The organism is Ahrensia sp. R2A130 (assembly GCF_000179775.1).
Classification (GTDB): Bacteria; Pseudomonadota; Alphaproteobacteria; order Rhizobiales; family Rhizobiaceae; genus Pseudahrensia.
Genome location: NZ_AEEB01000026.1, coordinates 1 through 57,671, shown reverse-complemented (window position 1 = coordinate 57,671; position 57,671 = coordinate 1). Strand labels below are relative to the sequence as shown.

The following is a 57,671-nucleotide window of genomic DNA, read 5'->3' as shown; positions in this document are numbered from 1 at the left end:
GTGGTGAACACGCAGGAAGCTGCCGGTGATCGCTTGGCAGCATTTGCTGACAAGAGTGGTGCAAGGATCAAACCCAAGGATTGATCTGAAACGCACACCTTCCATCAGGTCACTGCGGGTTCTACGGTCGGGCAACACATGCCCGCCCGGAACAACTTATGACCGATCTTGCTACCCGCCTGATAGACGCTCTGCCCAAGACCGAATTGCATCTCCACATCGAAGGCACGTTGGAGCCTGAAATGATGCTGGCGCTGGCGGCCCGCAACAACGTCACCATGCCCTATGCTAGTGTGAAAGATGTTCGCGCGGCCTACGAGTTCGACAATCTGCAAGACTTTCTCGACCTCTATTATCTCGGCATGTCGGTGCTGATCGAAGAGCGCGATTTCCACGATCTGTGCTTCGCTTATCTGCTGCGGGTGAAAGCGGACAACGTCGCTCATGTGGAAATTTTCTTCGACCCGCAGGCCCATACCGAGCGCGGCGTGACGTTCGAAACTGTGCTCGGCGGATTGGTGTCGGCGCTCGAACAAGGCGAGCGCGAGTTAGGTATCACATCGAAACTCATCATGTGCTTCCTGCGCCATCTGCCGGAAGACGAAGCCTTCGACGCACTGGCCTGCGCCTGTCGGCACAAAGACCATATCTTCGGTGTCGGCCTCGACTCGTCCGAACAGGGCCATCCGCCGGAGAAATTCTCTCGTGTTTTCGCAGAAGCCCGCAACGAAGGCTTCACACCTGTCGCCCATGTGGGCGAAGAGGGTACGTCGCAAAACGTCGAAACCGCGCTGGACGATCTGAAGATCGAGCGTGTCGACCATGGTAACCACGCCTTCGATGATCGGGCACTTGTTGCACGTCTGGCAAAGCAGCAAACGCCGCTGACCATGTGTCCGATTTCCAACTGGCGTCTGAAGGGCATCCCGTCACTGGGCAAAAGCCCCGTTAAAAAAGCGCTCGATGCCGATGTGTTGGTGACGGTCAATTCCGACGACCCCAGCTATTTTGGCGGCTACATCAACGACAATTTTCACGCCGTGCGTGAAGCGCTGAACCTCGATGAAGCCGACATCGTGCAACTGGCGAAGAACTCGTTTGCCGCATCATTTCTCAGCGACCGTGAGAAACAGACCCATCTCGACAAGCTGGACGAGACAATCCGCAAGGTGTGAGGAAAGTGTGAGGCGGGAAGCGAAGCCTCCCGCCCAACTGGCTTCTAGCCGAAGTAGTAGTCGTCTTCGATGAGGCCGGAATTGACGCCGGGAAGATTGCCGATGATGAACTGTTGGGCGTTGGAGCCATCGGAGCGCGCAACCGAGAAGGAAGTCTGCGACAACTGCGTCACCGTTCCGTCCGCGCCGAAGTCGGCAGCTGAGAAACCAATCCTGTCGCCACCGGCAACACCGGCGCCTTCGAAGTCACCGATTGTGTCGACACTGCTGCCAGCCAGTTTAGTGATGACAAAAATGTCGTCGCCGCCGGCACCGAGCATATAGTCGCTGCCTTCGCCGCCATTCAGAACATTGACGGCATCGTTACCGGAGATAGCATTGCTTAGCGCGTTGCCTGTTCCCGATACGGCTGTGCCAGTTAAGAAAAGGCTCTCGACCTCCGAGGCCAGAATATAGTCGACGCTTGAGAAGACTGCATCCGTTCCACCACCTGCCATTTCGGTGACAATATCGCCGGAATTATCGACGCGGTAAGTATCGTTACCGGCACCACCAATCATAAGATCGGTTCCTGCGCCGCCATCGAGATTGTTATTACCACTGTTGCCTGTGATCGTATTGGCGAGGTCATTACCGGAGGCGTTCAGATTGCCGCTTCCCGTCAACTCGAGTGCCTCTATATTGCCGGCAAGCCCCCAATCAACGGAGGATTGAACGGTGTCGTAACCTTCCCCTGCATTCTCCAAAACGGAGTCATCGGAACTGTCGACGATGTAGGTGTCGTTACCGCCGGAACCGGACATCTGGTCTTTGCCTCCGCCGCCGTTGATAACATTATCGCCTGCATTGCCGAACAGTTGGTTGTCGCCCGCATTGCCGGTTGCATCGAGATCTTCGCCGTTTTGCAGAATGAGCGCTTCGACATTGACCGGCAATGTGTAGGTCGCTGTGGAATAGACAACATCACTGCCTTCAGCAGCGGCTTCCACCACGATGTCGCCTGTCTGATCGACGGAGTAAGTGTCGTTGCTGGCGAGGCCAATCAACGTGTTGATGCCCGTGTTGGCGATCAGCGTGTCGGAGTTGGGTGTGCCGGTGAAGACATCGCCGTCACCTGCAACACCGTTGATGGTGACGGTGACAGTGGCGGTATCATCGCCGTTCAGCTGGTAGGTGAAGCTGTTCGTTGCCGTGCTGCCTGCGGTGAGATAGGCATATGCGCCGTTTGTATTGAAGTCGAATGTGCCATCACTGTTCAGCTGTACCGTTGCTCCGCCCGCCACATTGATTAGCGATCCTACAAGGTTGGCTTGTCCATTGAACTGCGTCACCACAAGCGGGCTATCGACATCGCTATCAGCCGTCCCGGGATTTGCACCGAATATGCTGACGCCGCTCAGATTTCCGTTCTCCAGTACAGCGAGAGCATCATCCACAGCGATGGCAGCATCATCGACCGGCGTGATGTTTACGTCGATCACACCGACCTGGACGAATGTGCCACCACCTGCGCCGTTGTTTCCGTTATCGTTGAGCAACACGGTTATCGTGGCTCCAGGTGCGCCATTATCGTTTGTAGCACCTGTATATGTGACGAAGCCGGGTTGGCCGAAAACGCTGGTCAGGGCGCTGAGTGTGCCATTGATCGTGATCGTGGAACCCGGGCCAGCAATCGATGCTTCGAGGATACCTTCGCTCGCAACGAGGCGCACCTGAAGGTTTCCCGGGTTCAGATCGGTATCTGCAATCTGGATTCCTGAAAGATCAATACCGGTCGTAACATCCTCTTCGACTGTGAGGCTGGCCGGAATTCCTGTGGCAGTTGGATCATCGTTCTGCGGCGCGACGGTGAAATCGTAGGTTTGGCCCGTCACCGTATCCGTGCCGTCTGATACTGAGAAGGTGAACTGGTCGCTCGTCGTCTCACCGCCATTGTGCAGATAGGTGACATTGCCATTGTTAATGTCGTCCTGCGTGAAAGTGGTTGTCGCATTGCCGTTCAAACGAACAGCGCCATTATCGGTGGCGTTGGTCACCGTGTAGGTGATCGCCGTGTCCGCTTCTTCCGCATCGTTGAAATCGAGTTCGGCAGCGGTGATCGTGTCCGTACCGCCTTCGGCAAGAGACGAACCGGTGTTGTTGTTCTGCGTCGGTGCGGTGTTGGCTGCAGGTGGGTTGGGATCGAGATTGTTCAGTTGGACGCCGAAGACCTCTTCGTCTCCAAAGTCGAACGGGGAGGTGCCAATACGCGTTTGAGTCCAAACGATCGTGGCATCGCCATCCGGTGACGTGACGACAACACTGGGGCCACCATCTTGAAGATATTGGCCATCATCAGAGTTGGGGTCGTCATTCATGGTGACGCGGTTTTCGCCGCCGACCGCTGTGTAGGTGTTGTCATAGGTACGGGTATAGATTTCGGACTCGAAGCCGTTGGCAGCTGTGGTGGGCTTGCGCGCGAAGGAGACTAGAAATCCGCCACCATCAAAGGCGGTAAGCGACGCACCGGCAATGCCGTTGTTGCTGTCCACTTGATCGACCCGCTCAGTGGCTTTTACGACCGAGGTAAGGTCGGGATTGAAAATGGTAACGAACAGACGATCACTGTCGCCAAGACCTTGTCCATCTTCAGGGTCCGGGCCGCCGTTTGTGAGAATTACGACATTGCCGTTGTCGAGAACCAGTGTATCGCGCAGCCCGTGACCGAGTGCGTCGTCAGCGCGAAGCACGTGGTCGACACGTGTAAACGGAGCGATCGAGCCGTCGCCTGCAATAGTTACGGTTTGCCCCAAAGCAGGTGTTTGCGTGTTACCGATATTATTCTGTGTCCACGTCACGACGACCGTCTCGCCGTTTGTATCCACATGGATAGCGCCGGGCGAATTGGTGTCGCGTTCGCCGATCTGCGTGAAAGGCGTTAGAACATTCAGGTTGTCGTCGAGAACCGCGATCTCAACTGTGGGATTGTTGCCGTCCGGCGTTACGCTTGTGGCGAGGATCACCTTACCACTATCGGTGAGTGCCAGTTCAGGACCGCCATTGCTGAACTCACCGGTCGGCGTGAGATCGATTGCTGGCCCACTGCTTAGCGTCGAACCGTTCAACGTCAAAACATGGCCGCTCAAAGTGAAAGCGAAGGATGTAGAATCGAAAACCGCTTCGACGATCAGAAATTTCGTGTCGCTGATCGCAAGTATTGTCGGACTTAGCGTGTCACCTGACGGGACCAAACCCGATGGAAAAAGCTCATTGGAAACCGGTGTTCCATCCGCCTCGATAACGCGAACGCCGCTGGTGCGGCCGTTGGTCTGGCTGGAAGCAAATTGCGTCCACGCCACCAGCAAATTGCCGTTGGGCAATTCCGCAATGACAGAACCTGTTTCACGAGTATCGCCCGTATCTTCATTGGTAACTTCAAATTCCATCGGCCCGTTCCCCTGTAATATAAATCTGTTGGATCAGATCGCTATCCCCGGAGCCCCACCCGGACATTCGATTCGTGCATATTCGCCGTTTGTAGAGCAAAGAGCAAACCACACAGCCCCCCGGACTCAGCGACTGCCGTAGGCGCCCAGCAATTCGTCGATGAGAGGTGTCGCAAACTTGCGTTCTACGGTGACGGCCTGAAAGCGCTCGGCGAGGCCGAGCATCTTGTCGGCTTCCACCAACATGCCGGATTGAAGTTCGTTTTTCACGACGATGGGGGGCAGCACTGCCAGGCCGATATCTTCGCGGGCCAGCAGGCGCATCATGGCCATGTCTTCCACTTCGGCAGCGATGATCGGCTTGACCGACAGGCGGGAGCAGAAGGCGTCGAAGCCCATCCTCACGGGGCTTTCCAAAGTGGGCACGATGATCGGATTATTGGTCAGCAGATCCGCTACGCCATCATTGCCTGCCAACCGCTGCGGCGTGCCCACGAGACTGACGGGCTGTTCCGACAGTGTGTGGCTGATGAAGTTGGACAGCGTGTCCGGCGCGGGCGGGCGGTTGGTCAGCACGATGTCGAGGCCCAGTGTCTCCAACCCCTGCAACAGTTCTACCGATGTACCGGAGCGCAGCACCAACTCCACATCATCACGCCCTAACAGCGGGCGCAGAAACTCGATCTGAAAGTTGCGCGATAGCGTTGCGAGCGCGCCCACCCGCAGCACGTCGCGCGGGCCTGATTGTTGGGCCAGCGTGTTGAGCAAGCCGTTACCGGCGGCGAAGATCGTGTCGGCATAGTCCAGCGCCACCCGTCCCGCTTCAGTGAGATGCAGGCTACGTCCCCGTCGCTCGAACAATGGATGGCCGAGACGGTCTTCCAGTTTGCGGATCTGAACCGACAGTGCCGATTGCGAAAGGTTCAGCCGTTGGGCCGTGCGGGTAAGGTTGCCGTCATGGGCCACGGCCCAGAAATAGCGCAGATGATTATAATTCATATCGTTCGTTTTAAGCGAATGGTTCGTGCTGAACAATGAATTTATCGCAAGCCTTCCGTTGCACTACACAGTCGGGAATTCGATGCCTCACCTGGGACGTTACCCATGCTCATGAACTTCCTGCCGTTGCTCGCGCCTGCACTTTTAATCGCGGTAGCAGTCATGCTGAACGCAAAAGCCGACCGCAGCGCCGCAAGCGCAGCGGCATTGGGCGAAGGAGCAACGTTGGCCGCATTTGCCGTGGCCGTAGCTTCCGCCATTTTGCTGCTCATCAATGGTGCGGGTGACAGTATGTTGCTTGGACTTTCCGGCTTTGGCCTGTCGGCGCGGCTCGATATCGTTTCTGTCACCATGCTGCTGCTGGTGTCGTTCATCGGCTGGATCGTGGCGCGCTACTCCCGCACTTATTTGGAAGGTGAACCGCGCCAGACGTTCTTCTTCGTGTGGTTGCTGGCAACGCTGGCTGCGGTGATGATGCTGGTGACATCCGGCAACTTGGTTCAGTTCGTCGCCGCATGGGTGGCCACCAGCCTGTGCCTGCACAAACTGCTTCTGTTCTTTCCTGATCGGGTTGCCGCACAACGGGCGGCGCGGAAGAAATACGTTACTGCGCGTATCGGTGATTTCGCGTTGGCAGCTGCGGCGCTTGGGTTGGTGATAAGCTATCGCACCACGAACATTTCCGAAATTCTCGAAGCTGCTCGTATGGGCGAAGGCGGCCCCGCTGCCATTGCAGCCGTGGCTCTACTGGCGGTGGCAGCGCTTCTTAAATCCGCACAGTTCCCGACCCACGGCTGGCTTGTCGAAGTGATGGAAGCGCCGACACCTGTTTCCGCCCTGCTTCATGCAGGCGTCGTGAATGCCGGTGGCTTCGTTCTCATCCGCTTTTCTGACGTCGTCTTGTTGTCTCCGCTTACGCTGGCAGCACTTGCCATGGTGGGTGGTTTCACAGCGCTTTTCGGCGGGCTGGTCATGCTTACGCAACCCACCGTGAAGGCGTCACTGGCGTGGTCCACCATTGCACAGATGGGTTTCATGATCCTACAATGCGGTCTTGCTCTCTTCCCGCTGGCATTGCTGCATATCGTGGCGCACTCGCTTTATAAGGCGCACGCCTTTCTGTCATCAGGCGGCGCTGTGGAACGGGTAACGGCTATTCGCAGGCCGGGCCCGGTTGCCGTGCCGAACCTCCACAAAGTGGGCATGGCCTTCCTCGTGTCGCTGGTCATTTATGCTGCCGTCTTCTTTTTGTCGGGTGCGTTGCTGGGCTTCGGCACCAAGTCACCGCAGGCCTTTGCGCTTGGCGCGATCCTGATCTTCGGCGTCGCTTATCTGTTGGCACAAGGCTTTGCAGATGCAGCACCAAAGGAACTGACCCAGCGCACGGCAGCATATTCCGTGGCGGCGGCTCTCAGCTACTTCGTGCTGCAGCGACTGTCGGAATGGGCGACGCTAGGGACGCTGCCCGCAACACCCGCCCCCGGCGCGCTGGAATGGGCATTGATCGCGCTGGCCGTTTTCAGTTTCGGCGCTGTGGCGCTGGCGCAGGCGACGTTTCCGCTGTGGTCCCATCACCCTGCCGCCCAAGGCTTGCGCGTGCACCTTGCCAACGGCCTCTACGCCAATGCGATCACCGACCGCCTGCTGGACGGTTGGGCCCAAACTCCAAAACAAAAGCCGGCCTCCTCTGAAGGATCGACAAAATGACCGTCACAAAAACCAAACTCAAAGCTGCCACGGAACATGCTATCCGGGCGATTCCGCCGTTGTGGCCGCTTTCATCATCGGTTGCCGTGAACCCGTTTCTTGGTCAGGCCGATCAATCTCTTGCCCACGTCTCGGCGCAGTTGAGCCGTTTGGCGGGTACAGCAGCGACCATGCCGCGCGAGTGGTACCGCAAGCAGATCGAAGACGGCACGATTATCGACGCTGATCTACAGGCTGCGTTGGATAATCACGGTGATGCAGCTCCTGCCGAAGTTGACGCACTGCACGTAGCCTTGGCGGAAGATGCGCCAATCGGCACCGCTCTACCAACCATCGCCGACCTTGCAGCAGACGTGTCCGGCATCGACTGGCCCAGCCTGATTGCCGAACGCATCGGCGCTTGGGCGGCCAGCTATTTCGACACAGGCCAAGCCCTTTGGCAGCCGGACCCATCCAGCGACGCCTTCGACAGCTGGCGCACATTTGCCAGCCGTGATCTGACGCCAGAAATCATTGGCCTGTCAGGTTTTGCAGCTCACGTGGACCGTTCGCCTGACGAAGCGGAACGTGCAATTGCCGTTGCTGCAAAAGATCTTGGGCTGACAAGCGAAGCTGCTCCCTCTTATTTTCACCAGCTCTTGCTCGGCCTTGGCGGTTGGTCGCAAGCTGCGCGCTACCGGCTTTGGGAAGCGGAACTCGAGGGCAAGACCGATGGCGCAATTGCCGATTTTCTTGCCATCCGCATCATCTGGGAACAGGCGCTTTACAGCCATTACAAACCGCAATTCGATGAGGCGTGGGGCGAAACGCTAACCGCTCACGCATCGCCTGCCGAAACAAATGCCGCGCAGATCATCGACGTTATCATGCAGGACGCAGCCGATCGTGCTGGACAGCGCAAGCTCGCGCTTTCTCTTGCGGCTCCTTCTGCAGAACTCGCGGATGGTCGCCCTGCACTTCAGGCTGCGTTTTGTATCGATGTGCGTTCGGAGGTTTTTCGGCGCGCACTTGAATCCATCGATCCGTCCATTCGCACGCTTGGCTTTGCAGGCTTCTTCGGTCTCACCGCTGCCCACCGCAGCTTTGCATCCGATGTGGTGGAGAAGCGTTTGCCCGTGCTGCTTAACAGCGGCGTGACAAGCCATTCCGGTAGCAAAACTACGCAAGATGCGGATACCGCCAAACGCTTTGCCAATCGGGCCAAGCGCGCCTGGGGCCGGTTCAAGCTGGCCGCTGTATCGTCTTTCGCATTCGTAGAGGCGACCGGCCCGATCTATATCGTCAAACTGTTGAAGGATGCGCTGGGCCAAGAAGACAAGACACCAAAGCCCGAACCGCAGCCGCATTTTGGCGAAGGCTTTGCGCTCAAAGATCGCATCGCTGCTGCAGGCACAATCCTGCGTGCAATGTCATTGACTGAAAACTTCGCGCCGCTGGTGCTGATCGCCGGTCATGGCGCCAACACCGTCAATAACCCTTATGCCAGCACACTGCATTGCGGTGCCTGTGGCGGGTTTTCGGGCGAGGTGAACGCACGGCTGCTCGCGGGCATGTTGAACGAACTGGCAGTCCGCGAAGGGCTTTCCGCAGATGGTATCGCGATCCCCACCGACACAACATTTGTGGCAGCGTTACACGACACCACGACAGACGAAGTGAAGCTCTACGACCGCGACACGGGTACGGCGGGTGCAGCGCCGCACACGGCAAAAGCCAAAGAATGGTTGGCTGCGGCTGGTGGCATCGCCCGGACAGAACGGGCCTTGCGTTTCCCCGGTTCGCCATCTGGCGATAACGTGTCCAACCGCAGCCGTGATTGGTCACAAACGCGTCCGGAATGGGCATTGGCAAATTGTCAGGCGTTCATCGCAGCGCCCCGCGCCAACACCCGGGGCAAGAACCTTCAGGGCCGCGCATTCCTGCACGACTACGACCACACGAACGATGACGGTTACGGAATTCTCGAACTCATCGTCACCGCTCCCGTAGTCGTGGCGAGTTGGATAAGCTTGCAGTATTACGGCTCGGTTGTTGCGCCCAACCTGTTCGGCTCCGGCAGCAAACTGCTGCACAACGTGACCGGCGGCTTCGGTGTGGTGGAAGGAAATGGCGGGTTGTTGCGCTCAGGCCTACCGCTGCAATCGGTCCATGACGGCACCGGTTACGCCCACGATCCGCTGCGCCTGTCGGTCTGCCTGCAAGCGCCGGAAGCTGCGATCACTGACATTCTGGCGCGCCATGACTGGGTGCGTGCGCTGTTCGACAACAACTGGCTGCATTTGTTCACGCTGGATGATGAGGGACGGATGAACGGCAGGTACACCGGCAATCTCAAATGGGAGGCAATGGAACCAACTGAGGCTGAACCTTTGCCGCTGGCCGCCTAAGCATTCAGTTCCCCTCTGTAATCAGGTGTTCGCCCGATTGCTCGAAAGCGAAGTTGCTGCCTTACTGTCTCGTGCAATAAAACGTCACGGACAGGAGGGCGTCATCGCAGGTATGATTACGCCCTACGGCTGGTTCTCCAGACCTATCAAACCCTGCCGCATCGCCTCCACCAGAAGAGTGGCGATGGAGTGGACGCCGAACTTGCGCATAATGTTGCTGCGGTGGCTATCAACCGTTTTCGGGCTGACACCCAATACCTCGGCAATCTCGCGGTTGGAGCGTCCCTTTGCGAGCGATTGCAGCACCTGCATTTCGCGTGAAGTAAGCTCATTCGTCTCTTCTTCTGCCTCCATAAAGGCAGTGACTTCCGGCACGAAAACCGTCTCGCCATTGCAGACGCGCTCGATGCCCAAGAGCAAATCGACAGGCGATGTTGTTTTGAGAAACAGACCTGACACGCCCGCCGTGACCAAAGCCTGGAACATGGATGCTTCGCGTGTTCCCGTAACGATCGCGTATCTCGTATCCGGCGACCAACGACGGCTTTCCGCCACAACTTCCAACCCATTTGCGCCGGGCATTACCAGATCCAAAACGGCGCAATCAGGTTGGAGGGTCTTTATCGACGCGATGGCTTCGATGCCGTTGGCAGCGGTCGCTACAACCTCCATCGTGTCGCGACTTTCCAGAATACCCGCAAGCCCGGCAGAGGTCAGGGGATGATCGTCAGCCAAAACCAAACTGTGTTTGGAAGATGCGCGCGCAGCGTCTTCAACCTCCATATCCACCCCTCACCTTCGCCCAGTCTCGGAGTAATCCACACCCTTCTTTTGACTGTGTTGGTGTTTGCAGCCTTCTGCAACAGGGCCGATGCGCAAAATGTGCAAACACAGCCTTCCAGCTCGCTTCTCATTCTTGAAGGCTCGGTGAGCAGCGAAGAAGCGGTTCGGCATGTGGATCATTACATAGACGCAGATTGGACGATGACCACTGAACTGGCCATAACAAGCAGAACTGCCGACTTCATCCCACTGCGCAGCAAGACAGCGGATTTCGGATACACCAAGTCACGCGTCTGGCTGCGCGCGCGTGTTCGAAACGACACGCAGGACGTGCGTGAGTGGCGGATATTTTTCGCAGAAAACTTCAAACAGATTTTCGACGTCTACATCGTACGCGGTGAGGGGTCTGTTTCACCAATTGTGGAACACGTTGTCGACTTGGACGCGAAGAGCGCCTTCTGGAAGCGACCAATCTCCTACGCTGAACTGACTGCGCCCATGAAACTTGCGCCGGGAGAAGAGGCAACGATCCTCGTCTCCCTTTGGTCAGAAGGCTCGTCCTATATCGAGTTTTCGGTGCTGACCGTTCCTGATTTCCAGATTCTGACATCAACCCGGACCGCAAAAAACTTTTTATTCTACGGCATGATGGGGTTGTTGATCATCGTGGCCCTGATCTGTTTGCTCATATTCCGCAACGCTATCTTTGCCGCCTATATCAGCTACGCCATATCGGGACTGCTTTACGTCATGCATTCCGACGGTGCAGCATTTCAGTGGCTGTGGCCCGCTTTTCCCGGCTTCAACTCCGTTGCCTCCGTTTATCTAGGCACCGGCATCATCATTTTCGGAGCTATCTTTTCACGTATGGTGCTGAACACTGCGATCTACCACCCGTGGCTCGACAAACTGCTCATCGGGATCGTTATAACCACCGTGGCTATGGTCGCCATCTTGCTTCCACTGGATGGCCAACTGTTGAAAAAGCTCTTGGTGATGATGTCGCTCTTTGCGATCTCCATGTTGCTTATTGCGGGCCTTGCTGCTGCCAGACATCGCTTTCGCGAGGTTCGCTTTTACGTTCTGGCATGGGTTGGGGCCGTTATGTCTGCAGCATTATTGAATCTGGACCACATCTTTGGCGTCAATCTCACGCAGGATGTCGTTTTGGACTCCATGCGCGCGGTTATGGTGTTCGATGCCACGATGCTCGGCCTTGCCATTGCAGACCGATATGCCTTGTTGCGGGAATCGCAACGCTCTGCTCTTCAAACCAGCCTCGACAACGCCACCCGCAATCTTGAACTTAACAACCGGCTTGGCGATTTGGAGCAGCGCTATACCAAGGCCGCTGCCCGCTCGCGCAACCGTTCGGAACGCATACGCGACACGGTACATGATCTCCAACAACCACTCCATGCGTTGCGCATGAAAGTGCAGGGCATGGCAAAGGACTCTAACGGACGCGGTATAGATACAGAAACTCTTGAGGGCGCTTTCGTTTATCTGGAAAACCTTGTTTCGACTACGCTGGAAGAGCCGCATGACGAAGAAGTTGACACTGACAACAAGCGAGCTGATCGCTTAGCAAGTGAACGCATGATCGCGCTTTCAGCCGTGGTGCGAACATTACATGCAATGTTTCACCACGATGCAGCCGCCAAAGGACTTGATCTGGTGGTTGAGGCAGAAGGGCTGGATATAGAAGTCGACGGCTTCAGCGCGATGCGTATTCTGTCCAACCTCGTTCAGAACGCTATCAAATATACCTCGGATGGTACCGTGATGATCACAGGACGTTCCGATACTGAAACTGCACTTGTGCGAATATGTGACAACGGTCCCGGCCTGTCGCGCGAAGCTTTCCAAACGGCATTGGCACGTGAGGTCCGGTTGGATGAGGACATGACCGGCGAAGCGGGCCATGGGCTCGGCTTGGCCATTGTACGAGAACTTTGTCGTCGGCAGGGGTATTCGCTTATGTTGGTTGATCACGACAAAGCAGGAACCTGCATCGAGATCGGTTTTTCTGCTCATTAAAATCGCAGATTGTTATATTCAATCGATTTTCAGGTGATCACCTGATAGGAAAGTTGACCAAGACAAGCTAAAGTAGGTTCGGTAGTCGCGTTGCCTGTGCCTCTTTGTCATGTCGCCCCATGATTTGGTGGTATCAATTAGGCGGCGCGGCTACTGCAATCTCCAACACAAAGATCAAACGCATCATGATTTTGGTTGCCGCCGGGATCGTGCCATGTTGTCGCCGTTCGTAACGGTGCAAGCAGGCGATCTGTGCCCAATATCCTCTTCATAATGTTCGACCAGCTGCGGTTCGATTACCTGTCCTGCGCCTTCGATGATGAGCCACCAGCGCGCCACACCGACTTGCCGCTCACCACACCCAACATCGATGCTTTGGCCACCAAAGGTGTCCGGTTCCGCAACGCCTACGTGCAGTCGCCGGTTTGTGGCGCATCGCGAATGAGTTTCTACACCGGTCGCTATTCATCGTCCCACGGGGCGCAGTGGAACAATTATCCGCTCAAAGTGGGTGAGCAGACCATCGGCGACCACCTACGAAAACTCGGCATGTCATCATGGCTGGTGGGCAAGACCCACATGAAAGCTGACGCCGAAGGCATGGAGCGGCTCGGCCTTTCGCCTGACAGCACCATTGGCGCGCGCGTCGCGGAATGCGGCTTCGACATTTGGGCGCGTGACGATGGCCTCTGGGCGCAGGGGCCGGACGGCTTCTACGATTCAAGGCGTTCGCCCTATAACGAATATCTCAAAACCAAGGGCTATGAGGGTGAAAACCCATGGCACGATTTTGCCAATGCGGGCGTCGGTGAAGACGGCGACATGGCATCCGGCTGGTTCATGAAATCAGCGGGCGAGGCCGCCAACATAGATGAGCAGGACAGCGAAACGCCGTGGCTGACGCGCGAGGTGATGGCGTTCATCGACAGTCGTGAGGGTAATGACGAGCCTTGGTTGTGCCATGCCTCCTACATCAAACCCCACTGGCCCTACATCGTGCCTGCCCCCTATCACGACATGTATGCAGGCCAAGTTCCGCCACCCGTGCGTGATGACGCCGAGCGCGACGATCCGCATCCTGTCTATGCCCAATTCATGGCCAATCGCATCGGCCAAGCCTTCCAGCGCGACGAGGTTCGGGAAGCCGTGCTGCCTGCCTATATGGGCCTTATCAAACAGTGCGATGACCAGATGGGCGTGCTGTTCGATCACTTGGAAAAGACGGGCCGAATGGATGACACCATGATCGTCATCACCGCCGACCATGGTGACTATCTCGGCGACCATTGGCTGGGCGAGAAAGACCTATTCCACGCGCAATCGGTGAAGGTTCCCCTCATCATTTACAACCCATCTGCCGCCGCCGACAACGCTCGCAGCACGACCTGCGATGCGCTGGTGGAGAGTATCGACCTTGCTGCAACCTTCGTGGAATTCGCCGGTGGCGAGGTTCCCGATCATATCATAGAGGGCCGGTCGCTGATGCCGTTTCTGCACGGTCGTGAACCGGACACATGGCGGGAAATCGCGGTCAGCGAGTACGATTATTCCGCAACCGATATGGCGGAAAAACTCGGCCTCGCCCCACGCGATGCGCGGCTGTTCATGGTGTGCGACGGCCGCTGGAAATTGATGCACGCGGAAGGTGGCGACGAGAACGGACCATTCCCGCCAATGCTCTTCGACCTGAAGAACGATCCGGAAGAATTTCACGATCTGGGCCGAAGTGTCGACCATGCTGAGGTAATCGTGACAATGTATGAACACCTAGCCAAGTGGAGCCGCCGCATGTCGCAGCGCACCACAGTTTCAGAAGACGATATCTTTGCCCGGCGCGGCGGATCGGATTCCGTTGGAATCCTCATCGGCGTCTATGATGAAAGCGAAGTGGCCGCGGAAAACGCCGCACGCTACACCGGCCCCGCCCCCAAGCGCCCTTCATAAAATCATGCGGGACGATACGTCCGTTTGACCCATGGCACCGCAGTTGCGAGATAGGGTGCAACAGTAAGCTACAGGAAATTCTGCCGTGCCCGATCTTCTCGACGTCTTCGTAATCGGCGGTGGCATAAATGGCTGCGGTATTGCCCGTGATGCAGCGGGCCGGGGCTATAAGGTGGCGCTGGCAGAGATGAATGATCTCGCGTCCGGCACGTCTTCGTGGTCGTCTAAACTCATCCATGGCGGCTTGCGCTATCTGGAGCACTACGAGTTCCGTCTTGTCCGCGAAGCGTTGGGCGAGCGCGAGGTGTTGCTGCGCGCCGCACCCCACATCATCTGGCCCATGCGGTTTGTGCTGCCCCATCACAAGGGTCTGCGCCCCAGCTGGCTGCTGCGGATCGGGCTGTTCCTCTATGACTCGCTGGGCAAACGTGAATTGCTCGACGGCACCAAGACGCTGGACCTGCGTACGGATGCGGTGGGCAAGCCGCTGAAAGACGAGTTCGTCAAAGGCTTTGAATATTCCGACTGTTGGGTGAACGACGCACGGCTCGTTGTGTTGAACGCCATGGACGCCGTGAAGCAGGGCGCCAGTGTGGAAACCCGCACCGAGGTCATTTCCGCGCGCCGCGTTCAGCAAGACGGCGCTTCCGTTTGGGAAATCGTCACCCGCAATAATTTGACCAATGAAGAGCAGACCCGCCACGCGCGTCTGATCGTCAATGCCGCCGGCCCGTGGGTCGACAAGGTATTAGGGCAGGCGCTGGGCCGTAATGACGCCAAGAACGTGCGCCTCGTACAGGGTAGCCACATCGTCGTGCCGAAACTGCACGATCATGACCGCGCCTACATCTTCCAGAACGCCGACGAGCGCATCATCTTCGCGCTGCCATACGAGCAGGATTACACGCTGATCGGCACCACCGATCGCGATTACGACGGCGACCCGTCGGATGTGAAAATCACTCCGGAGGAAACCTCCTACCTCTGCGATGCGGCAAGCGAATATTTCAAGAAGCCGATCACCGAAGACGAGATCGTGTGGACCTATTCCGGCGTTCGCCCGCTTTACGATGACGGCGCAACGGAAGCGCAGGAAGCCACCCGCGACTACGTGTTGAAAGCTGAGGGCGGCAAAGACGAAGCGGCGGTGGTGAACATTTTCGGCGGCAAGATCACCACCTTCCGCAAGCTGGCCGAAAGCATGTTGGAAGAGATCGAGGACAAGATCGGCGCAAAGGGCAAATCGTGGACGGCAGGTGCGTCTCTACCCGGTGGCGATTTCGAAGTTCGCGATTTCGACGCTCTGGTTGCAAAGGTGAAAGCATCCCAGCCGTGGATGAAAGGCCGCCACGCGACACGGCTCGCCCGCGCGTACGGCACCGGCGTTTGGGCCTTGCTCGACAGCGTAGAATCGCAGGCCGATATGGGCCGCGATTTCGGTGCGACGCTAACCGAGCGCGAAGTGAATTATCTGCGCGAACACGAATGGGCAATCACCGCCGATGACGTGTGCTGGCGGCGAACCAAACTCGGTATCCGCTTGGGTGCAAAGCGAATCGCGGCGCTGGACCAATGGATGAGAGCGCCCGCATGAAACCGCTCAAAACATCTGCCGCCGACATGGTGGCATCTGCACGGCGGGACATTGAAGAAGTCGAAACGTCAGACGCCATTTCTCTCGTCGGCAGTGACGATGTGGTTTTTGTCGATCTGCGCGATGTCCGCGAACGCCAGCGCTTCGGTTTCATCCCCGGCTCCTTCCACTGCCCGCGCGGCATGGTGGAATTCTGGGTCGACCCGGACAGCCCTTACCACAAGCCGATTTTTGCAGAAGACAAACGCTTCATTTTCCACTGCGCATCAGGCTGGCGGTCCGCGCTAACCGTGCAGACGTTGAACCAAATGGGGTTCGACGCAGCGCATTTGAAAGACGGTTTTTCGACGTGGGAAAAGGCGGGTGGACCGGTGGAGAAGGTGGAGTAACGTCACTGCGTTACCCGCACATTCCGTTGTAATCCCCGCGAAGGCAGTTGTGACTAGGTCGTCTTCTTATCATCGATAATGTTCAAGCCTGCCGCGCCGCTTTTACCAAGCTCTACTGATGCGAAGGGGCCACCTTGGCACATGTGGCCGATATCCTGCGGGTCCATTGGCGGTTCGTTCGCCAGCACTTCTTCGGCAAACTGCTCCGCATTGTCCTTCGGGCGGTAGCCGAGAAAACTCGATTGAGCGTTATCGACTGGTGCACGATCATTGTTCGATACGCCGTAAATTATAGAAAAGCCCACAATAGGTGTTTCGATACAACGCGTGACCAATTGGATGAGATCATCATAGGACAACCACGAGCCCAGCGCCCGCGCGTTGTTGACCTGTGCGCAGGACAGGATGCGCAGGTGAACGCTTTCGAGGCCACGCTTTTCCCAATACATTGAGCCTAGATCTTCCGCAAAACACTTCGACAATCCGTAAAATGTGTCGGGGCGGTGGGCGACCTTGGTGTCGATGAATTCGTTCTTACGGTACATGCCGACCGAATGGATTGATGAGGCATAGACGACGCGTTTTACCCCATGGCGGTGGGCCGCTTCCCAGATGTTGTAAGCGCCGATAAAGTTCGGGCCGAGCAATTCCTCAAAGGGAGCCTCATCGGGGATCGCACCGAAATGCACCACCATGTCAGCGCCTTCCAGCACCGCCATCATATCATCAACCGAAGCGAGATCGCCCTTCATGTAACGCTCGCCATCGTAGAGTTTGCCGATGTCGTCAAAGATATCCGTCGAGACCAACTCGTCGGCCATTTTGCTGAGCGGCTCGCGCAGGTAGGAGCCGAGGCGGCCTGCTGCGCCAGTGAGAACGATGCGTTTCATGGTGTTCCTTTCGCGGTCTAGATGACCGCTCTTTCTATGATCGGGCGGCCTTCGACAATGCGGTCGTAATGAAAAGACGTCATGTCGAGGCTGCGATATTCGCCATACGTAATCCACTCGGCCGTGCCGCGCCCCATGGCAGGTGATTGCTGCAGGCCGTGGCCTGAAAAACCGTTGAGGAAGATGAAGTTCTTCAACTGCGGATGCGAGCCCATGATGGCATTTTGATCAAACGTGTTCATCGCATAGTGGCCAGCCCATTCGCTGGTCACACGGATGGCTTCAAATTGTGGAATGCGGGTGGCAAGAACGGGCCAGACATGGCTTTGCCAAAGGTCGTGATCCATCGCAAAATCATCATGATCCACTGCGGGATCGACATTGCCATGAGCGCCGCATTGATAAGTTCCACCGCCATTTTCACGCACATGAACGCCGGTTGGATCAATGGTCAGCGGCAGATCACGGTCCAGCGGTTGTTCGGCTGAGAAGACCCATGAGTAACGCTTGCGCGGTTCCACCGGCACGTCGATTCCCGCCATCTGCGCGGTGCGCGCTGCACGGGGGCCGGATGCGTTCACGAGTTTTCCGCAAGCGATGATTTCGCCAGATGCCAGCGTCACGTTGTCGACCGAAGTCCCTGCTGCATTCTTGTTGATCGCCACCACTTCGTTGGACAGATATTCAACACCGCGTTCCCGCGATTGTCGCCGCCACCAGTCGAAGACTGCGCCACCGTCCCAGTAGCCTTCGTCCACCAGATTGATGGAACCAAGGGTAATGTCATCTACATTGTAGAAGGGGTAGGCGGCCTTTATCTCGGCCGCGCTCATTAGCTGCGTTGCGGCACCAGCAGCGAGTTGAACTTTCTGATTGGCCCACAGCACGTCGGCAAAGGCTTTGTTGTTGGCAAGGTACATGTAACCGAAAGAGCGGATGGAAAGTTCGGGAATTCTGGTGTCATCTCCCATAAATGAGCGGATGTTTTTCACAAACTCAGCCGCAAATTGGGAAATATGGACGTTTAATTCCGTCGAAAACTGCTGTCGCATGCAAGAATTGGTGTGGGTGGTGGAAGCCGTGGCGTAAGTCGGGTCACGTTCGACCACCAAGACGGAACCGTCGAAATCAGGATTATCCGTCAGAAACCAAGCGGACGATGCACCCATAATACCACCGCCGATGATGACAACATCATAAGTGCTGCGCGCCGGGAGGGTGGTTTTAGTAGTCATCGTCTGTTTCCGCAGGCGGGGGCCGTTCAGCCCGCGCACTCTGGCATCATGTCGCCTTGGCGCAAGCCGATTTTACAGATTGATTAAAGTTAGCGTTATCGCCTGCGCGGGCCGCGATTGCGTGGCCGTCGAAACCGTCCTGCAACGCGCGTGTGGCTGCGGCATCCAATGGGCGACCGTAGAGATAACCTTGGAACTGGTCACAATCGAGCGCTGCCAAAGCCTCTGCCTGCTCCACCGTTTCAACGCCTTCTGCGATCACCTCAAGGTCGAGACTTCTAGCCAGACTGATACAGGCGCGCACAACAGTCGACAGGCGTTCATCGTTGCCTAGGCCGGAGACGAAGAACCGGTCGATCTTCAAACGGTCAAACGGGAAAGATGCGAGCGTGGTGAGTGATGAAAAGCCGGTACCGAAATCATCAATCGCGAGTGCAACGCCTAGGTCTTTGATGCCTCGCAACACAAAAAGTGCTTTATCAAAGTCATCAATCAGAACGGTTTCTGTGACCTCCAACTCCAACCGCGTTGCGGGCAGGCCGGTTTCCAGAAGGGTGGAATGCACCAAACGGGCGAAGCCCGGGTCGGAGATTTGCGCGGCCGAAATATTGACGCAAACCATAAGGTCGTTTGGCCAACTCACAGCTTCCTGACAAGCTTTGCGTAGAATTGATCGACCGATGATATCTATGAACCCGTTATTCTCGGCCAATTCAATAAATTCGAACGGCGGAACATAACCGCGTTCCGGATCGTGCCAACGGGCAAGCGCTTCGAAGCCTCTCAATTTTCCGCTTCGCGAACAAACTTGCGGTTGGAAATGAGGCTCGATCACATCCGCTTCGACAGCCTCTTTAAGGTCGACCAACAACCTGCGGCGATATCGTGTTTGTTGGTCGATTTCTGAGTTGTAACGCAGATAAGGCACATTGCCGTTGGCCTTGGAGCGGAACATTGCCGTATCTGCATTCGATAGAAGATCACCGACATTTCGTCCGTGTTCCGGGTAGTCGGCAAGGCCGATACTGGCGCGCATGAAGACCTGGCGACCTTCGATAGAGAACGGATCGGCAAACACCGTTTCCAGCCGTGAAATCAAACCCTCGCCGCGATCACTGCTTTCGCAAACCATCACGAATTCATCACCGCCCATACGGCCCAGGAATTCCTTGTTACCGCAGCAACGGTTCATCCGGTGGGAATATTCTTGCAGCAATTTGTCTCCGGCCTGATGACCGTGCACATCATTGATCTCCTTGAACCGGTCAAGATCAAGGATCACCACTGTAAATCCTGTTCCGCCAGCATCGGCTTTTGCCACAGCGTGTTCGAGACGGTGGGTAAGCGCTGCCCGGTTTGGCAGTCCGGTAAGGCTGCAATGCATGGCCATATGGTCTGCGCGTTCAACTGCCCGCTCGCGCTCTTCCAAAGCCCGCGCATGCTCGCTGACATCATGCATCGTTACCACCCGGCGACCATCATCAAGACGGGTGACGGTGGTATCGCAAACCTTGTCAGCTATATTTCGCGGAGCGCTGTCTTCAAGTGCTGACTGCATAAGAGTGGCAATAGCATTTGTGCGGTCTTCTCCACCGTGATGACGCAGCGCCAAAGCCTCAAAGTGACTGTTCCAGATCGCAGGGCTGGAGTCGGTATCAGCAACACAAATAGCTGCTGATACGCTGTCCACCACGGAAGACAGCAAAGCTTGGCGTCGACTGTTGGCGATTGCATATCGGATCGTGCGGTCAAGCAGAGACGGTGACAGGTTGGCCTTGGAAATAAAGTCAGCGGCCCCTGCTTCCAGTGCCAGACGGTCAGCCTCACTGTCGGCCATACCGGTGAGCAGAATGGTGGGAACATCGAAGCCGCGCTCCGGCAAATCAGCGATAAACTGGGTGCCGGTTTCAGCGCCAAGGCGATAGTCGCAAATGATGAGATCAATAGACTGACGCGCCAACACATCCAGCGCTTCCGCCGTCGTTGAACAGCAGTGGTTGATATAGCGCGTGCCAACGACATCATCCAATGTGTCCACCACAAGGAATACATCGTCTGGATCGTCGTCCAGTATCAATATTTCAATAGCCGCCAATTGTGTCCCCTCCGCCCGGAGAATTTGCTTTCATTGTGGGGATGCCTGCCCCTAGCAAGCTTCTCCGCGAATATTTTCTTCCTCAGGCAACCTCTGGAAGGGCCACTATTTCGATCCAATAACGATTCAAAACCTGCACAACCTGAACAAGACCATCGAACGTCACCGGCTTTGTGATGAAGGAATTCACCCCAAGATCGTAGGTGCGAAGAATGTCTTCTTCAGCTTGCGAGGTTGTCAGAACCACCACCGGAATACGTTTTAGAACAGGATCCTTACGGATTTCTTCCAGTGCGGTTCGACCATCCATGCGCGGCATGTTGAGATCGAGCAGAATGATCCCTGGGGTTGGGTGCGCTTCTACATCTGAAAACCCGTTTTCGTTACGCAGATATTCCAACAGCTCGATGCCGTCCTTCACGAAGGCGACCGGATTTTTCAGCATGGCTTCTTCAAAAGCCTCACCGATCATCAGACGGTCGTCTGCGTCATCATCTGCGACAAGAATTGAAATAGGTTTGTTGCGGGACATCAATCAGTCCTCCTCTTTCGGCTGCTTGAGCGGCATGGTCACGGTGAAGGTCGCGCCTTCTCCAATCTCGCCCTGTGCAGAAATGGTGCCATGATGGCGTTCGGCGATCTTGCGGCAGGTGGTCAAACCGATGCCGGTACCGGCATATTCCGAACGTCCGTGAAGACGCTGGAAGATCGTAAAAATCTGTTCAGCAAAGCGGTTCTCGAACCCAATGCCATTATCGCTGAAAACAAGTGTGCAGGTTCGTACCGGCATTCCGGTTTCATCAACTCCGCCCTGCGTGGACGCAGTAATTGACACAACCGGCGTCACATCTTCGCGGGTGAACTTAAGCGCGTTACTAATGAGGTTTTGCATCAGCTGGCGCATCTGGGTGGGATCACCTTCGATGGTCGGCAAGGCGGTAACGTCAACAGACGCTCCGGTTTCTTCAATTCGCACTTGCAGGTCGCTTACGACGCCAGCCACGATAGCCGACAGGTCGATCTCTTCCAGCTTACGCTCCTTGGAAGACACCCGCGAGAAGGCCAGCAGGTCGTTGATGAGTTGGCGCATTCGCCCGGCCGCATCATTGATACGGTCCAGATAATGCTGTCCGCCTTCGGGCAGGTGTTCGCCATGCTTGGTCAATAGCCTGTCGCCGAAAGCTTCGATCTTGCGTAGCGGTTCCTGCAGATCGTGGGACGCCACATAAGCAAAATTTTGCAGTTCAGCGTTGGAGCGTTCCAGCCGTCTGCTGTAGCTGGCGAGGCTGGCCTGTACTTCCAGTTCCGCTGTTATGTCAAAAAACAAGACGATGGAGCCACCGTCCGACATCGGTGTGAAATGGACCTGAATAACGCGGCCATCGGCCATGTAGTATCTAAAGGAATGATGATCAGTACGATTGAGGCTGCTGTTGTAGGCGTTGTGGCTCTCTTCCATCCGTTTTTCGTCAAACAGACCAAGTGTCTTGGTATTCTCAATCAAGGTTTCACGTGCCACGCCGGGCTTGAGAAGCGATGCGGGAAAGCCCAGCATTTCACGGTAGGCCGTGTTGCATGTCACCATACGCTGTTCGCCGTTGAACATTATTACGCCGGTGGGCATTGCCTCCAGTGACTGCTCCATCTGGCGAGTGCGTCGCAGCAGAGCTGCATCGCTGGCGATGACGCGCTCCTCCTGCGCCTTCGATTCAGTAATATCGGACAACGTAAAAATGGTGCTGTTGTCAGACATCAATCGTGCCGCAAAGCGTATCCAGCGCCCGTCCTTCAAAAGGTCATGCGTCGGATCTCCGGGAGAAAGACGTTGGCGCGTAGCAAATTCAACGAATTCTTCTTCATCAATATGATCAAGCTGCACCGCGCCAGAACGGTGAACCGCACGAATAATATCCTCGTGCTGCACACCAACTTTAATATGTGAAGCGATGTGCGGCGACATATCGAGATATCGTTGGTTGAACGCCATCAGAACGCCCGATGAATCGAACACGGCAAAGCCATCCGGCATGTTTTCAAGGGCGGCCATCAACTTTCGCTGGCTTATGCCGCTGGTGCCATGCGCGCCTGCGTAGCCATCTGTTGCCTGCGGCTTTTCTTTAGACGGCATCTCGATAGTTTCGACGACCATGCCGTTGGGCCGTGTGTCACGGGTGATACGGGCAAACTCGCCGGAGCCTGTATCAAAATCTATGCGATCTGTTCTGTTCGATGCCAAACGTGCCAGATCAGTAGTGATAATGGCATGCTGGTTGGCTGCCGGAACAGACATGTTCGTTAAAGTGGCCTCGATGATGGAGCGCATTGACACGCCCGCGCCCGCCTGATCATCGCCAAGTCTGCGATAGTCCCGGAATGTCGGGTTGGAAGAAATGAGCAGCAGATTTTCGTCGAAAACGGCAACGCCGATATCCGAATTCTGAAACATACTCGTGACAGCATGCGCCTGTTCAACACACCTAAGGTGAGCACTCAGCCCGTTTTTTTGTTCCGCCAACATGGCCCGCCACTCCCAGTCATGAAGCGACAGATTATGCTGCTAAGTTAAAGAAACCGTTCATGTAAGTTTTGTCGCTCTTGGTTCGCGAAATGGCTGTTTGGCACACGGCAGGAGGGCGCAGGGTAGAGCTACTTGCTAATCATTCGCAACTGGCTCATTGTTGCCAATCATTCGCAACAAGTGGTTCACGGCATGTCCTTCACGGTCATAAGATTTAGACAATCTGCACGTTTACTAGCGGTACTTTTTTTGACCTCTGTCGGTCTGATTATGTCACATGCTGCGCATTCGGCCGATAAGATGAAGGTCGTCACGACCTTCACGGTCATCGCCGACATGGCGCAGAATGTTGCTGGCGATGCAGCGGATGTGGTGTCGGTCACCAAACCGGGCGCAGAAATTCATGGCTATTCGCCAACGCCGGGTGATCTGGTGCGCGCATCTTCAGCCGATCTGATTTTGTGGAATGGCCTCAATCTTGAACTGTGGTTCGAGCAATTCCTCAGCAATCTCGGCGACGTTCCATCTGCCACAGTGAGCGACGGTATCGAGCCGATTTCGATTGCAGAAGGCGCTTATGAGGGCAAGGCCAACCCACATGCCTGGATCGGGCCAAAAGCGGCACTCATCTATATCGACAACATTCGCGACGCTTTCTCCAAACACGACCCCGACAATGCAGCGGTCTATGCGGCCAATGCCGAAGCCTACAAAGCCAAGATCGAAGCCACCATCGCGCCATTGCGCGAGCGCTTGGCTGCCATTCCCGAAGACAAGCGCTGGCTGGTGTCGTGTGAAGGCGCGTTCAGCTATCTCGCCCGCGATTTCGGCCTGCGTGAACTCTATCTGTGGCCGATGAATGCTGACGCTGTTGGCACGCCGCAGCAAGTGCGCCGGGTGATCGATGCTGTGAAGGAAAACGAAATTCCGGTCGTGTTCTGCGAAAGCACCGTGAACACCGACCCCGCCAAACAGGTGGCGCGCGAAACAGGCGCAGCTTATGGCGGCGAATTGTATGTGGACTCGTTGAGCGAAGCAGGTGGGCCCGTGCCGACCTATCTCGACCTGTTGCGCGTAACGGCCACCACGGTTGCCGATGGTTTGGCCGCAAAGTGAGCCTGACAGAGAAAGCCGCACCCGGCGTTGCGACCCCCGGTCTTGTAACCAATGGCATCGAAGCGACCGGCGTCACTGTCACCTATCGCAACGGCCACACGGCACTGCGCGACGCGAGCTTTGACATTCCGCGTGGCACCATCACCGCGCTGGTGGGTGTGAACGGTGCAGGCAAGTCGACATTGTTCAAAGCAATCATGGGTTTCGTGCCCGCCGCTGCCGGTGAAATTCGCCTGCTCGGCAGAACTGTCCGCGAGGCATTGCGCGAAAATCTCGTGGCCTACGTACCCCAGTCTGAAGAGGTCGATTGGGCCTTCCCCGTGCTGGTGGAAGATGTGGTGATGATGGGCCGCTACGGCCATATGGGCTTTCTGCGCCGCGCGTCTGCCGCAGATCACGCTGCCGTCGATGAGGCGCTCGTGCGCGTTGGCATGTCGGACTTCAAGGAACGCCAGATCGGTGAACTGTCTGGTGGCCAGCGTAAGCGCGTTTTTCTTGCACGCGCTCTGGCGCAAGAGGGGCAGGTGATCCTGCTGGACGAACCTTTTACGGGCGTCGACGTGAAGACCGAAGACCAAATCATCGACTTGCTTCGAGAGCTGCGCGACGAAGGCCGTGTGATGCTGGTCGCCACCCACAATCTTGGTTCCGTACCGGAATTCTGCGACCGCACCGTGCTCGTGAAAGGCACGGTCATCGCCTACGGCCCGACGCCCGAGATTTTCACCCACGACAATCTCGAACTCGCATTCGGTGGCGTGTTGCGACACTTCACGCTTGGCGGAACAGACCTCCACGATGATGATGACGCCCGCGAAATCCGCATCATTACCGATGATGAAAAACCATTCGTCGTTTATGGCGATGACCACAAGTGAGCGTGCTGCTCGACCCCTTTGGCTACAGCTACATGGTCAATGCCATGTGGGTGTCGGCGCTGGTCGGTGGCGTCTGCGCCTTCCTGTCCGCTTATCTGATGCTCAAGGGCTGGTCGCTCATCGGTGACGCGCTGGCCCACTCCGTCGTGCCGGGTGTCGCGGGTGCTTATTTGCTCGGTCTGCCTTTCGCGTTCGGTGCTTTCCTGTCCGGTGGGCTGGCCGCAGGTGCGATGCTTTTCCTGTCCGGCCGGTCGGGTCTGAAAGTGGATGTCATCATCGGCATCATCTTCACGTCGTTCTTCGGGTTAGGGCTGTTCATGGTGTCCATCAATCCGATTTCGGTTTCGGTGCAGACCATCACCATGGGCAACATTTTGGCGATCACACCGTCAGACACATTGCAGCTTGTCATCATTTCCACGGTGTCGCTGGCGATCTTGTTGGCCAAATGGAAAGATCTGCTGGTCGCGTTTTTCGATGAGAACCACGCCCGTTCTATCGGCCTGCGTCCCGATATTCTGAAGGCCGTGTTCTTCGTTCTACTATCCGCCTGCGTTGTGGCTGCGATGCAGACGGTCGGTGCGTTTCTCGTTGTCGCAATGGTGGTGACGCCGGGTGCGACGGCCTACCTGCTGTGTGACCGTTTTCCGCGTCTGCTGATCGTCTCCGTCGCCATGGGCGCTATGACGAGTTTCGTTGGTGCCTATGTCAGCTTCTTTCTGGACGGTGCCACCGGCGGTATCATCGTGTTGCTGCAAACCGCAATCTTCCTTGTCGCATTCGTATTCGCCCCCAAGCATGGCTTGCTGGCAGCACGGGCCAAAGCGCGCGCAGCGCTGCTCCCCGTAGGAGACGCGACATGAACCTCGACACGCTGCTTCTGCCCTTCCAGTTCCCCTTCATGCAGAAGGCGTTCTTCATCGCGCTGTTGATTGCACCGCCCACCGCGCTGCTGTCCTGCTACCTCGTGTTGAAGGGTTGGGCGTTGATGGGGGACGCTGTCAGCCACGCCATCCTACCCGGCGTCGTGCTGGCCTATTTGTTGAATATTCCACTGGTGATCGGAGCCTTCGTCGCTGGCATGGGCTGCGCGTTGCTCACCGGCTATCTGTCCACCAACAGCCGCGTGAAACAGGACACGGTCATGGGCGTCGTGTTCTCCGGCATGTTCGCGCTTGGCATCGTACTTTTCGTCGCCTTCCCGTCAGACGCCCATCTCGATCACATTCTGTTCGGTAACATGCTGGGAATTTCGAGCGATGAACTTTGGACGGCGGGCATTATCGGTGCGGGCGTTTGCGCCGTGCTGCTGCTCAAATGGCGTGACTTTTTGCTCCACGCTTTCGACCCTGCGCAGGCGCAAGCGTCGGGCCTTCGCACCGGCTGGCTGCATTACGGGCTGCTGGCAATTCTGTCGCTCACCATCGTCGCGACACTCGCTTCGGTCGGTCTCATCCTCGCAGTCGCGCTTTTGGTTACGCCGGGAGCAATCGCCTTCCTTCTGGTGCGCAGCTTTGGTTGGATGTTGGTCGTGTCGGTTGCGGTGTGTCTGTTTTCGATGCTCACCGGCATCTATGCCAGCTTCTTCCTCGATGCTGCCTCCGCCCCCACCGTGGTTCTGGTCTTGACCGCAATCTTCATCGCAGCCTTCATTCGCCGTAGCTTGCAGACATCTGCAAACGCCAACCGGCTGATGAAGGACACGACATGAGCGACACCACTCCCCTTGTTTTCGACGGCCACAACGACATCCTCTTGCAGCTTCATCGCGATGACCGTGCAGGGGCGGTGAAGTCATTTCTCGAAGGTAGAAGCGGCGCACTCGACCTGTCGCGTATGAAGGCAGGCGGCTTCGGTGGCGGATTTTTCGCTCTCTACGTGCCCAGCGTCGGAGATATGGTGCTGTCCATCGACGATCGCATCGACGCTATGTGCGAGCCGAGTTTCGATCTGCCGCTTCCGCCGATGCTCGACCAAGCAGAAGCCTTGGTATGCTGCATGGAGCAGACCGCTATTCTGCTCGACCTCGAACGCACCGGCACGCTGAAAATCTGCCGCACAGTTTCCGAAATCCGCACGTGCATGGCGAGTGGCATCATTGCAGCAATCCTTCACATGGAGGGTGCGGAAGCCATCGACCGTGATTTCGCATCGTTGGAAGTGTTGTACACCGCAGGTCTGCGCTCAATCGGTCCGGTCTGGAGCCGCCCGACGATCTATGGTGAAGGCGTGCCGTTCCGCTACCCCTCTGACGGCAATATCGGCAGCGGGTTGACCGAGGACGGCATTCGCCTCGTCGAACACTGCAACGCCCGCGGCATCATGATCGACTGCGCGCATTTGAATGAAGCAGGTATTCGCGACGTGGCGAAACATTCCGATGCGCCCATCGTCGCCACCCATTCCAATGTCCACGCCATCTGTGCATCATCGCGTAATCTCACCGATGAACAGCTCGGCATCATCGCAGATAGCGACGGCATGGTGGGCTTGAATTTTGCGGTCTCCTTCCTGCGCGAAGATGGCCGCAAGTTTGCCGACACGCCACTGGATACATTGCTCAAACATCTCGATCATCTGATCGAACGGATAGGCGAAGACCGCGTTGGTTTTGGTTCGGATTTCGATGGCGCCCTTATTCCTGAAGAGATGGGCGATGTGACCGGGCTTGTCCCACTTCGTAAAGCGATGCGAAACCACGGCTACGATAGTGCGCTCATGGAAAAACTTTGCAATGCCAATTGGATGCGCGTCTTAGAGAACACTTGGAAATAGAGGTATGAAATAAACGCACCGGGCGGGCTTCCAAACTGGTCCGATCTGTATCACGCTTCGCGCAGGTCAATCACCAAACGAGGTAACGCACCATGACGATCACCACAAAACGCACCTTCACCAAGCTGCTCACCGCGACGGGCCTGACGCTCGGTCTCGGCCTTTCTGCTGCCACCGTTCCGCTAAATGCGGGTTGGGCGCAGACGCCGGATAACATGTTGGTGATCGCTAACCGCATCGATGACATCACCACGCTGGACCCTGCTGAAAGCTTCGAATTTGCTGGTGCAGATGTGATCCGGAATATCTACGGCAAGCTGGTCAACTTCGATCCCACCGATCTCGATGCAGGCTTCCAGCCGGACATCGCGGAAAGCTGGACCGTCTCCGAAGACGGCAAAACCATCACCTTCACCATCCGCGAAGGCATGAAGTTCACTTCCGGCAATCCCGTGCGCGCCGAAGACGCAGCCTTCTCGCTGCGCCGTGCGGTGAAGCTAGACAAGACACCGGCATTCATTCTCACGCAGTTCGGTTTCACAGCCGAGAACGCTGATGATGTGATCACGTTTGACGGCAACACGGTGTCCATCACCACCGACAAAAAATACGCCACGTCTTTCGTGCTCAACTGCCTCACGGCCACCATCGGCGCTATCGTCGACAAGGAAACAGTGATGGCCAATGAGGCCAACGGCGATATGGGCAACGAGTGGTTGAGGACCAACTCCGCCGGTTCATACGCCTACAAGTTGGACAGCTGGAAGCCTTCTGATTCTGTCACCATGTCAGCCAACCCGGACTTCTACCTCGGCGCACCTGCCATGCAGCGCGTTATCGTGCGGCACATTCAGGAATCCGCCACACAGCGCCTACAGCTGGAGCGTGGCGATATCGATATCGCCCGCAACTTGAACCCTGAAGATGTAGCTGCCGTCACCGGCAAAGATGGCATAGCTGTGGAGTCAGAACTGCGCGGTCGCCTGATGTATATGTCCTTCAACCAGCAGCGCGCGCCGGAATTGCAGAACCCGAAGGTGCTGGAAGCGATCAAATATCTGATCGATTATAAAGGCATGCAGGACTCGTTCCTGAAGGGCCAATACGTCATTCACCAGTCGTTCTTGCCATCGACCTATTTCGGACAGATCGACGACAAGCCGTTCTCCTACGACCCTGAAAAAGCCAAGGCGCTCCTCGCCGAAGCTGGTGTCGGTGAATTCGAAATTGAAATCGGTGTGCGTGAAGCGCAGGAGCGTGTGGAAATCGCGCAATCCGTGCAGAACACGTTCGCGCAGGCTGGTATCAAGGTGAACATCACCATCGGTACCGGTAAGCAGGTTCTCACCCGCTACCGCGCCCGCGAACTCGACGTTTATCTGGGCGCTTGGGGACCGGACTATCCCGATCCACAAACCAACGCAGGCACCTTCGCCTACAACCCGGACAACGCTATCGAAGCCAAGGCTACAGGTCTTCTCGCATGGCGTAACGCTTACGACCCGGGCGAATTGAACGGAATGGTGGAAGCTGCAGTTACCGAAACAGACATCGACAAACGTCGTGGCATGTACGAAGAAATGCAGCGCATTCACCAGAAGACCGCGCCCTTCGCCGTGATGTTCCAGCAGATCGAGCAGTACGGCAAAAAGGCCAACATCTCCGGCCTTACGCTGGGCGGCGCCATCACTGCTGCCGGCTACTGGAAGGTGACGAAGTAAGCGCACTGTCACCGATATGAGCGACACCACCACCGACATCGAAGGGGGCGGCCAACGGCTGCCCTTTTCGCCTACCGGTTCTCCGGCAGGCGCGCCGGATGCCACTCCTGCCTGGGAGCGCGTGGGCGGCATCGGTCTGAAAATACTAACCACCATAGGCTCCATTGCGGTCACCATGGTGGGGCTTCTATTTCTCACTTTCATCATCGGACGGGTCATGCCCATCGACCCGATCATTGCGGTGTTGGGTGAGCGGGCGTCCGGTTCTGCCTATGAAGCAATGCGTTTGGAAATGGGTCTCGACAAACCCATCATCGTGCAGTTCGGCTATTATCTTTGGGATGTCATGCGCGGCGATTTCGGCGTCAGCCGTCTGACCGCACGCCCCGTTTTCGACGACATCGTTCGCGTTTTCCCCGCCACTTTCGAACTCGCCACAATCGGCACCATCATCGGCGTCGTGCTTGGTGTGCCGCTGGGTGTGTTGGCCGCGGTGAAGAAAGGAACATGGATCGATCACGTCTCCCGCGTCGTCGCGCTAGTCGGTTACTCCATGCCGATCTTTTGGCTGGGCCTCGTCGGGCTTCTGGTCTTTTACGGCATTTTGGGTTGGGTCGGCGGGCCGGGACGACAGGGTATTTTCTTCGTGGATATCGTGCCGACCGTGACAGGGCTGATCCTCATCGACTCCCTGATCGACGGCAAAATCGATGTCTTCTGGGATGCCGTATCCCACATCATTTTGCCTGCCTCGATCCTTGGCTATTTTTCCCTCGCCTATATCAGCCGCATGACGCGCTCTTTCATGCTGGAGCAGCTGTCTGCCGAATACATCACCACCGCGCGTGTGAAGGGTATGAGTGAATGGGCGGTCGTTTGGCGGCACGCTTTCGGCAACATCAAAGTGCCGCTCATCACCGTAATTGCGCTGTCCTATGCGGGCTTGCTCGAAGGTTCAGTGCTGACGGAAATCATCTTCTCTTGGCCGGGCATTGGCAGCTACATCACGACCGCACTGCTGTCAGCAGACATGAATGCAGTGCTCGGTGGCACTGTTGTTGTCGGTCTCGTTTTCGTTCTGCTCAACGTCTTTTCCGACCTGCTCTACAAGGTGTTCGATCCCCGTGCCCAATAGTGTGCCCAATAGCGTTGCCGATACACCAACAAGCGAAACATGGCGCGAGTGGCTGAACACCGACACGCCGCGCTCGCGTTTTCAGGCGCGAATGGGTGCGCTATGGCGCGGTTTCACGCGCATGACGAGCAACAAGCTAACCCTGTTCGGTATGCTGATCCTCGTCTTCCTCGTGCTGGTCGCTGCCTTCGCGCCATTGCTCGCGCCGCACGATCCTTACGCGCAAGATCTCGGCAAACGCTTGCTACCGCTTTTTAGTGATGGCCATGTCTTTGGAACGGATTCGCTTGGCCGCGATATCCTCTCCCGTGTCATCTACGGCTCGCGGATTACTCTCTATATCGTCGCACTTGTTGCGTTGATCGCCCCTGTCGCCGGTTTACTTGTGGGCACGGCCTCAGGCTATTTCGGCGGTGTAGTCGATGTTGTGCTGATGCGTGTCACTGACGTCTTTCTCGCCTTTCCCCGTCTCGTTCTGGCTCTGGCTTTCGTGGCAGCCCTTGGTGCGGGTATCGAGAATGCCGTGATTGCAATTTCCCTCACCGCGTGGCCGCCCTACGCTCGGATCGCCCGTGCGGAAACGCTGACGATCCGGCAGGCAGATTATATCGCCGCCATACGCCTGCAGGGCGCGGGCGCGTTTCATATCATCACCAAACACATCTGGCCGCTGTGCGTATCGTCGCTCATCGTGCGCGTGACGCTCGATATGGCGGGCATCATTCTGGCCGCTGCCGGTCTCGGCTTCCTTGGCCTTGGCGCGCAACCGCCTTCGCCGGAATGGGGCGCGATGATTTCCGAAGGTCGCAAGTTCATCCTTGATCATTGGTGGGTGGCCACCATTCCGGGCCTTGCCATCTTCCTCGTGTCGCTCGGCTTCAACCTGCTGGGTGATGGTCTGCGCGATGTGTTGGACCCGAAGAGTTCTTCTGATGATTGAGGGGGTGATGACTGACGCACCGCTGCTCGATGTAAAGGGGCTGAACGTCACCTTCCCAACGCGCGATGGTGGTATTTTTCATGCCGTGCGCGATTTGGGTTTTACGCTGGGGCGTGAACGCCTTGGCATCGTGGGCGAAAGCGGCTCCGGCAAATCCATGACTGGTCGAGCAATCCTTCGCCTCGTGCGTCCGCCAGGAAAAGTCATCGCTGACCATATCAATCTGGAAGGCCAGAACCTGCTCGATCTCTCCGAGCGAGACATGCGCAAGGTGCGCGGCCAACGAATTTCCATGGTCATGCAGGACCCGAAATTTTCGCTCAATCCTGTGATGACAGTCGGCAATCAGATCGTCGAGGCTTACCGGCTGCACGCCTCTGTTTCCAAGAAACAGGCGAAACAAAAAGCGCTGGAAATGTTGGAAGCGGTTGCCATCCGTGACCCCGAACGGGTGTTCCGTGCCTACCCGCACGAAATGTCCGGCGGCATGGGCCAGCGCATTATGATCGCGATGATGCTGGTACCCGACCCCGAAATTCTGATCGCGGACGAACCGACTTCAGCGCTCGATGTGTCCGTGCAGGGCGACGTTCTTCGCATCATGGACAAGCTGGTGAAGGAGCGCGGCATGGGGCTGATTTTCATCAGCCACGATCTCAACCTCGTCTCCGCCTTCTGCGACCGTATTCTCATAATGTATGCTGGGCGGGTGGTCGAAACCTGCGAAGCGGGTAAGCTGCATGAGGCAACCCACCCTTACACGCGCGGTTTGCTCAACTCGCTGCCCCGCCTTGATGAACCACGTGAGCGCCTTGATGTTTTGCAACGCGACCCAAGTTGGTCCGCATGAGCGCTGCTATCGAAACACGAGAGCTGAACGTCTGGTTCGGCAAGGGTCGCGACCGTGTAGATGCCGTGCGCGATGCAAATCTCATCGTGCCGCAAGGAACGTCGCACGGTATCGTCGGTGAATCAGGCTCAGGTAAGTCCACCATTTTGCGGGCGTTGGTCGGGTTGGTGCCCACCGTATCCGGCGAGATGATTATCGAAGGAACATCGGTTACCACACCGCGCAACGGAGCTTTCTACAAGACCGTCCAGATGGTGTTTCAAGACCCCTACGCTTCTCTGCATCCGCGCCACAGCGTGGACCAGGTTTTGAACGAAACGCTGAAACTTCACGGCTTTGGCGACCGCGAAGACCGCGTGCTGCAATTGCTGAAAGACGTGGGCCTCGGTGAGGCTTTCCGTTTTCGCTTTCCCCATCAGCTATCCGGCGGCCAGCGCCAGCGCGTAGCCATCGCGCGCGCACTGGCACCCCAGCCCGATATTTTGTTGCTGGACGAACCAACTTCGGCGCTCGATGTTTCGGTGCAGGCCGAAATTCTCAATCTACTGGTCGACCTGCGCGCCGAACGATCGCTGACCTATGTCATGGTCAGCCACGATCTAGCTGTGGTCGCTCATCTGTGCGGTGAGGTGTCGGTGATGCAAAACGGCGTCATTGTGGAAACATTGCCGGTCGAGAAACTGCGCCGGCTGGAAGCCGATCACGACTACACGAAACACCTGCTGAAAGCGTCAGCCGACACCGGCCACGCCTGACTTTGCTCATCAACCAATAACAATATCGGACTCGCCGGAATGGCCCATCACGGTTAGCGCGTTGGGAATGTCATTCCCCATCGCCCGTTCCTTTGCGGACTTCGGGTCGAGACCGTGGTCTATCCATCGTTGGATCAGCCGTTGTTCCAGCACTGCGGTAGGAGGGGCGAGAAAGATGGTCATGTCGAAATGGGGTAAAAGCTGCGCCCATGGATCGATATCGAGCAGCAGGTAATTGCCTTCGATCAGCACGATATGATCGTCAGCTTTGACGAGATGCGCATCGGGTACGGTCGCATCAGCAGTACGATCAAAACCGGGTAAGGAAACATCGATGTCGCCTTCCGCAATGCGCTCAATGTGAACGACGAAACCAGCAGCATCAAATGTCTCTGGCGCGCCTTTTCTGGCCATCAGACCTCGCGCTTCTAACTCAGCATTATCGAGATGAAAGCCGTCCATCGGAACCATAGATACCGCTGCGCCCCGTGCCTTCAGGATGGACAACACCTTTTCCGCAACGGTCGTCTTGCCGGAACCGGGAGGACCAGCGATAGCGACGACCAGACGCGCAGCGCTATCAGCGCGTGCCTCTATTGCATCGGCGAGTTCGTCCGGCGTCACTATTCCGCCGCTTCCGGCATGACGCTGGGGTTGTTCGGGTGCGTCGTCCAGTTGGCATAATCAGGGTCGATCTCGCGCTTGGTGCGCGGGTCGGTACCCTCGGCCATCTCAACCATGGTGATGCAGTCTTCAACGGGGCAGACGTTCACGCACAGATTGCAGCCCACGCATTCCTCGTCGATCACTTCGAAGTGTCGCTTGCCATCCACTATGTTGGTGATCGCCTGATGGGATGTGTCTTCGCAAGCGATGTGGCAACGGCCACAGGAGATGCACTTGTCCTGATCGATCTGCGCTTTGGTGACATAGTTGAGATTGAGATACTGCCAGTCGGTGACGTTGGGCGCGGCCATGCCGCGGAAATCTTCGATGGTCGCGTGGCCCTGTTCATCCATCCATGCTTCGAGGCCGGAAATCATTTCTTCGACGATCTTAAAACCATATGTCATAGCCGCTGTGCAGACCTGAACATTGCCGCAGCCTAGCGCGATATATTCTGCTGCATCGCGCCATGTTGTAATGCCGCCGATGCCGGAAATCGGGATGCCCGCAGTTTCCTGATCGCGGGCGATATCGGCCACCATATGCAAAGCGATGGGCTTAACCGCTGGTCCGCAATAACCGCCATGGCTGCCCTTACCGTCGATGGTGGGTTCCGGTGCCATTTTGTCGAGGTCGATGGAAACGATGGAATTGATCGTGTTGATGAGCGACACCGCATCCGCCCCACCGGCTTTCGCCGCACGAGCGGGATAGCGCACGTCGGTGACGTTGGGTGTCAGCTTCACGATGACCGGCAGTTCGCCATATGTCTTGCACCACTCGGTGACCATCTGAATGTATTCCGGCACCTGGCCCACGGCAGCGCCCATGCCGCGTTCGCTCATGCCGTGGGGGCAACCGAAGTTCAGTTCCACACCGTCCGCTCCGGTTTCGGCAACGCGGTGGATGATCTGCTTCCACGGTTCTTCCTCGCAAGGCACCATGAGCGATACGACCATCGCGCGGTCGGGCCAACGTTTCTTGACCTCGGTGATCTCCTTCAGGTTGATCTCAAGATCGCGGTCGGTGATGAGTTCGATATTGTTCAGCCCCAACAGGCGGCGATCAGCCCCCCAGATCGCGCCGTAACGGGGGCCGTTTACGTTGACGACTGGTGGTCCGGCTTCGCCCAGCGTCTTCCATACAACGCCACCCCAACCGGCCTCGAAGGCGCGTTCCACATTGTAGGCTTTATCGGTCGGCGGCGCGGATGCGAGCCAGAACGGATTGGGCGATTTGATGCCGACGAAATTGGAGGTCAGGTCTGCCATGGTCGTGCTCCCTTAAGCGCTCAGCATCTTGTGAATATCTTCGGCGGCCAGTTTGCCGTCTTCCACGGAAACTACCGTGAGGTCTTCGCCACCAGCGACGCAATCGCCGCCTGCCCAGATTTTGACGTGGCTGGTTTTGCGGTTGGCGTCCACGGCAATGCGGCCACGTTCAAGCGTGATGCCCGCTGCCGCCAGAAGATCGGAAGCGGGCGTCTGACCGATGGCTTTGAACACCTGATCGGCTTCTACGCTAACCGTTTCGCCCGTGCCTCTGAGCGAACCGTTGGTGCCAGATGTGTATTCGAAGGTCATGCCGCTCACCGCGCCGTCGGTCACATGCAGCGCTTTCGGCTGCAGCCATTGGCGGATGGTGACGCCGTGCTTTTGTGCGTGATCCTGCTCGTATTGCGAGGCGTTCATATTCTCCATGCCACGGCGGTAGAAGATGGTGACGTTTTCTGCGCCCAGCAATTTGGTTTGTGCCGCGATATCGATGGCTGTCATGCCACCGCCGATGACGACGACGTTGCGGCCTACTGGCAGCTTCGACAGATCGTCGCTCTGGCGCAGTTGTGCGATGTAATCCACGGCATCAATGCAACCGTCAGCGTCTTCGCCGTCGAGGCCCAGTTCGTTGGTGCCAGGCAGGCCCATGCCGATGAAGGTGGCGTCGTAATCGGCGGTGAGAGTGTCCAGTGACACGCCGTTGCCGAGCGCTTTTCCGTATTCAATGTCGATACCACCGATGCCGAGAATGAAATCTACCTCGGCCTGGGCGAAATCATCCATAGCTTTGTAAGCCGCAATCCCGAATTCGTTCAGCCCACCGGGTTTGGGGAGGGCTTCGAAGATAGTCACGTCATGGCCGTGCATGGCGAGACGATGAGCGCAGGAAAGGCCCGCAGGACCGGCACCAATGACAGCCACGCGCTTGCCGGTTTCAGCCGCGCGGGTGAAGGGGTGAGCGTCTGTTGTTGCCATGAGATTATCGGTGGCGAAGCGCTGCAATTCACCGATCTTCACCGGCTTGCCTTCGGCAACCTCACGCACACAAACCTCTTCGCACAGCGTTTCGGTGGGGCAAACGCGGGCGCACATGCCGCCCATAATGTTAGCGTCGAGAATAGTCTTGGCTGCGCCATTGGCGTTACCGACTGAAATCTCACGAATGAACAGAGGGATGTCGATGCTGGTAGGACAGGCCGTCACGCAGGGCGCGTCGTAGCAAAAATAGCAGCGGTCGGATTCCACATGAGCTTCGTGCCGATCGAGCGGTTCGTAGACCTCAGCAAACCTTTGCTGCAACCGCGCCTCGTCCAAACGTCCCGATTTGATGTCTGCCATGTGACCCATCCCTTGAAGTGAAAAAGCGCCCCAACCGTGTGGTTGGAGCGCTTCGTGTGAGTGGTTTAGTTAAGCGCGGCGTCAGTAATCACCGACGTCCAGGCACCTTCCGGAACCTTCGTGATGACCGGGTCACCTTCGGACGCCATCAGCGTCTTCACGGTGCGGTCGGCATCAGCCACATCCAACGCGCCGTTGGAACCGGCGGTCAACTTGGCCACTTCGCCCATCATACGACGCTGATGCTTTTCGGTCTGAGCGCCGGAAGCATCGTTTTCGAGCACCAAATCGGCAGCTTCATCGGTGTTTTCTTCGGCGTATTTCCAGCCCTTCATGGAAGCGCGCACGAACTTGACCATCTTCTCTTTGAAGGCCTCGTCCTTGAGGTTGTCTTCCAGCACGTAGAGGCCGTCTTCGAGCGTGGCGACGCCCTGCTCTTCATATTTGAAGACCACCAGATCGTCCGGTGTGAGACCGGCATCGATGATCTGCCAGTATTCGTTATAGGTCATGGTCGAGACGCAAGCCGCCTGCTTCTGCAAGATCGGGTCGACGTTGAAGCCCTGTTTGAGAACCGTGACACCACCTGCGGAACCATCGGTTTTAAGGCCGAGCTGGCTCATCCAGGATAGGAACGGATACTCGTTGCCGAAAAACCAGACGCCCAGCGTCTTGTCTGCAAAATCAGCAGGCGTTGCGATGCCGCTGTCCTTGCGGCAGGTCAGCATCATGCCGGAAGACTTGAACGGTTGCGCGATATTGACCATCGGCACGCCTTTTTCACGGGTGGCCAAGGCGGACGGCATCCAGTCGACAACGACGTCAGCGCCACCACCAGCGAGAACCTGCGCAGGCGCGATGTCAGGACCGCCCGGCTTGATCTCGACATCGAGACCTTCGTCTTTGTAAAAACCCTTTTCCTTCGCCACATAGTAACCAGCGAACTGCGCTTGGGTGACCCATTTCAGCTGCAGCGTGACCTTGTTGGAATGGGCATCTGCAAATGCCACGGCAGGCGCTGCGATGGTGATCGCGGCTGCCGCCAATATCGTTGCAAGTCTCTTCATGCGTCTTCTCCTTATTGCCGCCGGACGGCGGGATGCCAGAAGGTCACAGCGCGCTCGATGAGCACTACCGTGCCGTAAAAGGCGGAGCCTGCAAGGGCTGCCACCGCGATTTCCGCCCACACCATGTCGATGTTCATCCGCCCGACTTCCGTCGATATGCGGAAGCCCATGCCGACGATGGGTGTGCCGAAGAACTCTGCCACGATCGCGCCGATCAGCGCCAAGGTGGAATTGATCTTGAGAGCATTGAAGATGAAAGGTGCCGCTGCTGGCAAGCGCAATTTCAATAGAGTTTGCCACCAGCTGGATGCGTAGGTTTTCATCAGGTCGCGGGCCATGCTGTCGGATGCCGCCAATCCCTGCACCGTGTTCACCAGCATGGGGAAGAACGTCATCAATACCACTACTGCCGCTTTCGACTGCCAGTCGAAGCCGAACCACATGACCATGATGGGCGCGACACCAACGACTGGGAGCGCGGCAACAAAATTGCCGAGTGGCATCAGACCGTTTTTTAGAAACGGCGAACGGTCCACCGCAAGTGCCACGAGAAAACCGGAACCGCAGCCCAGAATATAGCCGGCAAACACCGCCTTGAATGTCTGCTGGAAATCCGCCCATAGGGTCGGACCGGAATTGATCGCGCGTTCCCAAATCATGCTCGGCGGTGGCAGCAACACGGTGGGTACGTTCAACCCGCGCACCAGCAATTCCCAGATGACAAACAGCGTTGCGCCGAAGATGAGCGGAACGGCCAGACCGATGGCGCGCGTCAACGCCATGTTGTGACCGGTATCGATGGCGACCAGCCGCTGGTTCAGCCACCACGCGAAAATCCAAAAGGCGAATGCCATCCATACGAGGATCGAGAAGCCAGCGATGGTCATGCTGCCTCCTTCATACCCATGCGCGCCAACACCATGCGATGGCCGACGCCCACCAGCGCCACCAGAGTGGCCGCGAGCGCTGCAGCGACGATGAGCGCAGACCAAATCTGGATAGTCTGCCCGTAATAGGAACCGGCCAACAGCCGCGCACCGAGGCCAGCCACCGCGCCCGTCGGCATTTCGCCCACGATGGCACCCACGAGCGAAATCGCCATGGCGATTTTCAGCGAGGTGAAAAGATAAGGCAGCGATGCAGGCAGGCGCAGCTTCCAGAAGGTCTGCGCGCGGCTGGCCGAATACGTGTGCATCAGGTCGAGATCTGCCCGTTCCGGCGCGCGAAGACCGGCTACCATGCCAACCACCACGGGGAAGAACGACAGGTATGTCGAGATCAACGCCTTGGGCAGCAGGCCGGAAATGCCTGCGGCATTCAACACGACGATAATCATCGGCGCGATGGCAAGGATCGGTATCGTCTGCGAGGTGATCACCCACGGCATGACCGATTTATCCATCGCCCGATTGTGAACGATGCCAACCGCCAGCGCGACGCCCAGCGCCGTGCCAATCAGGAAGCCCAGCAGTGTGGCCGATAGGGTGATCCACGCATGATAAATCAAAGAACGTTTGGAAAACGGCCGACCCTTCAGCACCATCGCACCGGTAGTCTTCCAAATCTCCGCAGCAACCTGATGCGGCGCGGGTAGAACGGGCCGCTCCTGCGCCATGGTCAGTGGAATGAGTTCAGAGAATGACGGCGGTGGCGTTCCAGCCCGTTCCGCCTGATCGCGCAGAAAAGGCGCGTTGAGAAAGACGGTCGCGATGTACCAGATCACCATCAAGCCAGCGACGAGCGTGAGAACAGGAACGGTCTTTTCGCTGCGCAATGTCATGCAGCCTTGTCCCAGCGCATGAAGATATCCGGCCGGTAATCTTCGTGGATATCATCGGCATTTGAAATTTCACGGAACCCTTCGCGGCTATAAAAACGAACAGCGTCGGTGTTCTCGTGCGATACGAAGAGCGTCAGAAAAGGGTGGCCTGCCTTGGCCTTTTTCAAAAGCGCTCTGCCGGTTCCGCGCCTGCGCTCCGTGGGTGCAACATAGAATCCGTGAATGTAATTTTGCGATGTTTCGAGCAAAATATAGCCGACAATACCATCACCGCGTTGCGCGACGAACAATGTGCGGTGGTCGAGCATAGCGTGCGTAAAGCCGCTCTCTACCGTCTCCCGACTCGGGCCCCGTTTCATCCATTCAGTCGCGTCGATCCAATCGTTGATGATGTCGGCGCAGGACAACATATCATCAGGCGTGGCGTTTCGGATGGTGGCCCTTTTCATCAAGCCTCATGCCCCGCGCGTAAACCTTCCCGCACCCGCGCTGCGATTTTCAGGAACTCGGCGCTCTCGCGTATGTCCAGCGGGCGTTCCTTCGGCAGGGTGCTTTCGATCACCTCGTGGATGCGGCCCGGGCGCGGCGACATGACGACGATCTTGGTGGACAGATAAACGGCTTCGGGAATGGAATGGGTGACGAAGCAGATGGTCTTGTTGGTGCGCGCCCACAGGTCGAGCAGCGCTTCGTTGAGCGTGTCGCGCACGATCTCGTCCAGCGCGCCGAAGGGTTCGTCCATCAGCAACAGGTCGGCATCGAAGGCCAACGCGCGGGCGATAGATGCGCGCTGCTGCATACCGCCGGAAAGCTGCCACGGGTATTTCTTGGCAAAGCCGGAAAGCTCCACGAGATCCAGCACTCTTTCTATTCTCTTTTGGCGATCCGCTTTATCCAGTCCCATGATTTCGAGCGGAAGCGCGATGTTCTTCTCGATGGTCCGCCAAGGCTGTAACGACGCCGCCTGAAACACATAGCCATAACTGCGCGCCTTGCGCGCCTCGGCAGGCGACATGCCGTTGACGAGAATTTCGCCACCCGTCGGCTGTTCCAGATCAGCGATAACCCGCAAAAACGTCGTCTTCCCGCAGCCGGATGGCCCGATGAAAGAAACGAACTCACCCGCCTCGATATCAAGCGAAACATCCTTCAACGCATGAACGGGTGCGTCTGCGGTTTGGAAGGTGAGGGAGAGGTTTTGGGCTGAGACAACGGTCATCTAATTTTCATCTATCAAAAAGATCCAATTGAACTTCTTCTTGTCTTTTGCGGAAAAATTTGCGGAATATATCTTTCAAAAAAATCCAAATAAACCGCGTAAGAAAAATGATTATTAAAGAATATACGAGAAGAAAAATATATCCGATTACAGTCCGCTGAAATTTTGTCAATGAACTTGATCTATTGGGATAAAATAACTTCTTGCTAGTATAATAATCCTCTCCAAAATCATCTATTATTGAACGATCGCTGTCATTCGGTCCAAATCCCATTCCATATTTTGTTACGTTTGGTGTGTAATGAATATTCGTGCCTACTCCCAGTGAGAAAATTGCACCAGTTCTGTTTGCAGTGCCAAATCGGTATCCAACACCGTTTTTGTAAAAATACCTCCTCGGATCCCATACTCTAACAACTGCGCTATCCGCACCGCTCCCCAGTTCGCAGAAAGCTAGTGCTTCTGGCTTGTCCGTTGATATGTCAGCCGCAGTCCCGCATTTTTCGCGATTTTCTCGATAATTTTTGAATGGCTCCAGCAGTGGAATTCGAAACCGAATTGTTATCGGAAGCGACTCTGATGGCCGAACATATTTGGGTAGAACGGCATCCGTTGTAAATTCGGGACCAATTGGATACTCTAATCTATCACTTTGAAATAAAACAGATTTAACTCCAACGATCGAATGTGAAATCTCATCATTATTCGAAAAAATACACGGAGTGTTATATACTAAATATCCGTTCTCATAAGTGTCAGGCTTTGTTCCAATAGAAGGGCATGAGACATTGAAGTTATTCGCAAAGTAGAATTTTTGGTCGATCCAATGATTTGCCGCAGGAATGATGGTTCCCAAGAGACTTATGGTCAACGCTAGAAAACCAACTGGTTCTTTGAAGATGAATTTTTTAAGCAAGTTCGATATTACACTCCACTTGCCGGAATGCCCGTTCGCACCACCGGCTGCGGGTTGCTCAGTGCTTTCCATGAACTCAGCGCTTTGTTCACCGTGCCGTTCGGTTCGCGTTTTACAAATTTGCCGTGGCCTTCTTTGGTTTCCACGGCGCCATCGTTCACGGCGACCACGCCTCTCGTCAGCGTGTAGCGGGGCAGGCCTTTGACTTTTTTGCCTTCGAAGACGTTGTAATCGATCGCGCTTTGCTGGCTGTCGGCGGTGATGGTCTTTTCCTTCGCCGGGTCCCACACCACGAGGTCAGCGTCTGCGCCCACGAGCACTGCGCCCTTCTTCGGGTACATGTTCAAAATCTTGGCGATGTTGGTGCTGGTGACGGCAACGAATTCGTTGGGCGTCAGGCGACCGGTTTCTACGCCGTGGGTCCACAGCATGGGCATGCGGTCTTCTAGGCCGCCGGTGCCGTTGGGAATTTTGGTGAAGTCGCCGACGCCGGAGCGTTTTTGTTCTGTGGTGAAGGCGCAGTGGTCGGTGGCGACCACGGACAGCGAACCCGCTTGCAGGCCTGCCCAGAGCGAATCCTGATGCTGCTTGTTGCGGAAAGGCGGGCTCATCACGCGGCGGGCGGCATGGTCCCAATCCTGATTGAAATACTCGCTTTCATCCAGCGTGAGATGTTGGATCAGCGGCTCGCCCCACACGCGCTTGCCCTGTTGGCGTGCACGGCGGATGGCTTCGTGGCTGTCTTCGCAACTCGTGTGCACCACGTAGAGCGGCGCGCCTGCCATATCGGCGATCATGATTGCGCGGTTGGTGGCTTCGCCTTCCACTTGCGGCGGGCGACTGTAGGCGTGGGCTTCGGGGCCGGTGTTGCCCTCGGCCAGCAAACGGGCGGACAATTCGGCCACCACGTCGCCGTTCTCGGCATGAACCATGGGCGTCGCGCCCAGTTCCGCGCAGCGCTGGAACGAGGCGTATAGCTCGTCGTCGTTCACCATCAACGCGCCTTTATAGGCGAGGAAATGCTTGAACGTGTTGATGCCACGCTCCTGCACGACGGTTTTCATCTCGTCGAAAACCTGCTCACCCCACCAGGTGATCGCCATGTGGAAGGAGTAGTCGCAGTTGGCGCGGGTCGATTTGTTGTCCCACATCTGGATAGCTTCCAGCAGCGACTGACCGGGCGATGGCAGGCAGAAGTCCACGACCATGGTCGTGCCACCAGCGAGCGCAGCGCGGGTGCCGCTCTCGAAATCATCTGTTGAATACGTGCCCATGAACGGCATTTCCAAATGCACATGGGGGTCGATGCCGCCGGGCATGACGAAGCAGCCCGTCGCGTCCAATTCTGTGCCGCCGGACAAGTTCGGGCCAATGGCGGTGATGGTGCCGCCTTCGATCTGCACATCGGCCTTGTAGGTCAGGTCGGCGGTGACGATGGTGCCGTTCTTGATCGTGGTGGTGGCCATGGTGCGCTCCAAATCTGCTTCGTTTTGCAAAGCTAACGATGAAACGGCGGGCGTGACCAGACCCTCGAACGGATTATCGATGAACCTTTCCGCTGGCGGCACCGGCGCGCCGTGCTAGCGTTGCGTTGAACGTTTTTCGGGAGACGCATGACATGGATATCAAACGCAACGGATCGATCCCCACCGCATCGGGGCCATCGGACTATTTTACCGGCAATGTGCGCCGCGATATGCCGTTCGATCCACCGGAACCTGCGAGGGTGAGCGGGGCGCTCGTCACATTCGAACCCGGCGCCCGCACGGCGTGGCACACCCATCCGCTGGGGCAAACGCTCATCGTCACCGCAGGCCACGGTTGGGCCTGCACGGAAGGCGGCGAACGCCAGGAACTGCGCCCCGGCGACGTGATCTGGTTTTCGCCTGGTGAAAAACACTGGCACGGCGCGACGGACACCAGCTTCATGAGCCACATCGCCATTGCGGAAAAGCTGGACGGTTCGTTGGTGACTTGGATGGAGAAGGTGACCGACGAGGATTATTTGCGCGGGTAAGCCCTACTGACAGACTTGTTTTCGCTGGTCTGCTCCGACGGAAACGACCTTGCCGTTGCGGATGAAGACATAGCACCCATCGACGATGCGAACGTTCTTGTCGGAGATGCCAGCGGGCAGGAGCATTTTCACGGCTGGTGGCAAGGGCTGTTCGGCTGGCTTGCCGGGGAGCGTGTGGGCGCTGGCGAATGATGTAATTTTTATCGCAAAAGCCGCAAATATAATCCCAATCAAAATTTGCTGAAACACCCTCACGATATTGCTCCCTATTTTGAGGTTAGAATTTTGCAGAGATCTAGATCCTCTTTCCAAACCTTATCCGACGACCATGCTTGGCCAGTCCGCGCATAATTTTGCTCAAATCTATCAAGATAAATTTGAGCAATTATGCCCATTTCACGCGCGCCTGCCGCAAATGTTTCTTCCTCAGAACCTCCTCCTTTCGAAGACCGGATTTTTGCCAAACTATCGAGAAGGTTTCGAGAAACAGCGAGAGTATTTGCATAGCTTTGCTTACCTAGGCGTTCTTCTCCCGCCCATTGAGCCATCGAGAGATATAAAGCCGCGCAACGGGCTAATGGGTAAGTTTGTTCTGCACCCTTCTCAATCAAAATTGCTAAAGATTTGAATTCTTTGTCTTGCGCTAATGTTGTATTGAAGAAACCGAAAGACAGAAGAGACGTAAGCGCGATCAAAAAAATTTTCACCCTACAATCTCCGCAGCTTCCACCACGGCGTGAAACAGCACTTCCGCACCTGCCGTGCTCCATTCCTTGCTGATCTCTTCGGCCTCGTTGTGGCTCAATCCATCGACGCAGGGGCACATCACCATCGCAGATGGCGCGACTTTGTTGACCCAGCAGGCGTCGTGGCCTGCGCCGGAGACGATGTCTTTATGGCTGTAGCCCAGGCGTTCGGCGGCTTCGCGGATGCTTTGAACGAGTTTCTTGTCGAACTCCGGCGGGTCGAACTGGCCGACGATTTCGTGGCTTAGTTCTACGTCTAGCGCGGCGCATAGGTTTGGTGCTTCATCTTCGAAGCGGGCGACCATGGCGTTCAGCCGGTTGATCTCGTGGGAGCGGAAGTCGATGGTAAAAACCACCTTGCCGGGAATGATGTTGCGGCTGTTGGGATGGACGTCGATCTTGCCGATGGCGCCCACGGCGTTGGGGGCGTTGTCCATGGCGATAGTGTGGACCAGCTCGGTAATCTGCGCCAATCCACGACCGGCGTTCTTCCGCATGGGCATGGGGGTGGAGCCGGTGTGGCTTTCCTTGCCGATGACGGTGCATTCAATCCAGCGCAACCCCTGACCGTGGGTAACGACGCCAATATCGACGCCTTCCGCTTCAAGGATCGGGCCTTGCTCGATGTGGAGTTCGAGAAAGGCGTGCATCTGCCGTGCGCCAACTTCCTCTTCGCCCTTCCAGCCGATGCGGGCCAACTCATCGCCGAAGGTTTTCCCGTCGGCGTCTTCCTTCGCGTAGGCCCAGTCTTGCGTGAACTGTTTGGCAAACACGCCGGACGCCATCATGGCAGGTGCAAAGCGCGTACCTTCCTCGTTCGTCCAGTTGGTGACGACGATGGGGTGCTTGGTCTTGATGTCGAGGTCGTTCAACGTGCGGGCAATTTCGAGCCCTGCCAACACGCCCAACACGCCGTCGTAACGTCCGCCGGTGGGCTGGGTGTCGAGGTGGGAGCCGACATAGACGGGCAGAGCATCTGGATCGGTTCCGGGGCGTGTCATGAACATGGTGCCCATCTGATCGACGCCCATGGTCAGGCCAGCATCCTCGCACCACTTTTGAAACAGTGCGCGCCCTTCGGCATCTTCGTCCGTCACCGTTTGCCGGTTCGAACCACCAGCGATTCCCGGGCCGATTTCAGCGATGGCATGGATACTCTCCCACAGCCGGTCGCCGTTGATGCGAAGGTTTTCACCTGCAGAAGCAAAAGTGTCGGCGGCCATGGTCGTGCTCTCCAAACAGAAAGGGCGATTATGAATCGTGGCGAGCCGCCGTCAACCGCGCATCGCTTTTCCGTCCGGATCGCAGGGTGATGGTGCAATGACTTTAGCCATTCGTTCCTGCCCGACAACGTGGACGGAAAGGGCTGTTCCTTCCGCTGCTGCATCGCGATCCACCAGTGCCATAGCCAATGACTTATCGACTGTGTGGCCGTAACCGCCAGAGGTGACGAAGCCCACCATTTTGCCGCCGTGCCATACAGGTTCGTAGCCGCTGGCGTCCGCATCTTTGGCGTCAACTTCCAGCGTCACGAGGATACGGGATGGGCCGTCACCATCGCGTTCTGCGATGGCCGCTTCACGTCCGATGAAGTCTTCTTTCTGGAAGGCGATCCAGCGGTCCATGCCGGTTTCTGCTGCCGTGTAGCCTTGGGTGAATTCTGCAGACCAGATCCCAAAACTCTTCTCCAACCGAAGCGACAGCATAGCGTTGAAGCCGACCTCCACGATTCCTTCGCCAGCACCTGCGGCTAGCAACATCGAACGCAAGGCAATGTGGTCGCCCATGCGGCAGTTGATTTCGTAGCCCTTCTCACCGGTGACGGACATGCGCGCAATCTGCGTGCGGATAAGGCCAATATCGGCGGCCATGCAAGCCATAAAGGGCAGGTCGTCCACGGCATCCTCTGTCAGCTTTTCGACTACCGATTTCGCGTTTGGCCCGACAATTGCGAAGCCTGCGACTTCTTCACCGAGATCACGAACCGTAATCCCGTCTTCCATATGGTCGGTGAACCAGCGCATGTGCCATTCGCGCAGATAGTAGGAGCCCATTAGCCAGTAACGACCGTCGCCCCAGTTCAATAGGGTGAGATCACCCTTCAAACGACCATCGTGACCGAGCATAACGGCGAGCCGTGCGCGGCCCGGTTTCGGCAGTCGGATAGCAAGGATTTTATCCAGCCACGCTTCAGCATTGGGACCGGAAATTTCGAAACGGGAGAAACCTGTAATGTCGAGCAGCCCCACATTTTCGCGTACCGCCTTGCATTCTGCTGCCACGATGTCGTGGGCGTTGGAGCGCTTGAGGGTCGGCGTTTCGACGAAGTCTTCGCTTGGGGCGAAATAGAGCGGCACTTCGAGATCCCAACTCTGGCCCCAGCGGCAACCGGCGGCGGTCATCGCATCGTGGGCCGGTGCCATCTTGAGTGGACGGCCTGCGGGCAGTTGCTCGTTGGGGTAGGTCATCACGAAACGGCGGGAATAGAACTGGCCCGTGGTCTGGCGAATGAACTCGCGGTTTTCCGCAAACTCTCCGTAGCGCGCAATGTCCATCGCCCAGGCGTCCGCTTCCGGTTCCCCGTGGATCATCCACTCTGCCAGCGATTTGCCGACACCCCCGCCTTGGAGAAAGCCAGCCATGACAGCGCAGGCCGACCAATAACCGCGCTTTCCGCGAACGGGGCCAACTAGCGGGTTGCCATCCGGTGAGAAGGTGAAGGCGCCGTTGACCCATGTCTTCACGCCAACTTCTTGCAAACATGGGTAGCGCTCGAAGCCGAGTGTAAGTTCGTTTTCGATGCGGTCGGTCTGTTCCTGAAACAGCTCCATACCGTAATCCCACGGCGCGCCATCCATCGCCCAATGTTCGGTGTTCACCTCATAAATACCGAGCAGCACACCCTTTTGGTCTTGTCGCAGATAGGTGAAACCTTCGAGGTCCACGGTCATTGGCACTTCGAAATTCAACGCTTCCAACTCGGGTATCGTGTCGGAGACGAGGTAGTGATGCTTCATTGGCGAGACGGGCAATTCGATACCCGCCATGCGGCCAACCTGTTTGGCCCAAAGGCCCGCCGCGTTGACCACGTGTTCGCAGGTGATGACGCCTTTATCCGTGATGACTTTCCAGCCCTCGTGGGTTTGTTCCAGCGACTCGACTTTCGTGTGTTCATGAACGGATGCACCGCGTTTCTTTGCAGCCTTCGCATAGGCGTGAACGGTACCTGTGGTGTCGAGATAACCCTCGCGGTCGGCCCACATGCCACCAAGCATGCCGTGGGTCGACATGATCGGGTTCAGCTCCCCGGCCTCTTCTGGCGTTACCAACCGGCAATCATCGATGCCGATGGATTGGAACACACGGTAAGCCGATTGCAGCCATTCCCAGCGGTCAGGCGTGCCCGCCATGGTCAAACCGCCGGTCATATGAAGGCCGATGTCCTGATCGGATTCCTCGCCAATCTCGCCCAACAGGTCGATCGTGTAGGCCTGAAGCGCCGCCATGTTCGGATCTGCATTCAGCGCGTGAATGCCGCCTGCCGCGTGCCAAGAAGACCCAGCCGTCAGCACACTGCGTTCCAACAGACACACATCGGTCCAGCCGAATTTCGCCAGATGGTAGAGGACCGACGCGCCCACGACACCACCCCCGATCACGACCACACGGTAATGCGAATTCATCGCATCTCTCCCAAGAACAACGGCGCCAGGTGAGGCATTTGAGAACGGAAAGGCGCGATGGGCAAGGCCTGTTTGCGGTGTTGGCAATCGACCCTGCACCCCAAAATTCGGGGGGCCGAAATTTAAAGTGATGTGGCTGCTTTCAACGGCATTGTAGCAAATCCTGAACGCCAGACGGTCCGCACAATGAGCACATCCGATCCCGTACTGTCCGAATCTCTGGTGGGCGATCTGTCGGCCAATGTGCGCACTGCCTATGTGGCGGCGCTAATTGTCGTCGCGCTGCTTGCCGGAACGTCCTACATCTTGCTTGATCGATTGATCGTCACCCAGGGAAAGACGGCAACCATCATCAATACCGCCGGGGGGCAGCGTATGCTGTCGCAACGAATTACTGGCCTGGGTCAATCACTGGCGCGCAAAATGCAGGGCAACGCCGCCATCTCCGATCAGCTACTGCTGCGCCACGAAATAACCGGAGCCATCGGACAGCTGGAATCCTCTCATATCGCATTGGTTTACGGAGATAAGGTCACAGAACTTCCCGGCATCACCAACAACCGTGAACATGCACTCTATTTCTCGGAACCGCACCGGGTGGATAGTCGCATCAAGGAATTCTCAGAAGTTGCCTACGCCTTGTTGGAAGCCGAAACCGTTGAGGATGCAAAAGTTCAGGCGGAACGACTGGGTGATCTCGGTTATGGTGACATGCTCAATTCACTCAACACAGTGGTGGATTTTCTTGAAGTCGACGCACGCAAATACGCGTTGAACGTACAGCACATTCATCTCGCTTTGCTTTTGATGACAATGCTCATTTTGCTGGGTGAAGCGGCTTTCATTTTCCGACCCATGGAAAAGAAATTGCAGCGCAGCGTCGACCGTATCCGAAAGTCAAAGGCTGCGTTGCAACATGCGTCGCGTCATGATGCTTTGACCGAACTTGGTAACCGTCAGTTCCTTCGCGATGTCGTGAAGATGTTGGAGGCGACCAAAGATCCTAAATCTCAAGCAATAGTGTCCATAGATCTCGATCGCTTCAAAGCCGTGAACGACACCTACGGCCATGCGAAGGGCGATGAACTTCTGATCGGCTTCGCCAAACGCGCCCATGACGTCCTCCGCACGGGAGACAGAGCCTTTCGCCTTGGTGGCGATGAATTTGTGCTGCTGCTTGCGGTAGATGAATGCGAGCGCGATGCGCTGAAAGTGTGCGCACGGGTCGCCAACAGCCTCGAAGAGCTGTGCCGAACGGACCCTGCCTTCAATCGGGTAACCGCCAGTTTTGGGGTGACGCTATGGCCCGCAGGCCAGTCATTCCACGAAGCTTTAGTAGAGGCCGACATCGCGCTTTACGAATCCAAAGGCAGCGGGCGCAATCGCGTGACAATGTTCGAGGACTGGATGAAAGAGGCTGTGAACGAACGTAACAACACCGAAGCCATGATCGAGCTGGCGCTCGCTGAAAACCGTTTCGAACCGCATTTCCAACCCCAGATCGACATGCGCACCGGACGCATGATTGGGTTGGAGGTTTTGGCCCGACTTCGTGCTCAGGATGGTGAGACCGTGCTAACGCCCAATCATTTTCTAGAAGTTGCAGAACGCACCGGGCAAATCATACCGTTAGGAATGCAAATCATCGAAAAGGCCGTCCACCACGCGGCGACATGGCGGGTACAGGGCGCTGTTCTGTCATCTCTCTCGGTCAATGCATCTGCCGCACAAATTCTTGATGAAGGTTTCCTGCCCTCTCTGAAAGAGCTGCTGGAAGTGACCGGATATCCGGTGGAACTGCTGACCATTGAAGTGCTGGAATGTGTCATGCTTGACGGCACGGACACTGGCATTGTGCAGGCGGTGAAAGACCTACGCGATCTGGGCGTGCGGATAGAGCTGGACGATTTTGGCATGGGTCATACCTCCATCGCCAACGTCACCAGCCTCGGCGTGCACCGCATCAAGATCGACCGCTCCTTTATCGCCGGTGCGATGGACGACGACGGCATGCGCCATGTTTTGAAAGCCATGATTGCGATGGCCCAAGCCATGAATATCGGCGTGTTGGCCGAAGGTATCGAGACGGAACTGCAGCAGAAACTTCTGTTGGGCATGGGCTGCGTTTATGGCCAAGGCTACCACTTCGCCCGTCCAATGGCCGCTGATGCGCTGGATGATTGGCTGGGCAAGCACGACGATCCCAAGGCTTTGGTCCATGTGAAGATGGACGAAGCGCCCGTCAAAGCAATCCGCGCGAAACGCGCTTCCTAGAAACGGTTGAGCGGTATCTTCAGGTAGCTCTGTCCATCGGCTTCCGCTTCCGGCAACGCGCCTGCACACAGGTTCATCTGAAGCGCGTGTAGCATCCGGTCCGGCAAAGCCAATGTCGCATCCCGCTCTTCGCGTGTGCGGATAAAATCGGCCTTGGGGGTGCCATTGCCCACATGAGCATTGTGAGCCTTGTGCTCGGCTACAGTTGCTTCCCACATCGGTTCCGTCCGCTCACCCTTGCCGTAGTCGTGGCCGATGAACAGACGTGTGTCATCCGGCAATGCCAAAATGGCCTGAATGGAGTTCCACAAATCTTCGGTGGAGCCGCCCGGAAAATCAGCGCGTGATGATCCGCAATCCGGCACCATCAATGTGTCATGGATGAAGCCAGCATCGCCCACCAGATAGCTGATCGAAGCCATCGTGTGGCCAGCAGACAAGATCACGCTGAAAGTGAGATTTCCCACTTCAAAGGTGTCGCCGTGCTCGAACATGGCATCAAAACAATCATCGCAGTTCAGCCCGTTCGGTAGGTTGTAAAAGTCGCGCCACATGGCTGCAATGTTGCGCGTCTTGGCACCGATAGCATTCGGACAACCGGTTTTCTGCTTCAACCAATGGGAGGCCATGACGTGATCGGCGTGGGGGTGAGTGTCCAGAATACGTTCCAGCGTCAGGCCGTTTTGATCAATCAGGCCGAGCAGATATTCCGCACTGCGCGTGGTGGTGGACGCGCTTTTGGTGTCGAAGTTCAAAACCGCATCGATGACCACGGCTTTTTTGGTATCGGGGCAGGCAACGATATATTGAATGGATCCGGTCGCAGCCTCATAGACCCCCCAAACGTTCGGCGAGCCTGATCCGGTGGATGGGCTGTATTTCGTCAGATTATCAAAACCGGCCATAGTCATCTCCCGTTGAGCATCGTTTCATCACGATGCATGTCCAGCGACCCAGTTCAAGTTCATCGGCTCATGGCTTTGTTTACCCGCTGGCAGGGTTGCACTGGAGTGGTATGGTCGGTTCTGTCATATCGATTAAATTCCCCACAGCGCCGCTTCCACGTGCAGCCAGCCTGAAAGACGACCCATGAGCGCCAAAACCGCTGCGGCAGACATGATCCCTGATGATGTTATCGATGCTATTGTTCGCGGTCAGCTGGATGACCCGTTCGCGTGGCTTGGTCTGCACAAAATCGGTGATGTCTGGCGCGTGCTAACGTTCGAGCCGGGGGCGCATGAAGCGCGGGCTATTGGCGCTTCGGGCAAAACCGCGGTGGCGCTGGAGAGCATCCACAGCGCGGGGCTGTTCATGGGCGTCGCAAAACGTAAGCCTGCATATGAGAACTTTGAGTTCACCGGAAGCGAATCCACTTGGACGCGTGGTGATGCCTATCTCCACGGCCCATGGCTGGGTGAAATGGACCTTTGGTTGATCGCAGAAGGCCGCCATCTGGAACTTTACGACAAGCTAGGCGCGCATCCGACCGAAATGAACGGTGTCAGCGGCACGGCGTTTGCCATCTGGGCACCCAATGCCAAACGAGTTTCAGTTCTAGGCGACTGGAACATGTGGGACGGTCGGCGCCACCCAATGCGCCGCCACGGGGACAGCGGCTGCTGGGACCTCTTCATTCCTGATGTCGAACGCGGCGTGGTTTATAAATTTGAACTGATAGGACAGGACGGCAAGACGCTTCCGCAAAAGGCCGATCCCGTCGCTTTTCAGGCCGAACGTCTGCCCGGGCAGGGCTCCATAGTCACCGGTGCAGCCATAGCGCCAAAAAAACCTGCCGCACGCCCACCGATGAACATCCACGCGCCAGCGTCGATCTACGAGGTGCATCTTGGCTCATGGATGCGCGCTGAGGGCGAGAGTGAAAGCCACGATGATTCAGGGCGTTTCCTCACCTATGACGAGTTGGCCGAAAAGCTCGTTCCTTACGCCGTCGATATGGGCTTCACTCATCTCGAGTTCATGCCGGTTTCTGAGTTTCCGTTTTCCGGTTCATGGGGCTACCAGCCCATCGGCCTCTTCGCGCCAACGTCTCGCTTTGGTGATCCCGACGCTTTCTCGCGATTGGTCGATGCAGCGCACAAAGCAGGTCTTGGCGTTATCCTCGATTGGGTGCCAGCGCACTTCCCGTCGGACGAACATGGTCTCGCTCAATTCGATGGAACGTCGCTTTACGAACACGCCGACCCGCGCCTTGGATTCCACAAGGATTGGAACACGCTGATCTACAATTTCGGGCGCAAGGAAGTGGCGAATTTCCTCACCGCCAATGCGCTCTACTGGCTGGAACGCCATGACGTCGATGCCCTGCGCGTCGATGCCGTCGCCTCCATGCTCTATCTCGATTATTCGCGAAACGGCGGCGAGTGGCTGCCCAACAAAGATGGCGGACGCGAAAATCTCGAGGCCATCGAATTGCTGCGCGAGGTGAACACGCAAGTGGGCGCGCGCTGCCCCGGCAAGGCGACTATCGCTGAAGAATCAACGGCTTTTCCCGGTGTTTCCGCTCCCGTTTCCGCCAGCGGTCTCGGCTTCCACTTCAAGTGGAACATGGGCTGGATGAACGACACGCTACGCTACATGGCCGAAGACCCGGTCAACCGCCGCTATCACCACAACCTTGCAACCTTCGCGATGCACTACGCCTATACGGAGAATTTCGTCCTGCCGATCAGCCACGATGAGGTGGTGCACGGCAAAGGCTCGATGCTGACGAAAATGCCCGGCGACCGTTGGCAGCAATTTGCGAATCTTCGCGCCTATTACGGTTTCATGTGGGGCCACCCCGGCAAGAAACTGCTCTTCATGGGCTGCGAATTTGGGCAGGAGCGCGAATGGAACCACGACCGTTCGCTAGACTGGCATCTGCTGGAGCACGGCGAGAGCGCCGCCCATCACAAAGGCATGCAGAGCCTGGTGCGCGATCTCAACAATCTATATCGCGACCACGCTCCGCTCAACGCGCTCGATCACGACCCTGCCGGTTTCCATTGGATCGAAGGTGGTGACGACACCAATTCCGTGCTGGCTTGGGAGCGTCGCGATGCTAATGGCAACGTGATTGTGGTGATAGTGAATTTCACCCCCGTTGTGCGCGAAGGCTACAAGCTCGGCCTGCCGTTGGCTGGCGATTGGAACGAGGCGTTGAACACCGATGCGGAAATCTATGGCGGTAGTGGTGTCGGCAACCACAACGGCGATGGCGTCGACAAACAGAGTGTGGTGAAAGCGGTGAACGAGCCATCCCATGGCTGCCCCGCCTCCGCACTTTTGACCCTGCCACCACTGGCCGTTCTCTTCCTCACGCCTGCCGCTTAGCAGGCCTCTGAAAGCACTGCATGAAACGCTCGATCACCAAACGTCTGACTCAGGGTCTGCCCCATCCGCTCGGCGCGACGTGGGATGGTGCCGGCACGAATTTTGCCCTCTTTTCCGCCAACGCCACGAAGGTCGAGTTGTGCCTGTTTTCTGAAGACGGCAAGCGCGAAATCGAGCGTATCGAGCTGCCGGAATACACGCACGAAGTTTGGCACGGTCGCTTGGCGGACGTCCGGCCCGGCCAGCTTTACGGCTACCGCGTTCACGGACCCTACGCGCCCGAGGGCGGCCACCGCTTCAACGCCAACAAACTGCTGGTCGACCCCTACGCAAAAATGCTGTCCGGGGACCTTAAGTGGAACGATGCCGTTCACGGTTACGAAGTCGGCTCGAAAGATAAAGACCTGTCCTTCGACACTCGCGACAGTGCAGCTTACATGCCGAAATGCGTGGTCATCGATCCTGCATTTACTTGGGGTGCAGGTGGTGCACTCGACCGACGTCCGCAACACCGCTGGTCCCGCACAGTGCTCTACGAAGCCCATGTCAAAGGCCTCACGCAGCTCAATCCCGATCTGCCGGAAACCGTGCGCGGCACGTTTGAAGGTCTGTCCGACCCCCGCGTCATCGACCATCTGCTGAAACTTGGGGTCACCGCCGTCGAACTCATGCCGGTGCAAGCATTCTACGATGACCATTTTCTGGTGAAGCAAGGGCTGCGGAATTATTGGGGCTACTCGACGCTTGGCTTTCACGCCCCCGCGCCACGCTACATCTCGCCGGGTGGCTCGATCCACGAATTCAAATCGATGGTGAAGCGGCTGCATTCCGCCGGTCTCGAGGTCATTCTCGACGTGGTTTACAACCACACGGCGGAGGGCAACCAAATGGGCCCGACGCTATCCTTCCGTGGTATCGACAACGCGTCCTATTATCTGCTGTCGCCGGAAGACAAACGCTTCTGTTTCGACACCACCGGCACCGGTAACACTGTCAACATTCGCCACCCGCGCGTGTTGCAGATGGTGATGGATTCACTGCGTTACTGGGTCGAGGAGTGCCATGTCGACGGGTTCCGTTTCGATCTCGCCACGACGTTGGGCCGGGATTTCGACCGCTTCGACCCCAACGCCACCTTCCTCGATGCGGTTAGCCAAGACCCCATTTTGCAAACTGCAAAACTGATCGCAGAACCGTGGGACGTTGGCGTCGATGGCTACCAGCTCGGCAATTTCCCTCCCGGTTGGGCGGAATGGAACGGTCGTTACCGCGACGACATCCGCTCTTTCTGGAAGGGCGACGGCTTATCTCAGGCAGGCGTTGCCTCCGGCCTGCTGGGCTCTGCCGATCTGTTTGAAAAACGCGGTCGCAAGTCGTGGTCATCTATCAACTTCGTCACCGCCCATGACGGTTTCACGCTGATGGACCAGTGGAGTTACGACGACAAACACAACCATGCCAACGGCGAGGGAAACCGCGACGGCCACGACGACAACCGCTCGTGGAATTGCGGCATCGAAGGCCCGACGGATGATCCCGAAATCAATGCACTGCGCGACAGACTGCGCCGCGCCACAATGGCAACGCTCATTTTCTCGCAAGGCACGCCAATGCTGCTGATGGGCGATGAATGGGCGCGCACCCGTAGCGGTAATAACAACGGCTACGCGCAGGACAACGAGCTGAACTGGTTGAAGTGGCCGGAGGCTGACGATCCAAAACACGACTTCTCCAACTTCATCTCTGCGCTCACCCGCATACGCCGCGAACACCCGCTGCTGCGCCGCCGCGCGTTTCTGCATTCGGATATGCTCGAGGGTTACGACGACATCGCCAATGTCCATTGGTTCGGGCCGGACGGCAAAGCGATACCAGCGGAGAAATGGCACAGCGAAGACGGCAGCGTATCGCTTATGTTGAACGGCATCGGTCAGCGCTCACTGCTGATGTTGCTGAACCCGGGTGAAGCTGCAGACTTCATCGTTCCCCCCATCGGTTCATCGACCGAACTGCCGGAACAATGGCGCGTGTTGGTGGATACAGCGAATGGCGAGATCGAGCCGGAAAGCAGGTTCGTCAAAAGGGCAGCGCCTTTGCCAATGATGGACCGCTCCTTCGTGCTGCTCGAAGCAACCGAAGCGCTTTAGATTTGCGGAGCGCGCGCAATGGCTGACGACAAGCACAATCTCGAACTCGAACAGTTGGTCACCGCCTGCGAAGCCCACGGCATCGAACCCGTTTGGGAAGGTATCGACAAATCGTTGAACCCAGTGCCGCCCGCAACATTGGAAGCGCTGGCCACCACCTTTTCCATTTCGGATGCCCCGCCCGCAAAGATTGATGGAATTGCTCAAGCTTTAAAGCAGTCTAAACCAGCCCGCTGCTTCGTTCCTGCACAGTTGCAGGACGCCCGTGTCTGGGGCGTGTCCTGCCAGTTGGGTGCGCTGCGGTCCGACAGAAACGCGGGCATGGGCGATTTCGCGGATCTGGCAGCTTTGTGCAAAATCATTGGCGAAGCGGGTGGCGATTTCATAGGCCTGAACCCGCTTCACGCGCTTTTCTGGGCAGACCCTGATAGCGTTTCACCCTTCTCACCTTCCAACCGCACGGCGCTCAATCCGATCTATATCGCGCTTGATTGGATACAGAGCGTGGTAATATCCAACGATTTCCGCACCCGCATGGAAGCGGCTCGCGAAGGCGACTTCGTGGACGTTGGCGCGGTGGCACAGTTGAAGGACGAAGCGCTTCGGCAGGCGTTTGCCGTGATTGGCTTCGATTGCGAACATGCCGACCATCCCCATGCGCTGTTCGAAGCATTGTCCTGCCGGATGGTCGCTGCAGGGTATGGCGCTGGTTGGACATCGTGGCCGCCGGAATATCAGGATCGCAAAAGCGAAGCCGTCAGCGTGTTGACGCAAGAGCCGGACTTTCAACGCGAAATTGCCTACCACGTCTGGCTTCAACAGTTGGCCGATGAACAGTTGGCAAGGGTCAACCGCGCAGCACGGGCAGTAGGCCTTCGTATCGGCCTCTATCTCGATCTTGCCGTTGGCGTTGCGCCGGATGGCTCTGCCACATGGATGGAACCGGACCTCTCCGTTCCAGGCGTGAAAATCGGCGCGCCGCCCGATCCATTTTCCGCCACCGGTCAGGACTGGGGGCTCGCCCCGCTTTCGCCCGTAGCCTTGGCGCAGGATGCCACGCCGTTTGCCGATATGATGCGAACGGTGATGCGTCATGCAGGGGCCGTTCGCGTTGATCACGCCATGGCGTTGGCACGGCTGTTTCTTATTCCGGCGAATGCTTCAGCTCTCGATGGTGCCTATGTCCGCTATCCGTTTTCACCCCTTCTCAATGTGTTGGCGAAGGTGAGCGAAGAACAGAACTGCATCGTCATCGGAGAGGACCTCGGCGTTGTGCCGGACGGGTTTCGCGATGTGATGAAAGCGCGGGCACTGCACGCCTACAAGGTCTTTTGGTTCGAGCGAAACGCAACGGATTTTGACGATCCCTCTACATGGGACCGCGACGCTCTCGCCTGCGTTGGGACCCATGATACGGCCACCTTCGCAGGCTGGTGGACAGGTGCTGATCTGGAGGCTCGTGCAGCCATTGGCCAGTTCGATGCCGCGCAACTAGAAACCGAATTGCTGGCCCGTGACCAAGACCGGCAAGCTCTTCGTCGGGCTATCGGTGATTACAAGGCAACTAGCCTGAGCCGCGAAGAAACCGCGCGTATCTCTCTCGCCGTTCATTCCAGCGTAGCCGCTTCACCCTGCCGCCTCGCCGTGATGCAGCTTGATGATGTGCTGGGCGCAACCATCCAGCCCAACATGCCAGGCACAACATCAGAACATCCCAACTGGCGGGTAAAGCTTACGGTTGCGCTGGAGACCCTATCAAACGATCCAGCTTTTTCCGCACACACAAAAATCATGCACCAAACCCGTCCGAAGCTAATCTGACGCTAGAAAATTTTGTGCAAGAAGGAATGGTGCACC

General features: G+C 56.9%; 46 protein-coding genes (1 of these 46 running past the window's edge). 23 read left to right on the top strand and 23 right to left on the bottom strand.

Translation table 11 applies throughout. The features are described from left to right. Together R2A130_RS16175 and R2A130_RS16170 are read left to right on the top strand one after the other, a co-directional pair. On the top strand, positions 1-84 hold the 3' end of the coding sequence (locus tag R2A130_RS16175) for a crotonase/enoyl-CoA hydratase family protein (RefSeq protein ID WP_009465262.1). It extends 711 nt beyond the left edge of the window; the window shows 84 of its 795 coding nt (coding positions 712-795); the start codon falls outside the window, past its left edge; the stop codon is at positions 82-84. A gap of 74 nt (positions 85-158) precedes the next feature. Next, on the top strand, positions 159-1,175 hold the full coding sequence (locus R2A130_RS16170; RefSeq protein WP_009465261.1) for an adenosine deaminase: 1,017 nt from the start codon (positions 159-161) through the stop codon (positions 1,173-1,175). A 44-nt stretch (positions 1,176-1,219) separates the two neighbouring features. Here the strand turns inward: R2A130_RS16170 and R2A130_RS17855 are convergent, their stop codons facing one another. Both R2A130_RS17855 and R2A130_RS16160 read right to left on the bottom strand, forming a co-directional pair. Continuing rightward, complete coding sequence (locus R2A130_RS17855; RefSeq protein WP_009465260.1) at positions 1,220-4,600, bottom strand: cadherin-like domain-containing protein; 3,381 nt, start codon at positions 4,598-4,600, stop codon at positions 1,220-1,222. Positions 4,601-4,726: 126 nt separating this feature from the next. Further along, on the bottom strand, positions 4,727-5,599 hold the full coding sequence (locus tag R2A130_RS16160) for a LysR family transcriptional regulator (RefSeq protein WP_050786206.1): 873 nt from the start codon (positions 5,597-5,599) through the stop codon (positions 4,727-4,729). 105 nt (positions 5,600-5,704) lie between these two features. Here R2A130_RS16160 and R2A130_RS16155 point away from each other — a divergent pair, with 105 nt between their 5' ends. After that, positions 5,705-7,306 carry a proton-conducting transporter membrane subunit gene (locus R2A130_RS16155; RefSeq protein WP_009465258.1) on the top strand — a complete coding sequence of 534 codons (1,602 nt, stop codon included), beginning with the start codon at positions 5,705-5,707 and terminating at the stop codon, positions 7,304-7,306. Then, positions 7,303-9,693, top strand: coding sequence for a YbcC family protein (locus tag R2A130_RS16150; RefSeq protein WP_009465257.1), 2,391 nt, complete (start codon positions 7,303-7,305; stop codon positions 9,691-9,693). Before R2A130_RS16155 ends, R2A130_RS16150 begins: the two co-directional genes overlap by 4 nt. Before the next feature lie 123 nt (positions 9,694-9,816). Here R2A130_RS16150 and R2A130_RS18580 read toward each other — a convergent pair whose 3' ends face one another. Beyond that, complete coding sequence (locus R2A130_RS18580; RefSeq protein ID WP_050786198.1) at positions 9,817-10,476, bottom strand: response regulator transcription factor; 660 nt, start codon at positions 10,474-10,476, stop codon at positions 9,817-9,819. On the opposite strand from R2A130_RS18580, the gene R2A130_RS16140 reads away from it, so the two are divergent. The 4 genes from R2A130_RS16140 to R2A130_RS16125 all read left to right on the top strand — a co-directional run bounded on the left by R2A130_RS16140 (position 10,414) and on the right by R2A130_RS16125 (position 16,443). Then, a complete protein-coding gene (locus R2A130_RS16140; RefSeq protein WP_156798582.1) occupies positions 10,414-12,516 on the top strand; it encodes a sensor histidine kinase in 2,103 nt (700 codons plus the stop codon). The genes R2A130_RS18580 and R2A130_RS16140 overlap by 63 nt on opposite strands. A 252-nt stretch (positions 12,517-12,768) precedes the next feature. Further along, entirely contained in the window at positions 12,769-14,460 is a 1,692-nt protein-coding gene (locus R2A130_RS16135; RefSeq protein ID WP_256364877.1) for a sulfatase-like hydrolase/transferase, read from the top strand. A gap of 85 nt (positions 14,461-14,545) precedes the next feature. Next, on the top strand, positions 14,546-16,054 hold the full coding sequence (gene glpD, locus R2A130_RS16130; protein WP_009465252.1) for a glycerol-3-phosphate dehydrogenase: 1,509 nt from the start codon (positions 14,546-14,548) through the stop codon (positions 16,052-16,054). Beyond that, a complete protein-coding gene (locus R2A130_RS16125; protein ID WP_009465251.1) occupies positions 16,051-16,443 on the top strand; it encodes a rhodanese-like domain-containing protein in 393 nt (130 codons plus the stop codon). Before glpD ends, R2A130_RS16125 begins: the two co-directional genes overlap by 4 nt. A 53-nt stretch (positions 16,444-16,496) precedes the next feature. On the opposite strand, the gene R2A130_RS16120 is transcribed toward R2A130_RS16125, so the two are convergent. From R2A130_RS16120 to R2A130_RS17845, 5 genes are all read right to left on the bottom strand, one after another. Continuing rightward, positions 16,497-17,333: an NAD(P)-dependent oxidoreductase gene (locus R2A130_RS16120; protein ID WP_009465250.1), complete on the bottom strand. Its 837-nt coding sequence runs from the start codon at positions 17,331-17,333 to the stop codon at positions 16,497-16,499. A 17-nt stretch (positions 17,334-17,350) separates the two neighbouring features. Further along, a complete protein-coding gene (locus tag R2A130_RS16115; RefSeq protein ID WP_009465249.1) occupies positions 17,351-18,568 on the bottom strand; it encodes an FAD-binding oxidoreductase in 1,218 nt (405 codons plus the stop codon). Positions 18,569-18,614: 46 nt separating this feature from the next. After that, positions 18,615-20,663, bottom strand: coding sequence for a bifunctional diguanylate cyclase/phosphodiesterase (locus tag R2A130_RS17850; RefSeq protein WP_009465248.1), 2,049 nt, complete (start codon positions 20,661-20,663; stop codon positions 18,615-18,617). 82 nt (positions 20,664-20,745) lie between these two features. Continuing rightward, positions 20,746-21,195 carry a response regulator gene (locus R2A130_RS16105; RefSeq protein ID WP_009465247.1) on the bottom strand — a complete coding sequence of 150 codons (450 nt, stop codon included), beginning with the start codon at positions 21,193-21,195 and terminating at the stop codon, positions 20,746-20,748. Between the two features lie 3 nt (positions 21,196-21,198). After that, positions 21,199-23,109 (bottom strand): PAS-domain containing protein, encoded by a 1,911-nt coding sequence (locus R2A130_RS17845; RefSeq protein ID WP_009465246.1) that lies wholly within the window; start codon positions 23,107-23,109, stop codon positions 21,199-21,201. 342 nt (positions 23,110-23,451) lie between these two features. Between R2A130_RS17845 and R2A130_RS16095 the strand changes: the two genes are divergently transcribed. From R2A130_RS16095 to R2A130_RS16050, 10 genes are all read left to right on the top strand, one after another. Then, the gene (locus tag R2A130_RS16095; protein WP_050786205.1) at positions 23,452-24,297 is read left to right on the top strand and encodes a metal ABC transporter substrate-binding protein; all 846 of its coding nucleotides are present in this window, start codon (positions 23,452-23,454) and stop codon (positions 24,295-24,297) included. Further along, a complete protein-coding gene (locus tag R2A130_RS16090) occupies positions 24,294-25,175 on the top strand; it encodes a manganese/iron ABC transporter ATP-binding protein (protein WP_009465244.1) in 882 nt (293 codons plus the stop codon). The genes R2A130_RS16095 and R2A130_RS16090 overlap by 4 nt, the downstream gene beginning before the upstream one ends. A gap of 32 nt (positions 25,176-25,207) precedes the next feature. After that, a complete protein-coding gene (locus R2A130_RS16085; protein WP_305803567.1) occupies positions 25,208-26,038 on the top strand; it encodes a metal ABC transporter permease in 831 nt (276 codons plus the stop codon). Next, positions 26,035-26,886, top strand: a complete 852-nt coding sequence (locus R2A130_RS16080; RefSeq protein ID WP_009465242.1) for a metal ABC transporter permease — start codon at positions 26,035-26,037, stop codon at positions 26,884-26,886. Before R2A130_RS16085 ends, R2A130_RS16080 begins: the two co-directional genes overlap by 4 nt. Beyond that, entirely contained in the window at positions 26,883-27,950 is a 1,068-nt protein-coding gene (locus R2A130_RS16075; RefSeq protein ID WP_009465241.1) for a dipeptidase, read from the top strand. The genes R2A130_RS16080 and R2A130_RS16075 overlap by 4 nt, the downstream gene beginning before the upstream one ends. 92 nt (positions 27,951-28,042) lie before the next feature. Continuing rightward, on the top strand, positions 28,043-29,671 hold the full coding sequence (locus R2A130_RS16070; RefSeq protein ID WP_009465240.1) for an ABC transporter substrate-binding protein: 1,629 nt from the start codon (positions 28,043-28,045) through the stop codon (positions 29,669-29,671). A 16-nt stretch (positions 29,672-29,687) separates the two neighbouring features. Further along, positions 29,688-30,806 carry an ABC transporter permease gene (locus R2A130_RS16065; protein WP_009465239.1) on the top strand — a complete coding sequence of 373 codons (1,119 nt, stop codon included), beginning with the start codon at positions 29,688-29,690 and terminating at the stop codon, positions 30,804-30,806. 91 nt (positions 30,807-30,897) lie between these two features. Then, positions 30,898-31,746: an ABC transporter permease gene (locus tag R2A130_RS16060; RefSeq protein ID WP_247869290.1), complete on the top strand. Its 849-nt coding sequence runs from the start codon at positions 30,898-30,900 to the stop codon at positions 31,744-31,746. Between the two features lie 7 nt (positions 31,747-31,753). Beyond that, positions 31,754-32,596 (top strand): ABC transporter ATP-binding protein, encoded by an 843-nt coding sequence (locus R2A130_RS16055; RefSeq protein WP_040306397.1) that lies wholly within the window; start codon positions 31,754-31,756, stop codon positions 32,594-32,596. Then, positions 32,593-33,351 (top strand): ABC transporter ATP-binding protein, encoded by a 759-nt coding sequence (locus tag R2A130_RS16050; protein ID WP_009465236.1) that lies wholly within the window; start codon positions 32,593-32,595, stop codon positions 33,349-33,351. The genes R2A130_RS16055 and R2A130_RS16050 overlap by 4 nt, the downstream gene beginning before the upstream one ends. A 9-nt stretch (positions 33,352-33,360) precedes the next feature. On the opposite strand, the gene R2A130_RS16045 is transcribed toward R2A130_RS16050, so the two are convergent. From R2A130_RS16045 to hydA, 10 genes are all read right to left on the bottom strand, one after another. Beyond that, entirely contained in the window at positions 33,361-33,975 is a 615-nt protein-coding gene (locus tag R2A130_RS16045) for an ATP/GTP-binding protein (RefSeq protein ID WP_009465235.1), read from the bottom strand. Next, positions 33,975-35,288, bottom strand: a complete 1,314-nt coding sequence (gene preA, locus R2A130_RS16040) for an NAD-dependent dihydropyrimidine dehydrogenase subunit PreA (RefSeq protein ID WP_009465234.1) — start codon at positions 35,286-35,288, stop codon at positions 33,975-33,977. Before preA ends, R2A130_RS16045 begins: the two co-directional genes overlap by 1 nt. Positions 35,289-35,300: 12 nt before the next feature. Then, positions 35,301-36,632: an NAD(P)-dependent oxidoreductase gene (locus R2A130_RS16035; protein ID WP_009465233.1), complete on the bottom strand. Its 1,332-nt coding sequence runs from the start codon at positions 36,630-36,632 to the stop codon at positions 35,301-35,303. Positions 36,633-36,697: 65 nt separating this feature from the next. Next, positions 36,698-37,699: an ABC transporter substrate-binding protein gene (locus R2A130_RS16030; protein WP_009465232.1), complete on the bottom strand. Its 1,002-nt coding sequence runs from the start codon at positions 37,697-37,699 to the stop codon at positions 36,698-36,700. Between the two features lie 11 nt (positions 37,700-37,710). Next, positions 37,711-38,586, bottom strand: a complete 876-nt coding sequence (locus R2A130_RS16025) for an ABC transporter permease (RefSeq protein ID WP_009465231.1) — start codon at positions 38,584-38,586, stop codon at positions 37,711-37,713. Next, entirely contained in the window at positions 38,583-39,479 is an 897-nt protein-coding gene (locus R2A130_RS16020; protein ID WP_009465230.1) for an ABC transporter permease, read from the bottom strand. Before R2A130_RS16020 ends, R2A130_RS16025 begins: the two co-directional genes overlap by 4 nt. After that, positions 39,476-39,928 (bottom strand): GNAT family N-acetyltransferase, encoded by a 453-nt coding sequence (locus R2A130_RS16015; RefSeq protein WP_009465229.1) that lies wholly within the window; start codon positions 39,926-39,928, stop codon positions 39,476-39,478. Before R2A130_RS16015 ends, R2A130_RS16020 begins: the two co-directional genes overlap by 4 nt. After that, on the bottom strand, positions 39,928-40,698 hold the full coding sequence (locus tag R2A130_RS16010) for an ABC transporter ATP-binding protein (RefSeq protein WP_009465228.1): 771 nt from the start codon (positions 40,696-40,698) through the stop codon (positions 39,928-39,930). Before R2A130_RS16010 ends, R2A130_RS16015 begins: the two co-directional genes overlap by 1 nt. Positions 40,699-40,705: 7 nt before the next feature. Continuing rightward, the gene (locus R2A130_RS18575) at positions 40,706-41,686 is read right to left on the bottom strand and encodes a hypothetical protein (RefSeq protein ID WP_156798579.1); all 981 of its coding nucleotides are present in this window, start codon (positions 41,684-41,686) and stop codon (positions 40,706-40,708) included. After that, a complete protein-coding gene (gene hydA / locus R2A130_RS16005) occupies positions 41,623-43,080 on the bottom strand; it encodes a dihydropyrimidinase (protein ID WP_040306394.1) in 1,458 nt (485 codons plus the stop codon). Before hydA ends, R2A130_RS18575 begins: the two co-directional genes overlap by 64 nt. Positions 43,081-43,232: 152 nt before the next feature. On the opposite strand from hydA, the gene R2A130_RS16000 reads away from it, so the two are divergent. Beyond that, positions 43,233-43,631: a cupin domain-containing protein gene (locus R2A130_RS16000; RefSeq protein WP_009465225.1), complete on the top strand. Its 399-nt coding sequence runs from the start codon at positions 43,233-43,235 to the stop codon at positions 43,629-43,631. A 3-nt stretch (positions 43,632-43,634) separates the two neighbouring features. Here R2A130_RS16000 and R2A130_RS19045 read toward each other — a convergent pair whose 3' ends face one another. The 4 genes from R2A130_RS19045 to R2A130_RS15985 all read right to left on the bottom strand — a co-directional run bounded on the left by R2A130_RS19045 (position 43,635) and on the right by R2A130_RS15985 (position 48,060). Then, on the bottom strand, positions 43,635-43,757 hold the full coding sequence (locus R2A130_RS19045) for a hypothetical protein (RefSeq protein ID WP_256364876.1): 123 nt from the start codon (positions 43,755-43,757) through the stop codon (positions 43,635-43,637). A 140-nt stretch (positions 43,758-43,897) separates the two neighbouring features. Beyond that, positions 43,898-44,338, bottom strand: a complete 441-nt coding sequence (locus R2A130_RS15995; protein WP_040306364.1) for a hypothetical protein — start codon at positions 44,336-44,338, stop codon at positions 43,898-43,900. Next, positions 44,335-45,600 (bottom strand): Zn-dependent hydrolase, encoded by a 1,266-nt coding sequence (locus tag R2A130_RS15990; protein ID WP_009465223.1) that lies wholly within the window; start codon positions 45,598-45,600, stop codon positions 44,335-44,337. The genes R2A130_RS15995 and R2A130_RS15990 overlap by 4 nt, the downstream gene beginning before the upstream one ends. 51 nt (positions 45,601-45,651) lie before the next feature. Then, the gene (locus R2A130_RS15985; RefSeq protein ID WP_009465222.1) at positions 45,652-48,060 is read right to left on the bottom strand and encodes an FAD-dependent oxidoreductase; all 2,409 of its coding nucleotides are present in this window, start codon (positions 48,058-48,060) and stop codon (positions 45,652-45,654) included. A 186-nt stretch (positions 48,061-48,246) separates the two neighbouring features. Here R2A130_RS15985 and R2A130_RS15980 point away from each other — a divergent pair, with 186 nt between their 5' ends. Next, the gene (locus tag R2A130_RS15980) at positions 48,247-50,334 is read left to right on the top strand and encodes a bifunctional diguanylate cyclase/phosphodiesterase (protein ID WP_156798577.1); all 2,088 of its coding nucleotides are present in this window, start codon (positions 48,247-48,249) and stop codon (positions 50,332-50,334) included. Here R2A130_RS15980 and R2A130_RS15975 read toward each other — a convergent pair. Continuing rightward, entirely contained in the window at positions 50,331-51,239 is a 909-nt protein-coding gene (locus tag R2A130_RS15975) for an MBL fold metallo-hydrolase (protein ID WP_009465220.1), read from the bottom strand. The two genes, R2A130_RS15980 and R2A130_RS15975, sit on opposite strands and share 4 nt — an antisense overlap. Positions 51,240-51,423: 184 nt before the next feature. On the opposite strand from R2A130_RS15975, the gene glgB reads away from it, so the two are divergent. From glgB to malQ, 3 genes are read left to right on the top strand one after another with little or no spacing between them, the layout of a single operon-like run. Then, complete coding sequence (gene glgB, locus R2A130_RS15970; protein ID WP_009465219.1) at positions 51,424-53,667, top strand: 1,4-alpha-glucan branching protein GlgB; 2,244 nt, start codon at positions 51,424-51,426, stop codon at positions 53,665-53,667. Positions 53,668-53,687: 20 nt separating this feature from the next. Further along, entirely contained in the window at positions 53,688-55,814 is a 2,127-nt protein-coding gene (glgX, locus tag R2A130_RS15965; RefSeq protein ID WP_009465218.1) for a glycogen debranching protein GlgX, read from the top strand. A gap of 18 nt (positions 55,815-55,832) precedes the next feature. Continuing rightward, positions 55,833-57,635, top strand: a complete 1,803-nt coding sequence (gene malQ / locus R2A130_RS15960; protein ID WP_009465217.1) for a 4-alpha-glucanotransferase — start codon at positions 55,833-55,835, stop codon at positions 57,633-57,635. Positions 57,636-57,671: the final 36 nt, after the last annotated feature.

Excerpts from the sequence above, each read along its gene's own strand:
- R2A130_RS16170 (WP_009465261.1), top strand. The coding sequence starts at position 159 with ATGACCGATCTTGCTACCCGCCTGATAGACGCTCTGCCCAAGACCGAA.
- R2A130_RS17855 (WP_009465260.1), bottom strand. The coding sequence starts at position 4,600 with ATGGAATTTGAAGTTACCAATGAAGATACGGGCGATACTCGTGAAACA.
- R2A130_RS16160 (WP_050786206.1), bottom strand. The coding sequence starts at position 5,599 with ATGAATTATAATCATCTGCGCTATTTCTGGGCCGTGGCCCATGACGGC.
- R2A130_RS16155 (WP_009465258.1), top strand. The coding sequence starts at position 5,705 with ATGCTCATGAACTTCCTGCCGTTGCTCGCGCCTGCACTTTTAATCGCG.
- R2A130_RS16150 (WP_009465257.1), top strand. The coding sequence starts at position 7,303 with ATGACCGTCACAAAAACCAAACTCAAAGCTGCCACGGAACATGCTATC.
- R2A130_RS16140 (WP_156798582.1), top strand. The coding sequence starts at position 10,414 with ATGATCGTCAGCCAAAACCAAACTGTGTTTGGAAGATGCGCGCGCAGC.
- R2A130_RS18580 (WP_050786198.1), bottom strand. The coding sequence starts at position 10,476 with ATGGAGGTTGAAGACGCTGCGCGCGCATCTTCCAAACACAGTTTGGTT.
- R2A130_RS16125 (WP_009465251.1), top strand. The coding sequence starts at position 16,051 with ATGAAACCGCTCAAAACATCTGCCGCCGACATGGTGGCATCTGCACGG.
- R2A130_RS16120 (WP_009465250.1), bottom strand. The coding sequence starts at position 17,333 with ATGAAACGCATCGTTCTCACTGGCGCAGCAGGCCGCCTCGGCTCCTAC.
- R2A130_RS16115 (WP_009465249.1), bottom strand. The coding sequence starts at position 18,568 with ATGACTACTAAAACCACCCTCCCGGCGCGCAGCACTTATGATGTTGTC.
- R2A130_RS16105 (WP_009465247.1), bottom strand. The coding sequence starts at position 21,195 with ATGTCCCGCAACAAACCTATTTCAATTCTTGTCGCAGATGATGACGCA.
- R2A130_RS17845 (WP_009465246.1), bottom strand. The coding sequence starts at position 23,109 with ATGTTTCAGAATTCGGATATCGGCGTTGCCGTTTTCGACGAAAATCTG.
- R2A130_RS16095 (WP_050786205.1), top strand. The coding sequence starts at position 23,452 with ATGTCACATGCTGCGCATTCGGCCGATAAGATGAAGGTCGTCACGACC.
- R2A130_RS16085 (WP_305803567.1), top strand. The coding sequence starts at position 25,208 with ATGGTCAATGCCATGTGGGTGTCGGCGCTGGTCGGTGGCGTCTGCGCC.
- R2A130_RS16080 (WP_009465242.1), top strand. The coding sequence starts at position 26,035 with ATGAACCTCGACACGCTGCTTCTGCCCTTCCAGTTCCCCTTCATGCAG.
- R2A130_RS16075 (WP_009465241.1), top strand. The coding sequence starts at position 26,883 with ATGAGCGACACCACTCCCCTTGTTTTCGACGGCCACAACGACATCCTC.
- R2A130_RS16070 (WP_009465240.1), top strand. The coding sequence starts at position 28,043 with ATGACGATCACCACAAAACGCACCTTCACCAAGCTGCTCACCGCGACG.
- R2A130_RS16065 (WP_009465239.1), top strand. The coding sequence starts at position 29,688 with ATGAGCGACACCACCACCGACATCGAAGGGGGCGGCCAACGGCTGCCC.
- R2A130_RS16060 (WP_247869290.1), top strand. The coding sequence starts at position 30,898 with ATGGGTGCGCTATGGCGCGGTTTCACGCGCATGACGAGCAACAAGCTA.
- R2A130_RS16055 (WP_040306397.1), top strand. The coding sequence starts at position 31,754 with ATGACTGACGCACCGCTGCTCGATGTAAAGGGGCTGAACGTCACCTTC.
- R2A130_RS16050 (WP_009465236.1), top strand. The coding sequence starts at position 32,593 with ATGAGCGCTGCTATCGAAACACGAGAGCTGAACGTCTGGTTCGGCAAG.
- preA (WP_009465234.1), bottom strand. The coding sequence starts at position 35,288 with ATGGCAGACCTGACCTCCAATTTCGTCGGCATCAAATCGCCCAATCCG.
- R2A130_RS16035 (WP_009465233.1), bottom strand. The coding sequence starts at position 36,632 with ATGGCAGACATCAAATCGGGACGTTTGGACGAGGCGCGGTTGCAGCAA.
- R2A130_RS16030 (WP_009465232.1), bottom strand. The coding sequence starts at position 37,699 with ATGAAGAGACTTGCAACGATATTGGCGGCAGCCGCGATCACCATCGCA.
- R2A130_RS16025 (WP_009465231.1), bottom strand. The coding sequence starts at position 38,586 with ATGACCATCGCTGGCTTCTCGATCCTCGTATGGATGGCATTCGCCTTT.
- R2A130_RS16020 (WP_009465230.1), bottom strand. The coding sequence starts at position 39,479 with ATGACATTGCGCAGCGAAAAGACCGTTCCTGTTCTCACGCTCGTCGCT.
- R2A130_RS16015 (WP_009465229.1), bottom strand. The coding sequence starts at position 39,928 with ATGAAAAGGGCCACCATCCGAAACGCCACGCCTGATGATATGTTGTCC.
- R2A130_RS16010 (WP_009465228.1), bottom strand. The coding sequence starts at position 40,698 with ATGACCGTTGTCTCAGCCCAAAACCTCTCCCTCACCTTCCAAACCGCA.
- R2A130_RS18575 (WP_156798579.1), bottom strand. The coding sequence starts at position 41,686 with ATGGAAAGCACTGAGCAACCCGCAGCCGGTGGTGCGAACGGGCATTCC.
- hydA (WP_040306394.1), bottom strand. The coding sequence starts at position 43,080 with ATGGCCACCACCACGATCAAGAACGGCACCATCGTCACCGCCGACCTG.
- R2A130_RS16000 (WP_009465225.1), top strand. The coding sequence starts at position 43,233 with ATGGATATCAAACGCAACGGATCGATCCCCACCGCATCGGGGCCATCG.
- R2A130_RS19045 (WP_256364876.1), bottom strand. The coding sequence starts at position 43,757 with ATGCTCCTGCCCGCTGGCATCTCCGACAAGAACGTTCGCATCGTCGAT.
- R2A130_RS15990 (WP_009465223.1), bottom strand. The coding sequence starts at position 45,600 with ATGGCCGCCGACACTTTTGCTTCTGCAGGTGAAAACCTTCGCATCAAC.
- R2A130_RS15985 (WP_009465222.1), bottom strand. The coding sequence starts at position 48,060 with ATGAATTCGCATTACCGTGTGGTCGTGATCGGGGGTGGTGTCGTGGGC.
- R2A130_RS15980 (WP_156798577.1), top strand. The coding sequence starts at position 48,247 with ATGAGCACATCCGATCCCGTACTGTCCGAATCTCTGGTGGGCGATCTG.
- R2A130_RS15975 (WP_009465220.1), bottom strand. The coding sequence starts at position 51,239 with ATGGCCGGTTTTGATAATCTGACGAAATACAGCCCATCCACCGGATCA.
- glgB (WP_009465219.1), top strand. The coding sequence starts at position 51,424 with ATGAGCGCCAAAACCGCTGCGGCAGACATGATCCCTGATGATGTTATC.
- glgX (WP_009465218.1), top strand. The coding sequence starts at position 53,688 with ATGAAACGCTCGATCACCAAACGTCTGACTCAGGGTCTGCCCCATCCG.
- malQ (WP_009465217.1), top strand. The coding sequence starts at position 55,833 with ATGGCTGACGACAAGCACAATCTCGAACTCGAACAGTTGGTCACCGCC.